This is a genomic window from Marinagarivorans cellulosilyticus (assembly GCF_021655555.1).
In the GTDB taxonomy this organism is placed as follows: domain Bacteria; phylum Pseudomonadota; class Gammaproteobacteria; order Pseudomonadales; family Cellvibrionaceae; genus Marinagarivorans; species Marinagarivorans cellulosilyticus.
The window spans coordinates 576,717-634,387 of the sequence record NZ_AP023086.1 but is presented as its reverse complement, the minus strand read 5'-3'; the positions used below and the strand labels follow the sequence as shown (position 1 = coordinate 634,387).

Here is a 57,671-nt window from a genome sequence, read left to right as displayed (position 1 = left end):
GCGCAAGCACTACAAATTACAGCTCACGCCCCGTCAACGCATTAATAACCTCTTCGTACGTTTGTTTTTTCTGGTATTTATTATCGAATAACAACGGCATAGGCTTCTCGGTTTTGCAGCCGGCGCCTTCCCAGCTATTCAGCCAAGACGAGCCATCATTTAACCCCCAAAAAGTAATCGCCGAGCAGGCTGGCTGCTCGGCACAGGCCAATGTAATGTCGTGATATAGCGCCTGCTGCCAGGCCTCATTGCGCCCACCACACAGATTAATGTCCATCTCCGAAATAATGATCTCAAGCCCTAGGTCGGCAATACGCTGCATATTCTTGGCAACCTCAGCCCCTGTAGCAATATTATTAGGTGTGCCTATATGCATTTGAAAACCAACACCATCAATGGGAACACCCCGCTGCACCATGCCTTTTAACATTTCATAAAGGTAATCGGCCTTGTCGTTATTAGCATCTATGCTGTAGTCGTTATAATAAAGCTTTACATCAGGGTCTTGCTTTCGAGCCATTTTAAAGGCCATGTCAATATACTCGTCGCCCAGCAATCGCTGAAAAACCGTCTTGCGCATACGAGGATTGCCATCACCAGCGTCGGTGTCCGTTTTAATCGCTTCGTTTACCACATCCCATGCATACATGCGACCCTTAAAGTGGCCCATAACTTGAGCAATATGGGTTTCCATAACCGTTTTTAGTTCATCAGGGTCTGTAATGTCATCTACCCACTGTGGTAATTGGCTATGCCACACCAAGCAGTGCCCTTTCACTTTGATTTTATTTTTTTGTGCAAAGTTAACTATTTCATCCGCCTTTCCATAATCAAACACACCCCGTTCGGGCTGAAGATGCATCCACTTGGTGGCGTTTTCTGGAGTAAGGTAATTAAACTCCTCAGCAAGCAGCGCAACATGCTCCACATTAGCAATTTGCTGTTGCCGTAGCACATTACCCATCATTATTCCTTTACACTCTCCAGCTGCCTTCAGGGTGCTTGGGGTTTGGCAACTATTGCTCGAGGTAGGCTCCGCAATATTTGGGTTTGTCTTCGCCGTCGAGCACGCAAGCAAAGGGAGTAGTGCCGCGATGAGTACATACTGTTTCATTTATTGGTCCTTTTTTGAAGAGCGTAACTGCAGGGGCTTTACTTATAGTTAGCCAGGCAACGCATTGTGTAGACTAATCAGTAACGTAGACAATAATAGGCACTTATACAAGCACACAGGTGCCGCCTCCCTATAAGCACGCATCCATGCAAAGCGTGATGCATAAAAGGTATTTAAAGGTACATGGCAAAATTAATTTTAGTCTGCGGGCCCAGCGGATCAGGTAAAACAACATACTCATTAGCGCTTTCTAAAGAGATTGGCGCCATTCGATTTTCTATAGACCCATGGATGCAAACACTATTTGCCAAAGACATGGTTTCACTTGATTACTCGTGGATGATAGAGCGGGTAAACCGTTGTTATGAACAAATTTGGGATGTTAGCGAACAGATTTTATCTCTTGATGGCACTGTGCTTTTAGATCTAGGTTTTACAACCAAAGAACAAAGAGATGTTTTTTCGAATAAGGCCAACGCGCTAGGGATTAATGCAGAAATACATTACCTAGATGCCCCGAAGGAAACCCGAAAAAAACGTGTCGAAAAACGGAATACAGAAAAAGACCCAGCGGTTTACGCCTTTGAAGTAACAAATATGATGTTCAACTTTATGGAGCCTAAATTCGAACCACCTTGCGCAGAAGAGCTTAAATACGGCCGCCAAATAAACACATAAAAATGAACGCATAAATTGACAGCCAATAGCTTCTCGTCACCCCCGTGCTGCTGCCTCCCAAATAGGCGCTACCGCTTTTAGCTTAAAAGTTTTAGGCTATGCAGCCTCTCACCGTGCACTCATACCAACCCTTCCAACAACTCCCCAATAGGCGTTTGCCGGTGGTAGCTCACCATCAACTGCTCACGCGCTCGTGTTAACCCCACGTACATTCGGCGTATATCGTCCGCTAATTCGGCATCCTCCACTGGGCTGAAGCTGGCGTCGAGTACTACAACGGTTTCAAACTCTAAGCCCTTACTGCTAGGAATGGGCAGAATACTTACCTGATCTAGCTCGGGGTTGTAGTTGCGCTTGAACTGGCTTGCGGCTAACCATGCATTAGGAATGGCGTGCTTTTTTAGGTGCGCAGCTATCACCTTGCCTGCCGTGCCACCGGGGTACAAAATGGCGATATCCTTCCAAGACTTTCCGCGTTGCTGCCAAGCTAGCAAACAACGGGTTATGTAAGCGGCCTCGGCTTCGAGGCTTTCGAACCGCTTTACCACGGGTTGGGGGCCGCTGTTGCCGGCGGCTTGCGGGGCGATAAGGGGCATGTCTTCGCTGCTGTTACCCGCGCCAAAATAATCTTTTGCTAACGCGTAGGCAAAATTTAAAATCTCGCGGGTATTGCGGTAGTTGAGTTTTAGGATGGTAGTGCGCCCTTGGGCTTTAATACCTACGCTGGCCAAGCTGAATTTTAATGCGCTTTTTGCTTTATAAATCGACTGAGCATCGTCGTATAACAGCAGTAAAGAATTGGTTTCTGGGTCGACCATTTTGGCCACCAAACTTAGCCAATCTGCCTGAAAGTCATGCCCCTCATCAATTAACAGCGCACCGTATTGCCCCTGCGGAATGTCACCACGCTCTACCGCGCTAATTACGCTAGTGACTTGTCGCTCCCACACGGGGGCTTCGCCCTTTTCCACCGCCACGTGGTAAGCGCGCAATTGCTCGCCGCACCAATCGTGAAAATGGTACACCTGCACTTTGTCGCCAATACCGCGTACGCTAATAAAACTACGCAATCGCGCCGCCAAGGTAATGTTAAAACACAGCACTAATATTGGCTTATTAAGCGCCTCGGCTAGGTATAAGCAGCGATAGCCCAAAATTAAGGTTTTACCGGAGCCTGCCACCCCATGCACTACTCGGTGGCCATCGCCTAAACTGCGCGCTAATTGCTCTTGCTGCACATCCATAATTTTAACGATGTCGGGGATGGCTTCGGCGAGGGCTGTCGCTGGTGCGTCGCCTTCTGGTTCGTCACCATCTGCACTTGGGAATAAAGAGGCTTGCTCCGCATCGATACGTATTTCGGGGAATAGGTGCCAGCGAATACGGTCTATTTGCGGCAAGGTTAGCTTAGCGCCAAACTGGTAATTGAACATACCCCACAAGCGCGCTTGAAAATCCTCGGCATCTGCCGCTTCTATCATTTCGTCTTTGCAAATTAATAAATGACTGGGTAACAGCTTGCTGCGGTGCTCCTCTGGAATGGCATCATCCAGTTGCTTACGATTTATATTCGCGAAAACCACACCATAACCGTAGGGCATGCACAGCTTGCCCGTATGATTACCCGCCGGCTGCTGCAATTGTTTATCGCGCCCCAGCACCTGCAATACTTGGTAACAGCACTGGCGCGCCTGCTCGATGGGGTTGGCGACGGTTTTTAAGCCCGTGGGTGTTAATAGGTCTACCTGTTTATGGCTTAAGCGCTTTAGGTTTTCGGCCTTCCAGTCTTTTACCTCTAAAAACAGTAAGCCGCGCGCAGGGTGCAAAACGATAAAGTCTGGGTAACGGCGCTTGCCGCCCAAGGGAATATCAAACCAACACAAGTAATCGTCTTCTAGTAGCTTTTCTAACCGGCGGGCAAAGCGTTTTTCGCCACTGGTCATCTTGGGCAGGCAAGTGTTTAGCGTGGGTATCAGTTCAGCCATAGTCGTGCAGCGCGCTATTGGTGTAACACGTAAGGTATCACGTTCGTATTCAAGCCAAAATAGAATCTGCGAACAACCTTCTTACCGGCCAGCCACCTCCAAAGCCTACCCGCGCCAAATGGCTACACATCACAAGCCTTAAGCTTATTTCTTCTTTTTAATCAAACGATTGGAAAAAGGTTGACAGCTAAAAACGGTGGCGCTAACATGCGCGCCTCTTCGGTTAACGCCGAATACCAATCCGCTTTAGCTCAGTTGGTAGAGCAAATGACTGTTAATCATTGGGTCGCTGGTTCGAGCCCAGCAAGCGGAGCCAAATATAAAAAGGCCGTCATTCGTGACGGCCTTTTTTGTTTTTAACCCAATGATTAAGTGCTACGCGCTGTTAATCATTGGCGAACACAATGTCTTCGCCTAGTTCGAGCCCAGCAAGCGGAGCTAAACATAAGAAGGTCATCATTCATAACGGCCTTTTTTGTTGTCGATTCCATTAGCGGCAGCCTACACAGCCAACCACTGGCGAAGACCACGTTTTCGCTGGCCTTCAAATCTTCCCGCGCCCAACTTCAACGCTGCACCCTCGTGTGAACCTTCGCACGAAAATGGATTCCCGCTACGCACAGCAGTACTAATGCGCGCAAAGTAGGACGCCAAAGGCTGCTGATATATCTAGGATTGAGCGCTCTATTCATTAACGAGCGGCTCAATAACATGATGCTGAAACAAATGGCGCGCTTAGCCAAAAAACTACTGCGAGGCTTCGAGATAATACCCAGCCTTATTTTGGGATTGCTATTATCAGCCTGCGTTGCCAAAAGCGTATCGCCAACGCAGGAGCGAGATACCTCGCCAGATGCATTTATGTTTAACGAAGCGGCGAATGCAGCGCTCGGCAATATCGTGCAGTCCAATACTGTTGTTATAGGCGGCATTAATACCGCAACACCTATAGCAATCAAAAACGGCCAATTTGCCATTGATGGCGGTCGTTTTCGAAGCTCGGCCAGCAATATTTTTGCGGGGCAAAGTGTGCAGATTCAACTGCAAAGCGCGGCAACCCCCTCAACGATGCAAAGCGCTATTTTGACCATCGGCGACTTTCAGGCCAGCTTTACGGTAACTACTCTGGCGGGCAGCGCCCCCACTGCCAACGCCGGCGAGGATCAAACCGTCGTGCTAGAGCATGGCCAAGATACCGCAACAGTAATACTCGACAGCAGCGCCAGCCACGACGAGGAAAATGATATTGTGCGTGCCGAATGGCAGCTAGCCGGCGCGACAATTGCCAGCACAGATGCGTTAACGGCAGCCACCGCAACCCTAAGCGCAGGAGAGCACACTATTCGGCTAACCTTAACCGATAGCGAAAACCACAGCGCCACAGATGAACTGCTCGTGCGCGTAACTCCCCCGCAACTTAAAACAACCACAGCCTGGCTTACCCGCGGTGACCAAAGCGCCTTATTGGCTCGAGCCGACATCCCTGCAAGCCCCAGCGATGCAGCCATACCAGCCACAATGACGAGCATTACCGTCAACGCCGAGCAACGTTATCAATTTATGGAAGGTTTTGGTTTTGCGCTCACCCAAGGGGCTGCGCTGGCTATAACTCAATTAGATGAACACACGCAAGATGCCCTGCTGCACGAACTGTTTGATCCAACCGAGGGCAACAGCATCGATGTGCTGCGCGTACCGCTGGGCGCTTCGGACTTAAGCACCTCGCTTTACAGCTTTAACAATCACGCCGGCGATACCGCTATGCAGCACTTTAGCCTTGAGGGGCCAGACCTAGAATACAAAGTGCCGTTACTCAAAAAGATATTGGCCATCAACCCCGAGCTTAAGCTTATGGCTACGCCTTGGTCTGCACCGCCGTGGATGAAAGACAATCAAAGCTGGGTTGGCGGCCACCTTAAGCCCGAATACTACGCCGCTTACGCGCGCTATTTTGTGAAGTACTTTGATGCCATGGCCGCTCACGGCATTACCTTTTGGGCGCTTAGTCCGCAAAATGAACCGCTACATCCACACAATGAACCCAGCATGGAGATGTTTGCTGACGAGCAGCTCGCATTTATCGAGCACCACTTAGGGCCGGCGCTAGCCAATAGTGCGCATACCCTTAAGATTTTGGCTTACGACCACAATTGCGACCGGCCAGACTACGCCGAAACAGTGGCCAATGGCAGCCAGTACGTGAGTGGTTCGGCGTTTCATTTATACGGCGGCGATATCAGCGCGCTAACCGATGTGAAAAACAGTACCGGTAAGGATGTGTACTTTACAGAGCAGTGGACCGGCGCCGCTGGCAGCTTTGATGGCGATTTTGGCTGGCATATGGAAAACATTGTGATTGGTGCAACGCGCAACTGGGCGCGCACAGTTATTGAATGGAATATTGCCAGCACACCTCCAAGCCAAGCGCGCGGCTGCCTCGATTGCCAAGGCGCGCTTGCCATAGATGAAAATAGCGGGCAAATCACAAGGCATGTGTCTTACTAAATCATTGCGCAGGCGGCCAAATTTGTAGACGCCAACGCCCAACGCATTGCCTCCAGCAGTGACAATAGCAACCTCCACCACGTTGCCTTCCAAAACCCCGACAACAGCCGGGTGCTGCTGGTTTACAACCCGCTAAGTGATGAACAGTCGTTTTGGGTTAACGGCCAAACACAACAATTTGAATACACGCTGCCAGGCCGTTCAGCCGTAACATTTGATTGGGAGTAGCGCGCGCCGCCGTGGTTAGCCACCGCTGGCTTTTAAGCGCTCCTCTTCGGCCTTTAGGCGTTCCTGTTCAGCCTTTAAGTACTTGGCCTGCTGCGCCTCTAGCTGCTCTTTCATTTGTTTTTGTTTAGCTTGAAGGGCCTTGAAGGTTTCCGGCGATGCCTCGTAACCGTCGGTCATGGTTTTTAAGAATGCGATTAGGTCTGCCTTTTCCTGTTCGGTAAGGTTGAGTTTTCTCGTTAACATTCCGCTTGAATTATCGGCCACTTCCGGCTCGAATTTGTCGATATCATTATAGAAATCAACCACTTCCTCCAGCGTATTAAAAACACCGTTGTGCATATAAGGCGGCGTGATTGCGGTGTTGCGCAGTGACGGGGTGCGGAATAAACCGCGCGCAAGCAGCTTATCCTCTGCACTTAAATGCGGGTTAGCCTGCGTGCCGCCATCAACAAAAGCGTGACCCAAAGGATTTACCGTTGTGGGCTGGCCATAAAACGCTAGCGCCTTGTTGCGCGGCACTAAAATATTGTGGTGTTTATAGCGCGTAAATAGCTGAAAAGGCCCAAAACGGCCAGTGTGGCAATCGATACACATCGCCTTGCCATTAAAAATACGCTTGCCATTGGCTTCCTGCTCAGTGAATTCCGCAAAACCAAATTCGACATAATCAAATTTTGAGGTAAACGGGTGAAACTGCTCGCTCTGCTGAAAGGCCGCCAACGCATCTGCCGCCGCATCGACCAAGGCCTGATCATCTTTATCCAGCGCTTCGCCATAAACTTGCTTAAGGTTGGTGTAGTAACCGGTAGCGCGTAGCTTTTTGGCCAAGCCCGCTACACTATTGTTCATTTCAATAGGATTCATTAGCGGCCCCAGCGCTTGCTCTTGCAGGGTATTCACGCGCCCATCCCAAAAAAAACCGCCCATCCATTCGTTCTCATATTTTGGGCGCTCAAAGGTTGTTGCAAAACTGGCATACAGCAGCGAGGGAGTATTGCGGCTGCCAAACACGCCTTTTATCGCGCCCTCACTCACCGCTTTCCCTGGGTCACTGAAAGCTTGGTCGGGTTTATGGCACGTCGCACACGATTGCCCTGCGGGGTTAGATAACCTTGCATCGTGAAATAGAATATTGCCAATGGTCGCTTTGGGTAATTTGGAGGTAACCTCATCAGCCGCCCACACTGTGTCGGTTACACTCACACCACACACCATTAATAGCGCACTCAGCCACCGCGCCTTTTGCTTCATCATATTGCCCTTACCTATTTGCTGCGTATTGATTGTTTACGCATTATTGTTATCCGTAGTCGCGCCCCAAGCACCGTTGAGTGCCACTTATTATTGCTGGTAGCATACCGCAAAGCGCGCAACGCCCCTGCTATCGCCTTGATAGGTTGTAACTATTCAGTCATGCTCAAACAGGTCGGTAAACTGATCATTTTCTGGGCCGCTCAAGCCGTCCTTGGTCACTACGCAAGCGTTCCAGACGCTCGAGTGCCCAGAAAATAATCAATTCGCCTTTGGGGTGCCCCTCGTTTCGCCCCCACCTGAATAGTTTTTTAAATAACCACAATCATCGTTAATAAAGTCGGTGCCGGTTTTAGCGGTACCAGTGCCCCACAAAAAAGGCCGCAACCTCTCGGTTGCAGCCTTTACCGGGCACTTAAAATAAAGCGGGGCTAAAAAATTATGCTTTCCAAAGCACCATCCCAAGTATTACTTGCGCGCTTATAAATTTGGAAAGAACCATCGTCATCCCAAGCAGTACCTGGGATGCCAAACTCTTTTTGCAATACCACATGGTGGCGCAAATAAGCCTTGCGGTCGTCGGCATCACAGACGTTTTCGGGTTTTGTGAAATCCAAATGGGCGGCACCGAATTCGTTTACGGTAGCAGGCAAGTTCTGGCTGGCAGACCAATCGGCTACCGCTTGATAAATGGCCCGCAATTCGGCTTTATCGGCATTAGAACCCCAACCGCGCGTGCACTGCCCGGCAAATTCCCATGGATCATAACTGTGAAAGTTGCCAATAAGCTGGGTGCCCGCTGGTACTTTAGCTTCCAATAGCTCGGTATAAGGCGTAAACCCGCTGCCCGAAAATACCACCGCGCGGTCTGGGTTGCTCTGGCGCATAATTGCGAGTAATACAGGGTTAAGGGCATCGACTTGCTCAATAGTCATGCCGTGCGGCTCATTGAGTATTTCAAACACCAAACGCTTAGGTTTGTTTTTGAAACGCTCTGCCACCTGCTGCCATATAGCCTCAATGCGCGCCTGCTTTTGAGCATTAAAGCCATTTTTAAGCCAGATTTCGTGGTGCGCATTGACTATCACGTAAAAGCCTTCGGCCAACGCCCAATCAATAGCTTGCTCCACACGCGCCATCCAATCAGCTTCTATTGTGTAAGGGGCTGCATCTGCCGTATAGCCATCCCAGGTTACAGGAATGCGCACATGGCTAAAGCCCGCCGCTTTAACACCCTCAAAGTACGCCTTAGATTCACGCGTTGCGCCCCAGTCTTCGTCACGTGGCGCATCCAGAGTATTACCTAAATTCAAACCGGTGCCCATGTTGGCGACAATATCGGCTGCCGTGATTGTTTCGGCCTCTTGTGATTGCAAACGAATAAAGTCTAGCTCGGCACCACCTTGCTCAAAAGACACCCGCAAGGTATGCAGGCCACCACCAAAGTAAACATCTGTAACCTGCGCCTGTGCCCATGTGGGCGCACTTACAGCCGGAGCTGCCACCGCTTCACCATCAACTGTCACAGCAAAAACTGGGTTGGTATTTGCCAAAGCGCGGGCCTGATAGGTTAATGTATAAAGCCCAGCGGCCTCCACATCCAAGGTGTATTCAAGGTATTCACCAGCGGCTGTCTGCCCGACAAAATATCCATTCGAAGCACCGGCATCGGCTTGCAGCCCCACAAAGGTATCTCGGTAACCCGTCTCATTGGCATCGCCGGCTAACTCGTTTACCGAACCTGCGCACACATCAAAGTTTTCGGCCTCAAGCGTGTAAGCTTGGGTATGGCTACTCACTTCTAATGGCTGGCTCTGCCAAGCGCATTCAGCCATAGCCACAGAACTACTTTGCGCGCTACTGCTGGATACAGCAGCAATGCTTGAGCTAGAAGAGTTCATACGGCTACTCGAGCTAACCGCTAGGCTGGAGGACAAGGCCGCAGACGAAACTTGCACCGGCGGAGCTGTGCCGCCGCCCCCAGATCCACAGCCAGCAACTAGGCTTGCAGCACACACACATATGGCAAAAGACAATAACCCCGACGACCTCATAACGACTCCCAACATACTGCATTTATAGAATGTAGCCCACGCTAACGCAGCCTGCTTGTACTGTCGTCTCGGTAAGCAATAATTCGTAAATCGGTACGTCCCAAAGCCGGTTTCGGGAAATGAGCCTTACGCAAACCCACGCCCGGCGCAGCAACCGTGACCTTAAGGAGCCTTATTCTGTCGGCGGTAATCGCTCGGCGTTTGCGTCACATAGCGCTTAAATATGCGATTAAACGTCGCCTTGCTATTAAAGCCTGATTCTTCCAGTACACGCTGTATTGACCAATCCCCCTCGACCAGTAAACGCTTGGCCATCTCTACCCGCGCCTCGTTCACAAATTCAAAAAAGTTTTTACCCAAGCAGGTATTAATAAGGTGTGACACTTGGCGCTCCGGTATGCGAGCCGCCCGCGCAAGGTCCTCGACGGTAAGCTCTGGATTAAGGTATAAGCTTTGTTCTTGTAGCAACACTTGCAATGCCTTGGCGGCATTTTGATCACTTAAGTTAGGTCGTTGAATACTTGCCTCGGGCGCGGCCAGCGGTGGCGCTACCACTTGTGATTTCAATAAGCTGTAAAACACCAAGCTGGTAATAAAAGCAAAACTAAAATAATTCACCAGCACACCCATCACATGGCTTAGCTGCTGTAAGGCCAATAGTTCGGCAAGCCCTCCCATAAAATGCCAAGCCCAAAGGCCCACAAAACCACCCACCACCATATAAAGCCAAGTGGGTTCGGCCAACGCGGGGTTAGAATAGGCTTGCTCTAAATGCTTGGCATGACGACGCAAATACCAAATGCAGCGCGCGCCGTATGCTAGCGCGCTAACTTTATAGCCCCACAGCATCAGGATAAAAACCTCGCTTGCGAACCATGCGCCATAGGCATAAATGCCTTGCTCCAAATTACCGCCACGCAACTGCCAAAAAATCACAGCTACTAATAATGGGTAAAGTAATACCGGTATAAAATGCTTGCTGTCGCGCCGCCAGCTCAGGCTATCTCCCGCAATACGCGTGCGCACATAGGCATACAACAGCGGCCCCTGCACAAACGGCACCCACTTAAATAACCAAAACGGCCATACCCCCGCACTAGCCACTGCACTTTTAAGCGGCAAGCTCCAGTACATCAAGGTATCTAATGCCTGTAATGCAAAAGCCATTAATAAGCCCGCCAACAAGCCGTTACCTGTTCCGGCCTTTTCCCGCACCAGTAATAAAATCAACGTTAACAAGCCACTTTGCGCAATTAACAACAGTAACGCGAGATCGTTAACATTAAAAATCAGTGTATTCATAAAGATCTATTTTGTTTTAGGTCGATAAATAAAAGGCTTGCGCATAATACATGGGAAGCTCACCTGAAAACGCAAACCGTATAACAGCCCCCCCCTCCCCAAATTAAATTACGCTTTTATTGAGGAACTCTGAAACAGCGGTGTTACACAACTGTAGCCAATAAGGCTGACAGCCCGTGTTATTTGGCTTGCTTATACAACAAATAGAAAGCCCCGCGTGTAACAAACTACACGCACACACCAAAAGGACTCAAACATGAAGCACTTTGCAATAAAAGGCAAAGCTCCATTGGCGAAATTAGCCAGCGTGGCATTGCTCGCCTCCACTATCGTCGCTTGCGACGGCAAACCGATTACCGTTAGTGTGGGCGACTCTTCGTCCATGGCAATGTCATCCTCCAGCGCGTTGCACCAAAACTCATCGAGTATGATGCCAAGCTCTAGCAGCGAAGCGCATTCAATGATGTCCCACGGGCACTCCAGTAGCACGCCTGCCCCCCACGAATTTAAAGCCGTAATTAGCGACTTTATAGGTTACAGCGACTGGCATGAAACGGATTACAGCATTGGCGCAACGCACCCATACCTCGGCGGTGCACATTTAGGCGAGGCGAGTAACAGCGACGATTACATGCGCAAAACCTTTATGAACGCTACCGCTTACCAAAGCAAAGGCGATAGCGAATTTGCGATTGGCTCTATTATCGTTAAAGAGACATTCACTTTTGCCCATAGCGAACACGGTTTGATAAAAACACTCGCACCCACCGGCGGGCTATTAGCCATGGTGAAACGCGGTGGCAGCGCTTACGATTATGCGGAAGGTTGGGAATGGTTTATTTTAGACAACGATTTAAAATCGGTCTTGGCTCAAGGCCAAAGCCCAGCCGACAAAAACTGTGTATCTTGCCATGAGCTTGCCGGTAACGGAGGCAACGACTTTGTCTTTGCCCGCAGCGAATACGAGATAGATACTCATATTTTTAAAGACTATAAAAACTGGGAATTAATTGATTACAACACCACCCCACAGAATTTAGACGGCTGGGCTCATATCGATAACGCCGACTTACGCCGCACCTTCCAAAAACAACGATTGGCTTACCCCGACAAGCACGGCAACATGCACTACCCCACAGGTACAACACTGATTAAAGAAATCACAAAAGATGGCAAAGTCGAACAACTCGTTGCCATGGTGAAGCGCGGCGGAAAATTCAATCCCGAAGGCGCGCACTGGGAGTACTTTATCCTAGACCCACACGATGCCTCTAAAGTTGTGGTGAATGACGCGGGTGAATCGATGCGCGGTGCCCTTACCGATTGCAATGCTTGCCATAGTGCAGCTACAGGTGAAAAAGGCATAGATCATGTATTCAAACACAGCGATGCCGTTTTTAATTCACACGCCGAAAAAACAGAATATATTGCCAGTAACGCGACCTTTAGCAATTATAAGAATTGGCACCTTGCAGACTACGTGCTAGGCAACCATAACCCTTTTATTGGCGAAGCACACGGCAATGCACAACCCGATTACGTTCGCGCCGTGTTTCAAAATGAAAAAGCCCATAAAATGCTGCACGATGCCTATTACCCCATTGGCAGCGTAATTATTAAGGAAACCTTTAGCACAACCAAAGGCATTAAAAAACTCGCAGATGCCGGCGGCGTATTAGCCATGGTTAAGCGCGGCGGTAACTTCAACCCCGACCACAACGGCTGGGAATGGTTAGAACTGACGCACGAAGGAAAAATTAGCAAGCGCTCTGCCGAATTAAAAAATGGCGCCTGCAATGTATGCCATGCCAAAGCAACAGGCAGCGCCGGCATTGATTATAGTTTTACAAAACCCAGCGAAGTCACTACAACCATTCACGATTTAAAACACTTTAAAACCTGGCCATTAATTGGCGATGAAAAAGGCACAGGCTCCGTACACGGTGGCCACAATCGCAAAACCTACAAAAAGCAAGGCCACGCTAGCCCCTATATTTTTAAAGAGGGTCAATACCCCGTAGGCACTACTTTTGTAAAACAGGTTTTTGATTCGACAGGCAATACAACGCGAATTGTTGCCATGGTAAAACGCGGTGGTGATTACGACCCAGCCAATAACAATTGGGAGTGGTTTATTCTGAATAACGATGCCAGCAGCATTACATCACAAGGGCCATCACTTTCGCCAACATGTACCAGCTGCCACGCTAAGGCAGCAGCCAACCGCGGTATGGACTACGTATACCCGCACGCTAACGACCCTGTGCCCGCGCCCCACTAAGTTAGCCAATGTAAGTTATCACTCGCGCGAATAGCGCCCATAAAAAATCCGCCGTAAAGGCGGATTTTTACATTCCAACGGTGATTATTTAATTTTATAGTTGCCCTTTATTAATACCAATCAAACCTTTAATACCGCACCCTAAAGACAACAGCGCCATAAAAATTAAACTCAAAAGGCTCACGCTACCACCGGAAGCATTATCATCAGGAACTAAAGCGGCGCCTTCACTCGATGCGCTAACCTCGCTAGGCTGAACATTAACCATAATTGTTTGAGTATCACTAAAAGGAGGATTGCCATTGTCGGTTACGGTTAAAGTGACGGCATAATCGCCGGGCATTAATTGGCTTGGGTCAAATTCAAACATTGCTTCCTCGCTATTAACATCCATTAACCGGTAATCGGTTGCACTCCAATCCAAGGTATGAAAATCATCCACATCAAAGTCGTGAATTGCCGCTTGTACATAAACATTGCCAGCACCGGTAAGTGCTTGCGCGGTAATAACATTATTTTGCATAACTGTAAGCGTCGCTTCGGGCTGGCTATTACCTAAGTCTGTTGTCGTTGCCTGCAATGCTGTGCCTGCCGAATAATTCAAGCTTGTATCCGCTGTAAAAATTTTATAGTAGTAGTCGGTATTGCGCATAAGTTCTGGGATAACCACATCACTCGCTTTACCGGAATAAACCACAACAGCGCTGCCCCATTGGTCACCGGCATTGTAACTATTGCCATTAATTGGCGCGGACATTACCTCTGTATCAGATTGAAAAATAATAACTTTGTAAAAATCCTCGTCTGGATTTTCCCAGCTTAGCGCAATATTTTTATCGGCTACTTGAGCAGAAAAATTATGAACTTGTGCAGGTGGCTGCGTATCTGCCCCGCTACCATCGTGTAAACCACTGGCGCTAAGCTGAATATCCGCACAAGATTGATAGCCAGATTCCCAAACCCTTAAAGTGCAATCGCTACACTCGATATCCGGCAATGTAATTGTCACATCATTAAAGCCAGCCACCGCTGGTGTTTCCAATAAAACATGCTGATCAAAGCCTGCGCTGTTTTCTGGAGAGAACTCAACCTTAACGGTATCGCCATGCTTGACGGCCACGTTATAGGTTACTGTAATACGGGCGCCCGATTTAAAAACGGCTGGGGAGTCTCCTCGAGAACCACAACTGACTCCGGTTAAGTTGCGCGGGGGAACATTGCCATTGCTATCCCAATAAATATGAGCCTGCGCATATGTCGCGGGCATAAGCAGCGCGCCGGTGAATAAAGTCTTTTTAATTATTGCCATCGTGGTGGTCCTTTAGTAGTTTTTGCACGCCCTAGGCGCTTAAGTAAGGGCTAGCTAGGCTCATGGCCCAAACGCTAGCGCACACCTATGGAACACCGCACAGCAAAAACTCCTCATCAGAATGCAACTAAAGAGATACTTCCACAAACCCAGCGCGCGCACCGTTACGTATGATCAGGCTTGGGTGCCGGCTAAGGCCTAATTAAAATTGCCTAAAAGCATGGCACAATGGAACCTTTACAAAACTACCAGCTCTCATCGTGCTGACTTTTTATTCCTGGGGGATGTATGCGTACCATTGGATTTTTGATTTTAGTCATCACACTTGGGGCCGTTGGCTGGCGCTATTACAGCTCAACAAGCGAAAAACCGCGCCCCAATAGCGCGCCAGGGGTTGTGCTTCACACCGTCACAACCAAGACAATGACGCAAAGCCTGCAAGCCATCGGCACAACCGAATCACTCGAATCGATTGATGTTACCAGTACAATTACCGAACGAGTTACAGCCCTGCCTATGCAGGAAGGGCAATCGGTAACACAAGGTACCGTTTTGGTGGAGCTGCAAAAAGCCGAGGAGCAAGCACTGCTTCAAGGTGCTCAGATCGAGTTAAAAGAGCAACTGCGCGAATACGACCGCATTGAAGACCTTGTGCGCAAAAAATCGATTCCGTCTTCTGAGCTAGACAGCCGGCAATCGTTAATTGACCAAGCCCGTGCCCGCATTGCCGAAATAAACGCTCGCCTCGCCGAGCGGCAGCTTGTTGCTCCCTTTGACGGCGTACTCGGCCTGCGCAATTTAAGTGTGGGCGCGCTAGCACGCCCAGGCGATGTGATTACCACCCTCGATGCTATCGACAAACTGCATATCAACTTCGATGTCCCCGAAAAACATTTGAGCCTAATGACCACAGGGAAAACATTAACAGCTCATAGTGCTGCTTACCCTAAAGAAAATTTCACGGGTGTTATAGAAACACTGGATTCCCGAGTAGACCCCGTTAGCCGAAGTATTCGCGTTAGAGCTACGCTATCTAACGAAGGCCGAAAGTTACGCCCCGGCATGCTGCTAACACTCGATATTATTAATGCACAGCGACCAGCCCTATTGGTACCAGAGCAAGCGGTATTTATGCGCGGTGACCAACACTTCGTTTACACCATCGACCAAAATAATACGGCCAGCGAAACCGCCGTTAAAATTGGCGAGCGACAAAAAGGCCAAGTAGAAATTATTGACGGCCTAAAAACAGGCCAAAACATAGTTTTACAAGGTTTACTAAAGGTTCAACCCGGCATTAAGGTTTCCCCACAAATCGAAGAGTGGCGGAGTAATGCCGCATGATTATTACCGACATCTCTGTTAAGCGGCCCGTCTTTGCATCGGTAATTAGTTTATTAATTTTGGCTTTTGGTTTAGTCGCCTTTGACCGCCTACCCTTGCGCGAATATCCCGATATCGATGCCCCCGTAATTACTGTAGATACCAATTATCGCGGCGCAGCAGCGGCCGTAGTAGAACGCAGAATCACCAAAATTATTGAAGATCGCATATCCGGTATTGAAGGCATTAAAAATATTGTTTCGAGTAGTGAAGACGGACGCTCGAGAGTGAGTATTGAATTTAATATTAACCGCGATATCGACGGCGCGGCTAATGATGTGCGCGACCGCGTTGCACGCGTACTTGAAAACTTACCCGCCGATGTCGACCCGCCGGAAGTCTCTAAAGCCGGCGCCGATGACGACACCATTATGTGGTTTAACCTTGTTAGCGACCGAATGAATTTATTGGAGCTAACAGACTACGCCAACCGCTACCTTATCGACCGGTTTAGTGTGCTAGATGGCGTAGCCCGTGTACGGGTAGGCGGCGGCTTAGATTACGCCCTGCGCATATGGTTAGATCGCAATGCACTGGCCGCACGCAGCTTAACCGTCACCGATATAGAACAAGCACTGCGCCGCGAAAATATCGAGCTACCAGCCGGTAGTGTAGAGTCAGAGCAACGCCAATTTACCGTTAGGCTAGAACGCGCCTATCGCACACCAGAACAAATATCAGAAATCGTTATTACCAAAAACAATAATTATATTGTGCGCTTAGGCGATGTCGCCCGTATTGAATTAGGCGCAGAGGAACACCGCAAATCGTTTCGCGGCAATGGCGTCCCCATGGTCGGCGTTGGCATTACCAAACAATCCACCGCAAATACCTTAGAAGTAGCACGCGCCGCACGCGCATTGTTAGAGGATGTGAATCAAGATCTACCGCAAGGCACCGAGCTTTTACCCAGCTACGATAGCTCTGTATTTATTGAGCAATCGATTAAAGAGGTTTACCAAACCTTATTTATTGCAATGGGTTTGGTAATTGTAGTGATTTTTTTATTCTTAGGCGATGTGCGCGCAACACTTATTCCCGCAGTGACCGTACCGGTTTCATTAATGGGCACATTTATTGTTTTATTTATGCTCGGCTTTACCATCAACCTGCTTACGCTACTGGCCATGATATTGGCCATTGGTATGGTCGTTGATGACGCTATTGTTATGCTCGAAAATATTCACCGGCGAATTGCCGAAGGCGAAACCCCATTAGTCGCCGCTTTTTTAGGGGCAAGACAAGTCTCGTTTGCGGTAATTGCCACCACGGCCGTATTAATTTCTGTCTTTTTACCCATTACCTTTTTAGAAGGCGACTTGGGTAAACTTTTTACTGAGTTCGCCATCGCCATGTCGGCAGCGGTTGCTTTTTCCTCCATTATTGCGCTGTCACTTTCACCCATGATGTGCTCAAAATTACTCAGCCCAAACCATAAACCCAGCCGCATAACCTCTGTGGTTGATAATGTTCTGGGTAAATTGCGCGATCAATACCAAGCGTTTTTAAACCACAGCATAAAAAGGCCTGCAATTACCTTTGTTGGCTTAGCATTATCACTTGGTGCCTGCATTTGGCTATTCAAACACGTGCCCAGTGAATTTACGCCCAAAGAAGATCGCGGTGCTTTTTTTGTTATGGTGTCAGCGCCAGAAGGCTCTAGTTTTAAATATTCGCAAGAATACATGGACGAAATCGAAAAACGATTAATGCCAATGGTCGACAGCGGCGAAGTTAAACGCTTACTTATTCGCACACCGCGCAGCTTTGGCAGTACTGCAGATTATTCTGGCGGGTTTGTGATTATTGTTTTGGAAGACTGGGCAGATAGACGATCGGCCTTCACCATTATGGGCGATGTACGAAAACGCCTTGGCGATTTAGCCGGCGTGCGCGCCTTCCCTGTCATGCGCCAAGCGTTAGGCCGCGGCTTTGGTAAACCGCTGCAACTGGTTATTGGCGGCAGTAATTATGATGAGCTCGCAAACTGGCGAGACATCATGATTCAACATGCCAGCGAAAACCCTCGCCTTCTTGGCCTTGACCACGACTTTAAAGAAACAAAACCCCAGGTATTGGTTAATATTGAAACGCAGCGCGCTGCCGACCTGGGTATTAGCGCCGAGGAAATCGGTAATACCCTCGCGGCACTGCAAGGCTCGCGCCGCGTAACCACTTACTTAGATCGCGGCGAAGAATACGACGTTATTATTGAAGGCGAGCGTTCTCAACAGAACACCCCAATGGATATGGCCAATATTTTTGTTCGCAGCCGCAATACCAATAAACTTATTCCCCTCGATAGTGTTGTAAGTATTAACGAAGGTGCTGATGCAAATACGCTTAACCGCTACAATCGCATGCGTGCGATTACGCTGGAAGCCAACCTAGCAGATGGTTATACATTGGGCGAAGCCATTACCTACCTAGAAGACTTAGCCAAACAGCATCTACCGGCAGAAGCCGTTATCAGCTTTAAAGGGCAATCCCAGGATCTACGCGACAGTGGGCAATCTATTTACTTTATTTTTGCGCTAGCTTTAGTGGTTGTATTTTTAGTATTGGCTGCACAATTTGAAAGCTATGTGCACCCTTTTATTATTATGCTAACCGTGCCATTAGCCATTATGGGCGCACTTATTGGCTTGTATGTTTTTGGTCAATCACTGAATATCTATTCCCAAATAGGGATTATTATGCTGGTAGGGCTAGCCGCCAAAAATGGCATTTTGATTGTTGAATTCACCAATCAATTACGCGATCAAGGTGTTAATTTTGACGAGGCAATAATTACCTCTGCAGGCCAACGCTTACGCCCTATTATTATGACGGCAATTACAACGGCCTTTGGTGCACTGCCACTGGTATTATCTTCTGGTGCTGGCGCAGAAACACGTACCGTAATTGGTATTGTGGTGTTAACGGGCATTATTGCAGCGACCTTTTTCACCTTAACGATTGTGCCAATCATGTATCACCTGCTAGCCAAAAATACCGGCTCACCAAAGCAGCTGGAAATGCGCTTGGAAAAAGAAATGGCTAATACAGAGGTAACAAAGTAGCGAAGAAGGCGTTTTAGTATAGTTCTAAAACGCTGCGTACTTTTTTCTTATCCAGTGGCTTAGGCAGGTGCCCTGTTGCACCTGCCGCCAAACACAACGATTTATGCTCGACATCGACATTCCCCGTCACCATATAAATAGGCCTTACAAAACCACCTTGCCGTAACTTTTGGGTAGCTTCTATGCCGCCCATTACCGGCATTTCCATATCCATAAAAATAAGATCAACCGCCGAGCTTTCGACTTTAGCTAAAGCCTCTTCCCCATTGCTCGCCTGTAGGACGGTTAGCGTTTCACTATAATTTTTAACTTGCCGAGTTAATATCATCGCGTTAATTTCGTCATCATCGACGATAAGAACATTTTTTAGCTGTGAAGAAGCCGGTTTAAGTAGGTGTGTTAGTAATGAATAAAGTTTGTCTTTATCAATCGGCTTTTCCACAACATCAATAAAACCCGACTGAAAATAGCTGTGAATTTGATGCGTCATTACATTTGCAGTAAAGGCCACTAGCGGTGTCGATAAACCCGACTCCTTAATTATGCGCGCAGCGGCCTCGCCTCCCATAACCGGCATTTGCATATCTAAAAAAATCAAATCATAAACGCCCACTTTTGCCTTTTCGACGGCTTGCTTGCCATCACTCACCAATTCCACACTAAGGCCCACTTGCTCTAGCAGCCTTTTAATAATTTGCTGATTAACGGGGTTATCCTCGGCTACCAATACACGCCCAGAAAGCGCAGGAACTTGGTGCTTGCCTGCTTGCGAAAATTGTCGGCGCTGCAATAACTGCCAAGAATTAGGTGATTCGATTAACGGCCCTAACTTATCGCCAGTATCAACCGTTAGCGTAAACGTGCTCCCTACGCCTTTTTCACTAACGACCTCTAAGCTCCCCCCCATCAGCATCGCTAAACTTTTGGAAATGGTTAAACCCAAACCGGTACCGCCATATATTCGCGTTGTGGAACTATCGGCTTGGGTAAACGCTTCGAAAACGGCCTCGCTCTCTTGTGGCGTCATACCAATGCCGGTATCCCTGACACTCACACTGAGTAAGTTTTTCTGCGGCCAACTAAGCGACAAGCTTACACAGCCTTGCTCAGTAAATTTAATGGCATTATTGCAAAGGTTTAACAACACTTGCCTTAATCGCGTAGGGTCATTCACTATGCGTTCTGGCACGGGGTAGCTGATCGTTACACGGTATTCTAAGCCTTTCTCTTGGGCTTTTAGTTTTAAGTAACTTTCAATATCGCCCATCAAATGCACTACATCAATGCCAATATTTTCAATATGAACCTTGCTCGCTTCTATCTTTGAGATATCGAGAATATTGTTAATCATAGAAAGCAAGTGGCGGCCGCTATTCATAATAATATCAACAAACTTTAAGCGCTCTTCTACCGATACTACCGGCTCTTGCAAGGCCTCGGAGTAACCGAGTATTGCAGTCATTGGCGTTCTAATTTCGTGGCTCATGTTTGCAAGGAATCGACTTTTTGCCTCTTCAGAAGCCTCGGCTTTTTTCTGCGCAATTAATGCTTCTTCCTTTGCCTGCTGTAGCTGCCGGATGAGATTCGCATTTTTAATCGCTGTGCCCACTTGCACAAGGTAATCCGATACTCGGCGAATATCTTTTTTCTCGAGTAAGCAGTGATATTTATGATTGATAAAAGCCAGCCCCCCAACTACGGTATCTTCGATATATACAGGGAAATATATTAACGACAAACTGGGCTTAATATCGTACAGGCGTTTATCTATTGCCGCCCCAGCGCTGACAAGATCAGGGTGTAAATGGCCAATATTGATGACTCTGCGTTGCTGTAAACCCATTACAAAAATACTGTCGGCATCGGCATCTAAATCAAATTCCAGCGCTTCAAATTGTGAACGCTCCCGATAGGAGATTGCCTCGCCATAAATACCGGCAATAACTAATTTATTGGCGCTAGGCTCGAAAGATAAAAAGTACACCGCCTCCATCGGGTATAGCTGCTCGAGGGCATCTAGCAGGCGCTGGATAATGCTATCAATGGTTAACTGGCTATTAACCGCTAGGGCCAGCTGATTAATGTGCGATAGCTCTTCGTGCTGCTCTTTTAAATGGCTGCGGGTATGATGTAAACGCCGGTGAATACGGTTCATCAACCAACCCACGCCGACCATAAAACTGAAGAAACCAACCGTTGCAATTAGCATTGGTACTAGGGCTAAATTTTGCCGGAAATAATATTGCGTAATCCAGCCACCAATTAATGCCCCAACAATCTGAACATTAACAGCCCAAAACAGCAGCTGCATTCCCCCTAACGACACTAAAGTTAAGTTGCTTGTCGCCACAAATACCGCAGCTAAAAACGGGTTAAAGCCCCACACCCCGACATACATGCCATACATCGTGATATCAAATAGCAGGTTATAACATTCGTGGGCGCGCCGCGAGGAAAGCGAATAAGCAAGATGCGGCCACACCAGTGTGTGTATAAAAATCACTCCCCAAAACCAGGCGGGAATAAGATCTGTAGGCCACATAAGGCTCATATGGATAGCTAGCACTACCCACATAACTGCAACCCGTAGCGGATAATTATCGCGAACGTCTTGAGCTTTATGTTCTCGCGACCAGCTCAGCATAGACCGCACCGGACAAAGGAGCAGAGGGAGGCTACATAACGCAATGCGCCAAAACCGCCTTTAACGCCACCGCGATATACCCACGCACCAGCACGCCCACTGTCTAGGAGGGGGAGCGAGCACATCGGCAAACAAGGCAGGCAATCCATGGTCATTCTACGCATTTATGTCATTTATTCAGTGTAGACAACAGGCTTTGGCTTGGAGATGAAATGCGGCTTACGGTGACGAAACTCCTATTTTTTGTATGGTTATAGTGGCGGTAAAATACACACTTTAGTGAGATAATCTTTATGCATAAAAAAAGGAAGCCAAGGCTTCCTTTTTTTATGCTGATTCGCTTTAAGTACGATTTAAGTACTGCTTGAGCACTTTTTAAATATTACGCTATGCGTGCCTCGCCGATTGGGTGGTGCCCTTGCGATGGGATAGCGCAGAATCGAACTTTTTCGCCGCTGCCGCTATTGCCGCGTACATATCTTTATCCGATGACTGAACAACAACCGGAGCCCCCATGTATTGACCTTTCGCTTCTACACTCTGCTCGTTTTTGTCGACGGTGACGGTAATTGCCACCTCACCAAGCTGCGGGTGATGCCCACTGACTTTAGTAAACTTGGTATCAACTGCTTCACGGATGCCGTCTGTAATATCAACATGATGACCGGAAAGATTAATTTGCATACTTGTCTGTCCTTTTGCTGAGGTTCATTAACAATGTGTTGCCTTTTGCTTAAAAATGCAAGGGTCTTGCATTACTTTTTTTCACTTTAATGACAATAATGGCGGAAATTAAATTTACAACCCGCCGCGCTGCTCACTTTGCCAACAAGTTGGTTATTATTAGAAATATTCCAACTGACAATATCCAGACCTTACTCGCTATGCGCGCACTTAAACTTATACCGAATACAGGCGCACTAGTGCGTATTTATTCGTTCATACACACTAAGTGTAGATCCAATTTCCAATAAAAATATAGTCCCTTTAGGTCAATTAATTATTAGCTTACTTGCGCTTAAACAAATCTTTAACAGTATCTTTCAACTTTTCTACGTCGCCTTCTTCGACATGCTTTTCTAAAAAACGATCCGTTTCTTTTTCCGCTTTATCACTTATTTTGTCTTTTGCTTTATCAAGCTCTTCTTTTATCTCTTCTTTGGCTTGGTTTTTTAGCTTCTCGGTAATGCGCGGGCCGTCCGGCAAACACGTTTTAGCGCCAATATCCGCCAAGTTACCCTTGCACCTTAGCGGCACACTGCGTTGGCGCCACTTCTCATCAACGATAACGCAGCCCTCAAGGCTAGTTGCAAACTCGGCCAAACGCACATCAAGCGGGAAGCGAAAATCACCCGATTTGATGTCAAGCTCGCCCGTACTTTGCGCTTGCAGCTTTTGGATTTCTGCGCTGAGGGATTCCAAAATAACCTTGCCATCGATATAGCGGGCCTTGAGCTTAAGCGGAGCGAGTTCGCTATAAACCGGCCAGTCATTTTCGCTGGCCGCCTTGCCCTTCAAGAGCGCTACCGCCTCGCAAAAACGTTTTTCAATATTGATCGTTGTCAGCTTGATATGCGTTGAGCCCACATCGATATCTGCCTGCAAATTATTCGCCAAAGCAGCATCCGTTGTACCGGCAGAAGTAAACTTAACCTCGCTGTTTAGGGCGCCAGCCAATATAGGCTCCTGCGCGAGCTGCTCTAATAAGTTGTCGACCATCACGCCTTTTGTTGTGACAAGCCCCTCTAAATGTGCGCTCGGTTTACGGGCATCAAAGGTCATTTCTGCCCCAACTTGACCACCGGCCAACATTAAACCAAAGGGTTTCAGCTTAACTATGCCATTACTCGCAACCACAGAAGCATGGACTGCATTCGCCTTAACGCCACTAACCTCAAGCTCTCCAACATCTACCGCAGCAGTAACATTCAAACTGCGTATTAGCTCTAGCGGTAAAGGCGCTGGGGGCGTTGGTACGGTTGGTTTAGCAGCCTCTTGCGTCGTCGTAGGCGGGGGCAAGTAAGCGTCAACCACTATTTTATCTAACGACAAATTGGCATTAATTTCGGGTTGTTCAAAGTGCTTAAGCATTAACTCGCCACTTAGCGTCGCTTGGTCAAGCTTCACAATCGTGTCTCTGAGCGCCACACTGTTAGCGCTCATCACAACCTGAGTCTCCAGAGCAAATGCTTTAAAAACCTCGGCACTGCGTGTTGGCGGTAGCGCATGCCCTAACTGCTCCAGCAGTGAACGAATATCGCGCGTATCACCTTTGACCATAGCCTTTATATCCACCCCCGCTGCCCAGCTGATATCGGCATCTAACTGAGTATTTAGCTTGGCGTTGGCTTGCGATATTGCGGTATCTTTACCATCCACAATTAATGAGGCCATAAGGGCCTCTACAACTAAGCGCTCATCACCTAAATCAAGCGACAGGCCACCTTTGGCATCTAAAGCTATTAGCGGGTAATTCGCATACTTCAGGTTGCCGCTAACCTGCGTTTTAAAACTGTAACCCTGTAGGTTAAAACCCTGCGCATAAATATTGAGACCCGATAGTTCGGTAGCAATGCCATTAGCGTCTCGGTAATTGACGGCAAGCTCAGTCAACTTAAGCGATGAAATATTCAAGCTAGGGGCTTGCTGATCCACCTCTGGCGCATCGGTATCGACAGCAGAAGGGTCTGTAAACACTGGCCAATTGCTCGCGCCATCGCCACCCAACCAGTAATTAAGTGCCACGCCATCAACATCAATGCCGTTTACTTCTATCTTGCGCTGTAAAAGCGGTTTAACTGCAACTGACATGGCCGCCGAACCCAACCGCGCTAAAGACTGCTGAGTCTCGGCATTGCGTACCTCAACATCGGCAATTTCCAGCCCTACATTAGGGTAAAAACGCCACTGCAAATCGCCGGCTAAATTAAGCGCCAGACCTTGCTTTGCTGCAGCATCTTTAATGATGGGTTTAAGCCGATTTGGGTCCAGTGTTAATACAAATACAACGGCTGCAACCGCGATAACTGCAGGTACAGCAATGACAATGGATAACCCAATAATAATTTTTCGCATAGCGATCATCTTAATCAGTATTGAATGAATGGGGCGGGCCTAAGCCTGCGTTAACGTTTGCGCACCTAAAACGGGGCACCAGCAACAACCGACCAAACCGGTTAATTTGGCCCCTAAGTGAACTTAAAGTTCAGCCTGTACCAAGCGGCTAAATTGGCTCGCGAAAGGCGTCCATTTCAACCCGCTGTAGCGTTTGTCCAACCATAAAAATGCGCCCAACATAGCGTTGCTCGCCGGTGCTGGTAAATTCAAAGCGGTATTCACGTAGCAAGCCCAAGCCGCCGCCAGTCAGTTTCGAAAGCCGCAGTTTAGATAAGCCTATGCTTTGGTCTAACAACTGCACATCGGCCTTACTACAAGCCGCATTAGCGTGCCTAAGGGCTAGCTCGCGAATAGCCAGCTGGCGCCAAAATATCCAAACACCAAAACCCACCAAAACGATCAGTATCATTTGTTCCAACGTCATACTTCATTTTGCCTTTAAACAATTAGGCCAACATCATACCGCGAGTTGTTCAGCTTCGATTAAGCCCTACTAAAATAATCTGATCAACGCATTACTCTTTTAAAGGATTAACATGAAAAGCTTTATCTCTAGCCTTGTCTTGGCCGCCACACTAACTCCCTTGGCTCTCACTACCTATGCCTTTGAAGCCGACTTTGGCTTTGGTATTGATCTTACTCGCAGCAACCTGAAGCTGGACAATAACAGCGGGCTAACCGCTAACGACTATATCAGCGATGATGGCGACGCCTTAGGCGGCTCTGCCTACGTCAAAATGCGCGAAGCAAACGGTTTTGTTGCCGAAACTGGTTTTGTCCATGGCTCCGATACCTTATTCGGCGGCACCTTTGACCACTACAGTTACGATGGAGTATTCGTTCGCGCAGGTTACGAATGGCGCGTGGGCAAAAACTTTTCCATTACGCCATTACTAGGCATACAGCACACGCGGCTTTATTTTACTGAAGGTATGTTTTTGAATTCGGGAGCAGAAGAGGAGATCAAAATAACCAGCACGCGCCCTGTTGCAGGCTTAAAGCTTGGCATTCCCATGGGACAAACCTTTGAAATGTACTACCGCCTACAATACAGCGAACTATCTGTGGGCAACCTTATGCAGCAAAGTATCGGCATCGCATTTACGTTTTAGAGCAGCAACTTTTAACCTAATAGCTTTTTATTTAACTTGGCATTTATAGAATGACGCACGCAAGCTCAAGAATAGCTACGAATGCCCTACCCCCTCTAGGCAAGCAATTAGCTCTACCTCATCAATTGGCTTGGTCAGCAAACCTGTGACGCCACTGGCCAAAATGCTAGCCTGCTCCGACTCTAGCCCATGCGCTGTCAGCGCAAATACCGGTAGGGTCGAAAACTGGGGGTTAGTACGAATAATACGCGTGGCCTCTCGGCCATCTATCCCCGGTAAGCTAATATCCATTAACACTGCGTCATAGCGGCCAGACTCCAACAAACACAGCCCTTCTTCCGCTGTACCCGCGCAAGTTACCTCGTAAGCTTCATCTTCAAGAATCCACCTAACCAGCTGCTGATTATCAGGATGGTCCTCAACAACTAATATATGCCCCTTGCTCATTTCAAGCTCCCGATGCCATGTACCCTTTGAGTATAGGCACAAGCTGCCCACTGCACAAAAAACAATCAAAGCCGTTAAGCTACACTGAGTACAGCGCTAACGTTTAACCGTTAGCAACGTTCCAATTAAGTATAAGAGCAACCCATGTCGCGTTGGTTTTGGGCTGGATTATTACTACTTGCGGTATACCTTAAGTGGCCGCAAGACCGCATTATTCTGGGGCCTGGCACATTGGCGCCGGCGCCACCTAAGCAAACAGCTATTCAAACGCCAAAACCTTTTAACAAAGGCAATTACATCATCTCACCGCTGGCCGAATTTGAGATTACCGCCAAAGTACTTTCGCGCGAGCGCTACTGGCTCGACAAAGAGGCCGATTTATCCCCTATCGATTTTGCCCTCGGCTGGCAACGCATGTCTGACGAGGATGTACTGCAGCACTTATCCATCAGCCAAGGCCAGCGTTGGTTTCGCTGGCAAGCAGATCAGCTCTCTATACCCCACGCAGAAATTTCGACAAGCGCCGCTAACATGCATTTGATCCCTGCCGATGACCGCATTCGCGCTGCGCTGTTAGCCGTTAAGCAAGGCAGCATTATCACGCTAGAGGGGTTGCTGGTAGCCGTAAACGACGCCAACACACAATGGCAATGGCGCAGCTCGTTGACACGCAGCGATACCGGAGCGGGAGCTTGCGAAATTATATGGGTCACAGACATTACCCAACATGCGCCCTAACCTACCGGTATAAAGTTGCCTGTTAAGCCAGCATCGCTTTGAGCATCCATACATTTTCTTCGTGCTGGCCAATGCGCTCGGTGAGCAAGTCAGCCGTTTTCACGTCTTCGACTTTATCGGCAGCTAAAGCAGCAATGCGTAATTTCTTAGCACAAATCTCATTGCCTTCGGCCAACTGCGCAATCATATCGTGCGCATTTGGCGTGCCGACTTCCTCTTGTATAGAAGCCATTTGGGTAAACTGCGCAAAACTACCCGGCGCCATAAAACCAATAGCACGAATACGCTCGGCCATAGTGTCGATGGCATCGGCTAAATCTTGATATTGCTTTTCGGTAAGATTGTGCAAACCATAAAACATAGGCCCAACCACATTCCAATGGAAAGACTGCGTTTTAAGGTACAACAAATAACTATTGGCAAGGCACTCAGAAAGTAAATAGGCCAGCTGCTTTCTATCGTCACGGTTAACGCCAATGTCTATGGCGCTTTCTGTTGGCTGACTATCCAATACGGCAGAATGACTCATAATAAACCCCTTTTATTAGTTCATAGCCGACCACTAGAAATTTAAAAAGGCCGGTAGTAAAAAGGGAATTGCAAATACACGGCCAGTTTTAAAATCGGCTATAGCTTATTGGGTTAATTAGCGCGCTAAAATGGCTGCAAGGCCACAAACAACAGGGTTTTAAGATTATTTTCAAGAGTAAGAAATAACAATTCCTAAAATACTCAGCGCAGTTAATGAAACCAACGCAAGCACTGCCATTGTTTTATTTACAAAGGCATTATCGATAAATTGTAAATAGTGCAATTTATACAAGAAATCTGTTAAACGGCTATCGGCACCTTGGCGAATGCTTAATTGTTGCTAGTTAAGTGTTGGCTCGCCGCCTTTTGGCGATAACACCAATTTAGCCTGTATACGATTTAGCTCGGAATAACTTTCATCCCAGTTATTGCGTAAAATTTAGAATGCGAACCCTCTGTTTTGATTACTTGCCTTCACCACACGATTCACTTTCCACGCCTTCTTTTTCCAGCTTCGAAATTTCCCGCTTGACCTTTTCTTTTTGCAAAACCCAACTATCGTAGCTCCGGTCAACAAGTGGCATAACGAGCCCTGCGTTTACACCTTAGGATTCAGGTATTCATGTCGAATACTAAGGAGGCTTTTATTCGCTGACTATTATTGGAAAGCCTCGCTGTCTCTACAGTTCACACCTACAACACCCTCGCTCAAGCTTCTGCAAAAACCGCCTGTCAGCCACCTTACTATTTGGGTAGAAAAACACCCCTTCACGTGGTGTATGACCAATATAATATCAATTCGATAATTGGCCTGACCATTATGAGAGGTTGATCACCCCAATTGTGCAAAGATTTAGTAATACTAGCAGTGACATGGTGCCAAACCAGAGTGCCCGAATTCCTTTATCAGATAGGTTAGAAAATAATGAATAAATATTATTCAGCTGCAGTAGGCTTGGTTGTATCGAGCCTTATGGGTTGCGTTGCAAGCGAGCCACCAACCGCAAGCTCATCAACTCAAACCACAGCATCGAGCCAATCGTCAGTAGGTTCAGGGCCAGACCCTCAAAGCTCTTCATCGATGCCTATTTCCAGCTCATCAGCAGCCGGAACACCAAATACCATTACCATCGAAGAAAATACCTCGGGCTTCTGCGGCTTGGTTGGCGTCATCGATACTGAGCATGCGGGCTTCGGCGGCACTGGCTTCGCGGATACTGAGAATGTCACAGGCTCCACGATTCAATGGAAAATCAACAGCTCAACCGCACAAACCATCACAGCGACGATTCGCTACGCTAACGGTGGTGGCTCAGCTCGTCCCGGCGCTTTATCTATCGACGGTCAGGCCAGCGCTAACTATATGCTGGGTGACACGGGTGCATGGGATAACTGGCAAGAAGAATCTTACCCAGTTTCTGTGAGCGCTGGTGACAACACGCTATTGCTGACTGCAGCAGGCTCTTCGGGCCTTGCGAATGTCGATTCCATTAAGCTCTCTGGTAATGCCATCCAAACTGTCGACTGTGCTGGCCAACCGCCAGTACAAAGTAGCTCTAGCGCCACAACCTCAAGCGAAGGTAGCCAGAGCTCTTCAGGCCTCGTGGTCGACGCGCCCTACCCACCTGAGGATTTGGGCAACAATAACAACCTTTCTGCTGCTTGTATCGATTTGGTAACTAACAACAATACCAATTGGGATGAGTCCAGCCTAGGATCTAACCAAGAAATCGTGAAGTGCCTTGCTGAATCACTGGGCCAGCCAGTAGGTTATGGCCAGAACGCTCGCGGCGGCTACAACTCGAATGGCGGCAGCAACCTTGTTGTCATCAAAAAAGGCACAGGCGTGCTGCCAGAAAAACAAATCCTTGATGCCATTAGCACTGAAGCACCGAACTGGATCGTGCTCGACAAAGACGATTTCAAAGCAGGTAGCACAATTGCCATGTATCGCCTTCACTGTTCAGACTCGAGTGTGCTTTCTGCACTGGATAACGCCTCTGAAGCAGAGTGTTTAGATCACACGTTATGGTGCCGCAATAAAGGCGTTTCAGAAGCCAACTGCGCCGACACCTTCTTTAATGATCGCCTAGACGACAAAAACCTGCCTATCCGTAACCCGATGATTGCAGGCCATACCACCATCGATGGCCGCGGTAGTGAAGCGACTTTCTTATTTAGTGGTTTCAAAATCGGTGCGGACAGTAGCGGTGCATCAACCTACAAATCAGACAGTGTCATTGTTACTCACCTTGAATTCTTGGGTGCGGGCCACACAGAAGATCATGGCCTAGATCCAGATATGCTTCGCTCAACCGGCGAGTCAAAAGATATTTGGATTCATAAGAATACCTTCCGCGTTACGGGCGACTCTGCATTTGATGTAAAAGTGGGCGCCTACAACATCACCATTTCATTCAACCGCATTGTTGATGTTAAACGTTCTACCCTGCATGGCTCGAGTGACAGCCGCACAATCAACGAACAAATCACAACCACCATGCACAACAACTTATTCGTAACGTCTGAAAGCTTTTACGACGCCGGGCGCAGCACTGCACGACGCGTTCCCTTGTTACGTCGCGGTAAGTCTCACATGTTCAACAATGTGTTTGTAAACTATTGGAAAGATTTTGCCAGCATCCGTAAAGGCGGCCAACTTCTCTTTCAAGATAATATTTTCTTAGGGTTGTCGCCTGTTCAAAACGAAAAGAATGATCCCGCGGATTCTTTAAACGAATGGGTTAATGACAACCTCTCTGATGGTGTTGTTAGCGAAGGTGGATTTACAACCGATGGCTCAAAAGCTATTTTTGCCTCTGACAACTGTGTTCTCGACCTCGCCTACCAAGGTGATCTTGTCGGCGGCAACGGCGGCACCGTCGACATGTCTAACGATTACAACAGCATTTCAAAACAACTCATGAGTGAAGGCTTTTTAGCCGTAGGCCAAGATCTTGTAGACTACACCAGTGCCACCGCAGGTAAAGACGGGCAAGTTCCATTTAACTCCCCTTTACAAGCCAACCGCACGAGCGCAATTTCAGCGGGGCGTGGTACCTGTACCCAGTAACACGTAGCCCCAACTAATTAAGTAACAAACCAAGGCCGGCATAAAATTTTTATGCCGGCCTTGGTTTTTATTTACCGCTACCTAAGAAGCTTAAATCAGGAAAAAAAGCTCATCGCAACCCGCTCGTGCCCATCACTTGCAGCCTGAATTATCGCTCAGGATGAAGCCAGCTCCGTGTGTTGTTAGGCTTTGGCTTTTTTCACCCGCGTTGTTCTCACGTTTAGCTTTTTTGTTTTTTAATGATTTGTGCTTTTCCTTTAGCTGCTTGGGTCCACACTTATTGTGAGCGGGTATAGGGCGTAATGGTGTTGCTGTCTTGTGTAAAAAGGTTAACCAGCTTGGGGTGGAGAAATATCTTTTCTTTGCCCGCGGACTTTTCTTGTAGCACGCCTATCTCACACAATTGCTTGAGGTAGCTAGAAGCGGTTTGGCGCTTGGCGATGCCATGTTCGACCAAGTACTGAATGCGGCAGTAAGGCTGCTCAAAAATAAGTTGCACCAGCTCATGGCTATACACCTTGGGTAAATGGTTGCGCACCTGCTCGGTAGTGAGCTCGATCAACTCGCGCACTGCGCTAATTTTTTGCGTAGTCCAGGCGGCAGTATCAGCCACGGCATTGAGCATATAAACAATCCAACCTTGCCAGTCCTGCTCGCGGGTTACGGCCGTGAGTAAGCGGTAATAGTCGGCGCGGTGACGCAAAATGTAGCGGCTGAGGTACAAAATGGGCAGACTCAGTAGCTTTTGATCAATCAAATACAAGATATTTAAAATTCTGCCGGTACGGCCATTACCATCTACAAACGGGTGGATGGCTTCAAACTGGTAATGAGCAACGGCCATTTTGACCAACGGGTCGAGGTCATCCTGCGCGTGTAAGAAGCGCTCCCAATCACTAAGTAGATCCCGTATGAGGCTTTCACCTACTGGCGGGGTGTAAATCACCTCACCGGTAGTCTGATTGGCAATGGTTGTGCCGGGCACCTTACGAATCCCCATATCCACTGACTTAATCTGTGAGCAAATATCGATGGCCGTATTTGCACTAAGGGGTGTACTGAGCGGCCTTTGTGCCAATGCTTGATAACCCTCATAAAGGGCAGTGCGATAACGCAGGGCCTCTTTGGTGCTAGGGTCTGCAGGGGCGTCGCTATCTGCGCTTTGGAAGAGCCTATCGCTGGTGGTGACGATGTTTTCTATCTCGGAGCTGTCTTTGGCTTCGAGCATGGGCAGCATATTGATTAACAGCGCTTGATTTGGCAGCAACTCGCCGGCCTGTTTAAGCTCAGCCAGGGCCGAACGGGCCGCAATACAGGCCTTGAGTACAAACCGGGTCTCTAGCTCAGTGCCTGGCGGTAACAGCGGCATATGATTATAGGGCTGATCGGCCCGCCAGCTGGCTCTTGGTTGGCCTTGCTCTGGTTGGCCTTGCTCTGGTTTGCCTGGCTCTTGCTTGCCGGCTTCTTGCTCGCTCGAGTCTTCGCTGTTGTATTTCATGTTTAAAAAACTCTACTTTTTCGACACAAGTCGAGTTTATGTTGATCGCATCGACATATCAATCAGTCGTGTCGATTATTTGTGGTTTTTTAAACATAAGGCCGCTAGAGCTCTGGTTTCAACCGTCTAGGTATTGCTCCATTGATGGCTTTTGATTTCAGTAATGACGGAATCTAGCTCACCATCAAAGTCTTGCAGGTTCTCACGCCCCCCCCTATTCTCGTCATTGCCGGGATAAATTGATTGCTGTTCTGGTCAATAGATCCGGACACATTTCTTTGCCACTTTATGGATAAAATGAACCTGGCATAAATGCCAGAACCCTTTTACCCATAAAGCGCCTCCTGTTGTAAATGTCTTCGCTCATATGCAGCGGGCGACAAGTCGTCATTCGCCGAGTGAAGGCGATCACTGTTGTAATATTTCATATACAAACCCACATCTTTTTTCATAGATTTTCGAGAGTGCATTGGTACTTTAAAAAGCCAGTCGTGCTTTAAACTGCCAAAAAAACGCTCAACAACGGCATTATCCCAGCAGGCGCCAACATCCCCCATTGAAGCGCGAATGCCATGGCTCTTCAGGAGTTTGCCAAAGCGCTTGCTTGTATATTGAGAGCCGCGGTCGCTGTGAAAAACCAGCCCTTTTGGTGGCTGCCTTATTGCCACCGCACGATTAATTGCCTCGCAAATTAGCGACGTGGTCATGCGCTTATCTATTGCCCAGCCAACAATTCGCCGGGAATATAAATCCATAACGACCGCCAAGTACATCCAGCCTTGAGTCGTTTTCAAATAGGTAATATCACCAGCCCATACTTGGTTAATTCCCACCGGATTGAAGTTTTGATTCAGTAAATTATCGGCAACACCCGCGCGCTCATCGCGTTTGGTCGTAACCTTGTAAGCCGTGCGCTGCTGCACTATAAGCCCCAAAGACTTCATGCGACGCCGCGTTTTTCCACGGCCAATTGTAATGCCTTCTTCGTTAAGCTTTTTGGCTAGCTCGCGACTGCCTAAGCTGCCCCGGCTTTGATCAAATAACGCCTTCATTCGCGAATTTACATGCAGATCTTCGGCACTGATCACAGGCTTGGGGCGTTGTCGCCAGCTGTAAAATGCTGATTTACCAACTTTCATTACACGGCACAGTAGTCGTACCGGGAAATCCGCCGACCTCTCATCAATAAAGCCAAATTTCACTTCATTTCTTTCGCGAAGAAGGCACTCGCCTTTTTTAAAATTTCTTTCTCCATCCGCAATTCTTTAACTTCTTTTCGCAGCCGAACAAGCTCTGCGCGCTCCTCGCAACTGGGAGCGACTCCGGTCTTTTGGGCCTCCTCATTGTCTTTCCAGCGATAGAGCAAGTTAGCCCTTATGCCCAGCGATTCTGCCGCTTTCGCTACCGAATAACCCTCATTGGTCACTAGGGCAACGGCTTCTTTTTTGAATTCTTGGGTATAGACTCTATTTGTACGTTTTTTGGTCATATCAACACCTCAATCTGCTGAGATTATTATCTCTTATTGATGTGTCCGGTTCTATTAGACCAGTACATGCGTAATATGACGAAGGATTAAGAAACAATTCACTTGACGGGCATGTATCGACTAAGGTTTACTGCGAAAAAATTCAAAAAACGCGTTAAATATCGCCAATAAACCCACAGCCTCAAGAATTGACTGGGGATTAGTGAATTAATAAAAATGATTAAACAGTAGAACCACCGGGAATCATCCCAGGCGGGATAAGATAGCAGGCGTTAGAGAATTAACGAGACATTATGAATGTCTCGGCTGTCTTGAAATTTCGTATCAGTATCAGTATCAGTATCAGTATCAGTATCAGTATGCGGCAGAGGTGAACATAGCTTGTTACCGAAAGTTAATCATTTTTCGCATTTCATATTTATTGCCCTCCAGATAATGAAAGGTACTTCATGAACCCATATGCGACGGGATAATGAAAGCATGGATACGAAAACCTTCATCAATGACAGCCAGGTCATCGAGCATATCGAAGCCATTAAACGTTCCACAGAAGGGAAGTACTTTTCAGATATTGCCGATCGAGCCGGAAACCAATACATCGACCTCGTCATGGAAGGTGGAGGGGTAGTCGGTATCGCGCTAATAGGTTTTATCTATGGGCTAGAGAAAGCAGGTCTTAGATTCAGGCATGTGGCCGGTACCTCCGCCGGTGCAATCACTGCCTTATTTTTACAGTCGGTGGGGCGCTCATCCGAAGAAAAAGCGGAAAAGCTGATCCCCCTTGTGGCGGATATGCCGTTAGAGAAATTTCAGGATGGCTGGGCGATAACCCGATATTTAATGAAACTCGCATTAAGTAATCACCGCGTGTTTCAAATTTTATCGGCCTTTGGATTTTTCCTGTATCGTTTGCTGACATGGCGACATGGATTGCACCCTGGAAAGGCTTTCCATCGATGGGTCACCGAGACGCTAATGAAAGAGGGAGTTCGCAAGTGGCAAGACATCACTCGCATTGCGGATGAACCTATAGATTTTGTTGTCACAGCTCGGGAAGACGATCTGCCCGGGGCGGAGTTCGAATGGAAACCTGAGCTAAAAATGATTGCCATTGAACTCAACCTCTCAGCAAGGGTGGTCTTTCCGGATGATGTGGGGCTATTCCATGATAATACGCCTTCGAGAAACCCCGCCGACTTCCTAAGGGCATCGATGTCGGTCCCGCTGTTTTTTACCCCCTATAAAATCAAAATCCAACGCACACCCGCTGCGGTTGAAGCGTGGCAAAAGCATGGGGTGAACGCAAACAATATTCCTGATAGTGCGGTTTTTTGGGATGGGGGGTTGGTTGCGAATTTCCCAATTTCAATTTTTCACCGGACAAGTGGGCGGCCACTCATGCCGACTTTTGGGGTGAAACTCGGCGTGGATAAAGCTCTGAGTGATGTGTCGGGTTTGAGTGGGCTAGCCGTTTCAGGGCTCAAGGCGATGCGGGCCGACTCAGAGCAAGAGTTTATTCGAAAGCACCCTGATTACAAAAATATTGTCACGACTATTCCCACTCACGATACGCACTGGTTGAACTTTGCGATGCAGGATGAAGAGAAGCTCAAACTCTTCCGTAGTGGTGTGGAAGCGGCAAAGCAATTTCTAGCGGGGTTTTCTTGGGAGGAGTACAAGCACCTAAGAGAGTCACTTGCTCAATCAATAAAATAATTTTCCCCCTCGTGGAGGCCTTTATGCTAGATCAACATGAAGACAAGAGTAAAGTTGCTAGACTCTTGAATATCCAAGAGCCGGTTTCTGAAGTAAGGCTGCAAAACCAAGAGGTTTTTTCTGTCCCGAGTTCGAGCAATACATGGCTGGAGCAAGTTGCCATCAGTACTAGGGTAAACGACAGTATTACTACACTCGACTTTAGGGTGCGGGATTGGGTTAAGGGCTATGCTCGACTTGTGGAGAGTATTGCCTATGAGAGGAATGCCCGTAATAAATATCTGGGCATCGCCGACAGGGCCCTCGAGAGCGGCATCTTACGGCTGGAAGAAAGTGGTGAAAGTCTCGAAGAGGCTGAGCGCATTGTCGAGCGATACAGTGAAAAAGTTCAGGAGCTAGAAGCTTACATCGCCCAAGCGGAATCGCAGATGGAAATGATTCTGGATGAGGTATCGGCCGCTGGATATTTACACCAAGTTGACGGTGCTCAACTAACGGTTTTTGATCCAAGCAAGAAAGGCCTACCATTTATGCCGCCAACAGTGCATGAGGATGGTACATATCTTCATAGTACTGCGTGGGAAGCAGCTAAACACTCCTTGGACAGTCAGTTACGCCGAGGGCTGCTTGAAAGCGGTGATCAAGACTATATGACGAAATATATCGACGACTTAGAAGAACTTGCTAGGTTGGAGTATGTGTATAGCGATAGTGCCGGTGGCGCCCCCGATACTATTGATATTGAAAGTAGGGTTAGGGCTAGTAAGGCGGAACTGGTTCGAACTAAAGATTCGCTTAAATCACTAAGCGACACATCTCGAAAAATACGTATATATGCGTCTTCTAATCTAGGTGCATCGTCAGTCAAAGGAACTAAGAAATTTGGGAATAATTCCAAGTTAGTCTTTGACAAGCACAGCATATACACATCTGGCGATATGATTTATTCGAGCCCAGCTAAAAAGGTTCAGATTTTTATCAATAATAAAAAAATAGATCACACACTCTCGCAGCTCCCAAACCTTTCAGATCAAGCGAAGACGCAGGGTGCTCGGCCAGGCGGGATAAAGATTACAGATTTCCGAAAACTCCTGGTAACAGCGGTGAGCGAGCATATTAGCCCAGAATTAAAGAAGTTAAACGATAGCTGCGAGAGACTTAAGGGCGCCATCTTTGCTGACGAGGCATTACTGGCTGAGACACGTAAAAACCACTCGGCAGAGGCTGCCAAAGCTACCCAAGAATTACAGGATGCTAGGATACAATTCGTTAAAACCTGGAGCGAAATTGGCAGGCGAATTGCTGATACGCAGCTCGAAATGAAAAGCGTTGCGCACAACCCACTGACGGATTACGTGGTCGAGCATTTAGGTGGAGACAGAGAGAACTTAGTGATCGCTAATTTCGCGTCAAACGGCCTAGTGGTCGATACGGGGGAGCATCTACCGAAATACTTATTAGGACGGGGAAGCACTACAGCGGCTGTTGTCTTTCCAAAACCGAAGACTCCGTTTAATTCCGATAATGGCGATGTCCTATTAGCGGTAAAATCACCCAGTGTGGTATACCGGCTGAGCGAGCGCCCTAGTATCCAATTGGTTGAAGAAAATACGGTATCGGTTGCCTGGGATGGTTATTGCCTTGGGGAGCTTACCAAGTCCTTTAATTTAGGCCCCGGTGAACAGCGAGAAATCAGCTTGGTTAAAACCTCCAAGTTTATCGAAAAGACGGATCGCGCGACAAAAACGTCACAGTCCTCTCGCTCGACGACCTCAAATTCCTTTGAGGAAAAGCTGAAAAACGAGTTGTCAAATGAAAAGAAGATTAGCCAGCAGAAGAAAAATTCTAGCCTGACCAAAACCGGGCGAAGCGTAGTAGATGTTGACAGCTCTTCACGCGGCCGTAAGGTAACCCAAAAGGCGAGCTTGAAGGGTAGTTACTTCGGAAGCTCCGGAAAGGCCTCAGTCGAGGATAGGAAAACAACCCAAGATTCCTCGAAAAAAACTAATGCACTCAATCTCTCTAACGAGCTCAGTGAATCCTCAGCAAGCACTCAATCCTCAACCGACTTAGCCCGCAATATTTCCGAGGCAATCTCCAAAGTAGCCCAAGAGAGCTCAGAAGAGCAGCGGGTCGAAGTCTCAGAGAGTAATAACACCAGCACAGAAATTAATGAGACCTACTCAGAAACCATTACACTTCAGAACCCCAATATGGGGACACCGATTAACTATCACCTATATCAAGTCAAGAATATTTATCGCACATCGCTTGCCCTCAATGATGCGAAGATCGTTGTTAATACGGGAATTGAGATTCTGGATGGCGTTGGTTTGACTGAGAAGCGGGCGATCAGTGTGCCGGAAATTGGCCGGTTTTTGTCTGACCTATTTATTGAAGTTCATAATGGTGGCCTTGATAAGCCTTGTAGCTATATCGCCATGCTCGCCAAAGACCTATTGGACGGGATTTTGCGAAGATACCAAGATGACTACAGCGCTCTCCAGGTATCGCCAAACGGCATGCCGCTTGATGGCTACTTAAACGCGCTGGATACCCTAAGCGATAAAGATGGCGACATTAACCCAGACCGTTCGGAGAGTGATGCGAGTAAAGCGGTACTTGATCTGTTGGCCAAGATTCCTGAGTTTGTACTGAAGCCCGTTCCCATGGGGGAAGCACAGAAGCATTCAGTAAATGCGGGGGCTTACTATATGGATTCTGAGCTAGGCGATATGCCTGGCACCGATCCATATCTAAGCCGAATGCGCCAGCTGGAAATCGAGCGTAAAGAAAAAATGAACGAGCAAAGTGTTTTCTTTCCACCAGTAGCAGAGGAAAAAGCCCCTGATTAGGAAGGGCCTGCTGATGTTGATTGAGTGCGTGTAAGAGATGAGTGGCTAGGGGGGGGATTATGGCAATACAGAACAATTCGTGGTCAGTAATGACATTTAACCCAGAATCTGGTGCCCATTCGCCCCTAGGCCAAACTAGTGAAAAACAGGGGGCGAATGAGAAAAACGTAGAGCACGCTAAAGCGCCTTATCGTGATACCAGTGACCCCACGAGCTTTTTACACCGAGATGAATCAGCCTTTGTCACAGCGTTTAATGCCAACTCCGGGGTTCACGCAGAAATAACCGAAAAGCGCGGGCTTGATAGGTTACCCACTAAGTTGGTTCAGCCAGAAGATCGTGTGGTATTCAACCTGGAGCAATACTTTCTGGCGGAGGAAAATGCCACACGCCTTGCTAAGCTCTGGCACTACTGGCTCTATGGTAAGAAAAAGGCTGGCGATAATGCGAGATTAGTTAGCTCCTCATCCCCAAGAGAATATCCTATCTACATTGTAGAAACTGAGGAGTTTGCAACAGACGAAGTGTTTCAAACGCGCCTAGATGAAGCGATAAATGAAGCTGCAAAGAACACCGAGAGCTACCCGAACCTTGAAAAAAAAGAGGGGAAGGAAGGCCGGAAACTAACGGCAATTGAGAAAAATATGATGCTTCGGCTACGTGAGGCTGTATTTCATAAAGAGAAAAAATACTCAAAGCAGATATTTCGTACTCCAAGTGAAAAGGATCTTTACGATTATGACCCTAGGACCAAGCCGAAGCGGACAGCGCCATGCTATGGGCTCCCCTGTGATGTTGTGCGTATCGCATCACCCTCATGGGGGACCCCGGCCAACATCCTCCAGTCGTGGGGAGTTACCGAGCTTGTGTGTGCGCTCGGGGGGTTCGCCATTACCATCTTTGCCGACATTCATTTTGAGAAGGATGAGGACAAAAACACCGCCAAGTTAAGCTACTCAAACCTCGCCTTCGCCGTGATGGATCGATTTGATTTTGAAGATGACGATAAGTGTGACACTCAATCGCTGGGATACTGGGATGAGACAGGCCTTAACAGAATGAAGTTGTTGGATGACAGTCATCCGAATTACGTAACCAATAAAAAAGTTCGCGAATTTAAAGGCCGTATTAAGGATCCCTATAATAACGACCGAGGATCAGAATCAAAGCTGGAGTGCAGGGACTTTAATGTGCTCCTCCCGCCTAGGCCAATAAAAGATTACATTGAGAGTGATCAATTACCGGATAGAGAGTTCCCAAAATTGTCGGAGCTCAAGGCATGGCTAGAGCAGCATAGCGACGCTACTTAGTTGTTCGATGGCAAATCGTAGTGGGTCCTGCACTCCTGCCCAATATCAAATCAAAATACAGAAGTCACCCAGAATGCTATGAATCCAAAGTTGCGCCTCTACACAAAAGCGCAAACAATGCGTCAATCATTCGCCATCCCAGTCTTCTTCAGCAGCTCATTAATTTGTTCGCTTAGCTCATCATCACTAAGCTGCGATACCTCGTCTTTAATTTCCTCAATCAACCTTGCACGCTGCCTATCTACAAAATAGTCACCATCGATTTTATTTAACTCCGCTATTGCTCTTACCACGCCGGCTGAATCGAAGGCGTAGCAGACCTCCAAGTCATCACCCCCTTGTACTTTAGGTTTGAGGGAGTAATCGAGGACGCCCGTCAAAGCGCAGTTATAATGCACCGCCGCTTGCATCCACTCATCGAGCGGCATAGGTAGGCTTACCACGGCGGTACCCGCGCCAGTGCGAACGCTGGCTTCTAATTCGCTACCCACTTGGCGCAGGCGCAATGCACCTTGGCCCAAATCGACAATATCCGCCGTAACGGTGGCATTGCGTTTTACCTCAATACTAAAGCCTAATTCAGTGGCTTTATTGAGCTGGCTAATGCCATCGCCCCACAGTTTGCTATCGCTTGTGGCGTTATTGATGAAGCTAAAGCTTTTACCGGCGCCTAGGCGGGTATCGGCGGCGGTTGCCATATCTTCAAAGTAGAGCGTCGAAAGACCGGTTTCGTCGGCAAGGCTCACACCATAAGCCGTGTTCATGTAATAGCCGGCCACAATAGGCGCGTTCACATCGAAGGCATCACCTAGGCTGACGGTAACTTGCTCGCCTTCTTGCCCCTTGGCCAGCATTTCGAACGAGGTGGGGTAATCCACGTCAATAGCGGTATTGTCGTAGCGGGTATGGGTAATATTGCCCGCAGCGCTTTGGTCGCCAATAACAGCCGCATGCTTAGCGGTAAAATCTGATGGGCCGCTATAGCTAATAACAACACTCTGCGAAGCAACAGGCTGCAGGCCCACTTGCGCTGTAACTTTGCCTTAGGCCATTGGCATCAGTAGCTCTAAACCGCCTTCAATAAAAATAGCTAACGCCTGTGCCTTCGGCGCCAGTTTTTTAGCTGTTATAATTCGTGCGTATTCAAGCGCAAGGCATAAAGATGGCAACCAAACGCAAACTCCCCACGGGTATTCAATCATTCGTTAAACTACGCAACGAAGGTTGTTATTACGTCGATAAAACGCCCTATATGCACCAGCTTATAACGCAGGGGAATTACTTTTTCCTCTCCCGACCACGCCGTTTTGGTAAGAGTTTGTTTTTAGACACCCTGCAACAATTATTTGAAGCGCGGCGTGAATTATTTAGCGACCTATTTATTGAAAAAAAATGGGACTGGCAAACAGCTTACCCTGTGGTGCGTTTTAGTTTTGGTGATGGCGTTGTACAGGGGCGCGCCGCGTTAAATGACCGCATTAACCAGCAACTCAGCGACAATCGCGAACGCTTAGGCTTGCCAGCGAACACAGCATTAGATATACCCGGCAATTTTCGCAGTTTATTAATGGCCGCCCACAAAAAATATGGCCAAGGCGTTGTGTTACTGATCGACGAATACGACAAGCCCATTCTCGATAACATCGAAAACACCGAAATAGCCACCCAAAACCGCGAAGGTTTAAAAAACCTGTATAGCGTCATAAAAGACGCCGACCCGTTTTTAAAGTTTGTACTGCTAACAGGTGTGAGCAAATTTAGTAAAGTGAGTTTGTTTAGTGGTTTGAATAACCTTAACGACATTACATTAGATGCCAAATATTCTGCCATTTGCGGTTATACCGATAACGATATTGATGAGGTGTTTGAGGCAGAGCTGGCAGGCCTAGACCGCGATAAAATTCGCGAATGGTATAACGGTTACAACTGGCTGGGCACATCCGTTTATAATCCGTTTGATGTACTTTTATTATTAGAAAAGCGCGAATTTAAACCCTATTGGTTTGAAAGCGCGACACCCACTTTTTTAATCAAAAAACTAGGGGAACGGCAAATTAACACGCTAGATTTGGCTGCATTGCATTCCGATCAGGATTTGCTCGGCCATTTTGATGTTGACGCCATAGGCACCGAAGCACTGTTGTTTCAAACCGGCTATTTGACTATTGCAGCCGTAGACGAACCCATCCCCGGCATTTGGGAATACACTCTTAGTTACCCCAATGTAGAGGTAGAAGTTAGCCTAAACAAAGCCCTTTTACCGACCCAAGGCTTTAGCATTAGTGCCGTTACTAAAACGCGCTCCACTTTGCTGAAAGCCTTAAAAAGCCACGACTTTGAATTGCTAAGTGCGCATTTAAAAGCACTCTACGCCAGCATCCCCCACGATTGGTACCGCAACAATCCCATTAATAACTACGAAGGCCACTACGCCAGTATTTTTTACAGCCATTTTGCGGCTTTGGGTTTGCATGTGACGGTGGAAGATTCTAGCGTGAATGGCAAAGTGGATATGGCTATTCAATTTAATAACACGACGTTTATTTTTGAATTTAAAGTGGTAGAGGATAAACCCTTAGGCAATGCACTAGCGCAAATTAAAGCCAATAATTATGCGCAGAAATATGTGCGTGATGGGTGGGCTATTTATGGCATTGGAGTGGAGTTTAGTAAGGCGCAACGGCAGGTGGTCGCGCTGGAAGCGCAAGTGTTATGATTCGGGGGTATAGAGGCGGGATTTGGGAGGCGAGGTTCGCGGCTTCAGAAGCGCGCTTTTTCACTATCTCCCACACGCTGCGATAGCCTTACTTTCGCAAAAACGAAACTACAACACCAAACACACTCAAGACAATTAAAAACATCAAAGCAAGACTGGCCATTGTTTTATCAATAAAAGCATTGCCGGTAAATTGTAAGTAATGCAGCTTATACAGCAGGCTAATCAAGCGGCTATCGTCACCCTGCTGGCGAAGGGTTAACTGCTGCCAGTCTAACGTTAAATTCACACCGGTCGAAGTTACCGCCGTTAGCCCAGCCAAATCTGTTAATTGGCCGTAGCGCGCCGTATTACCTGCAATACTATCGCTGAATAACGATTTAACCACACTTGCCGAAGGGTTTCGCTGCACGCCTGAAAAATCCAAATGCTTTACACCATTCACGGTGTTCACCAGTAAATGCTCACCCGCTACCGATCTTAAAATCCGCACGCCTTGCCATTCGGGTTTAGCGATAGCGGCAACGCGTTGAATATCCTGCTGGGATACCGGTAAAAACAAAACCTCCAAGCGCTCGTAAGCGGGACCATAACCAGGCTTAAAAATAAACACGGCCCCCGTTACCGCCCACAGCAATAGCTGCGCCGCTAATAGCCACCCCAACCATTTATGCCAACGCCGTAGTGCGGTTTTCATCAGTATTGATTACGTATTTAATTGACGCTGACGCACCGCTTCAAACATGCAAATACCCGCAGCAACAGAAACATTCAAACTGCTTACACTGCCAGCCATAGGAATATAGGCAAGATGGTCACAATGCTCGCGCGTTAATCGGCGCATGCCTTTGCCTTCGGCGCCCATCACTATAGCTAACGGCCCCGTTAGCGGCGCTTGGTAAATATTCATTTCAACTTCACCCGCCGTGCCTACAACCCACACGCCGCTTTCTTGTAATTTTTGCAGGGTGCGCGCCAAGTTAGTCACGGAAATTAACGGTACAGTATCTGCCGCGCCACAAGCCACTTTACGCACCACCTCTGTCAAACCTACAGAATTATCTTTAGGGACAATTACCGCTTGCACACCAGCAGCATCGGCCGAACGAATACAAGCGCCTAAATTATGCGGGTCGGTAACACCATCTAATACCAATAAAAAAGGGGTTGCTTTGTCCCTATCCCCAACCATTGTATATAGGTCATCTTCGGTTAATGCTTTAGCTGGCTTAGCCAAAGCCACAACACCTTGGTGATTGCCATCGGCCATGTTATCCAAGGTTTTCCGGGGTTTTTCGCTAACCGCTATGCCGTGCATTTCGGCAATAGCTAAAATACTTTGCATGCGCTGATCTTGACGCCCTTGCAATACCAGCAATTCCAACACGCGCTCCGGCGCGGTATCTAACAGCGATTGAATGGCGTGCAAGCCAAAGACAACTTGATTTTTCATGGTAGGTCAAACTCACATAGGTGGGGCATAGGCCGCTTGCGCGGCCGCTAAATAATTGAAGGGGTAACAGAGGATATATTTAACGCTTTTTACTCACGCGTTTTTTCCCGACTTTAGATTTATCCGATTTTTTAAGCTTTTTGGCGTGCTTTACTTTAGGCGTTGCTAGCTTTTTACTTTTGCTTTGCTTTTTTGCGGTTTTATCTCTGGATTGTTGCTTACCGCTTTTGTTTTTATTTAAGCGCTTTGGGGCCGTTTTATCACCGGTATTGGCGCCATCGTCTGCACCAGTACTGGTAGCGCTGCGAGTATCCTCATTATTTTTACTCGCGTCACTATTGTTATTCGCTTTACTGTTTTTAGATTTCGCCGCGCTTTTTACTTCGGGCTTATCCTTTTTAATTCGGCGTTTTCTGGGTTGCCTTGCCTCTAATTCAAAGTCTACTTTACGCTCGTCCAAATCGACCCTAGCAACCCGCACCACAATAGGGTCGCCCAACGCAAAAACCTTACGGGTGCGCTCGCCCACCAAGTGGTGGTGGGCCGCTTCGTAATGGTAGTAATCTTGTGGCAAGTTAGTAATGTGCACCAAACCTTCTACATACAAATCTTTAAGCTCAACAAATAACCCAAAGCCTGTAACCGCCGAAATAACACCCTCAAAAACACCCCCTATGCGATCTTGTAAGAATTCGCACTTTAGCCAATTCATAACATCGCGCGTGGCCTCATCGGCGCGGCGCTCGGTAAGCGAGCTTTGCTCACCAAAGGCCAACATTTTAGCAATGTCGTAGGGGTAAACCGTTTCGGCTTTTTGGCTGCGCGTATTTTCGTGGCGCTTCACTTTATTGGATTCCACACCACCGCGAATAACACTGCGAATAGCGCGGTGTACTAATAAATCGGGGTAGCGGCGAATGGGTGAGGTAAAGTGCGCATACGCTGGGTAAGCCAAACCAAAGTGGCCTTTATTATCTGGCTGATAAACCGCCTGATTCATACTGCGTAACATTACCGTTTGAATAATTTGCGCATCGGGGCGGCCCTCAATCAGCGACATTACCTCTTGGTATTGCTGCGGTCCAATTTTGCCACCCTTACCAGCACGCAACTGCAAACCTTGCGCACCTAAAAACTCCATTAAATTATTAAGTTTTTGCTCTTTAGGGGCTTCGTGTACACGGTAGAGTGTAGGTATTTTATGGCTATCTAAAAAGCGCGCCGCGCAAACATTAGCCGCCAGCATGCATTCTTCAATTAATTTATGGGCATCATTTCGATGCACCGGCACAATGCGTTCGATTTTTCGGTTTTCGTCGAATTCAATACGCGTTTCAACAGTTTCAAAATCAATCGCCCCGCGTTCAGAGCGAATACCACGCAACGCTTGATAGAGGTTGTGCAGCTCGTCAACATGTTTAACTACGCTGGCATATTGCTGGCGCAAGCCAGAGCGTTTTTTATCGCGCTCGGCCAGCATCTGGCCAACTTTGGTATAGGTTAAACGGGCATGGCTGTGCATTACCGCTTCGTAAAAGGTATAACCACTAATGCGGCCGGCATCGCTAATGGTCATTTCGCAAACCATGCACAAACGATCTACCTCAGGGTTTAACGAACACAAACCGTTCGATAAGCCGCGCGGCAACATAGGAATTACGTGATCAGGGAAGTACACCGAATTACCCCGTATTTGGGCTTCGTCGTCCAGCGCGCTGCCGGGCACAACGTAATGCGCCACATCGGCAATGGCCACATACAAACGCCAGCCACCACTGCGCTTGCGCTCGCAATAAACGGCATCGTCAAAATCGCGCGCGTCTTCACCATCAATAGTCACCAACGGTAAATCGCGCAAATCGATACGGCCAGTTTTATCTTCCTCTGCGACCTCTGTACTCAGCTTAGCCGCTTCTGCTTCTACACTCGCAGGCCACACATGCGGAATATCATGCGCGCGAATCGCTACATCGATTTCCATCCCCGGTGCCATATGGTCACCCAGTACCTCACTAATAATGCCTTCGGCAGCGCCAAAGCGATCTGGCTGGCGAGTAATTTCGACACTCACAAACTGGCCATCTTTGGCGGTGATGGTATTTTCTTTAGCGATAAAAATATCGGCCACTATGCGTGGGTTATCGGGCCGAATACGCGCACTGCCGCGGCCCACACTGTAGCGCCCAACCACATGGCTGGTATTGCGCGATAACACCTCTGCAATACTGCCCTCGCGCCGGCCACGGGCATCAATACCACTAACACGCACTAACACCTCATCGCCATCAAACACTTTGCGCATTTGCCGGTTGGCCAGATAAATATCTTCTTCATTGCTAGGGGTAATCACAAAGCCGTAACCATCGCGGTGGCCACTCACGCGCCCGCGCACCAAGTCCATTTTGCTCACAGGGCCATAAGCACCGCGTCGGTTTTGAATAATCTGTCCATCGCGCTCCATGGCAATCAAGCGCCGCCGCAGCCCCTCAGCCTGATCCTCGCCTTCAATACCCAGCAGCACGGTTAACTTGCTTTTAGTCAGCGGGCCTTGCGCCTTTTCAAGCACCTCTAAAATAAGCTCGCGGCTAGCTATAGGGTTATCGTAAGTACGCGCTTCGCGCTCGGCAGCTGGGTCGATAATGGGGGGCTTTTCCGACAAGGGATGCGTCCTTTAAAGTGACAATAAGTAAGTTGCCCAAGAGTATACTCTTATAGCCACTAAAGTTTAATGACATGCGTTGACAATGGATCGCCCAATCCCTATAGTTCGCGCGCCTTAGAGCCTGCTGGCGTACAGGATGCACTAATATCGTGTGAGGCAGGAGCCGGTAACGATGTGGTAGACACTTTTGTGCAGCGCACAAAAAAGTTGCCTAACGCTAAGAGTTAAAAACAGCAAGAACAGCCCCCTGCCCAGGTGGTGAAATGATGTGCAGGATGCACGAATGTCGCGCGAGGCAGGAGCCGGAAGCGACGGGTAGATTTTGCGCAACGCGCAAACTGTCGGATTACGAAGAATACTGCATCGGTTAAGTAGCAGCCTAAACAAAACTTACGTTATGCCCAGGTGGTGAAATTGGTAGACACGCTAGCTTCAGGTGCTAGTGGCCTCACGGCCGTGGCGGTTCAAGTCCGCCTCTGGGCACCAAGTTATAATCCAAACAAATCCAAGCTCCTCCAACACCCCCCGAAAACACGCCATCTCCGGTGATTTAACCAAAAACATAGTCCAAAATAGTCTAGCCTTCACCATAGTAAGCCAGTTAGTTTTGGTGCTACTTTTGGTGCTACTTTTGGTGCTACCGCAATTAAATTACCCTCGGTGGCACACATGGCGCTTACAGATCTTCAATTAAAAAATACAAAACCCTCCGATAAAGATATTTGGCTTTCTGATGAAAAAGGCCTTAGGGCACTCATTAAAGCTACCAATGGGAAAATATATTTTCGCCTCAAATATAGGTTTAACAACAAACAAAAAACCCTAGCCCTTGGCGTTTACCCTGAAACATCGCTAAAACAAGCGCGTGACGCACGTGACCAAGCAAGGCAGCTCATTAAACAGGGCCTAGACCCATTAATGGAAAAGCAGGCGGCTAAGCAAGCGAGCCTTGATAAAGAAAAAACAACTTTAAGTGCTGTAGCAAAAGCGTGGTGGAAGCTTAAAAAGGGTAAATGGAAACCCAAGCATGCCGACCGAGTGTGGACCCGCCTGAACGACAACGCCCTTAAATCTTTAGGCAACCTGCCCATTGCCGATATTCGCCCCAAACAAGTCATCCAAACCACTAAAAACATTGAAGCTCGCGGCTCATTCGATGTCGCACGACGAGTGCTGCAAGACCTACGCAGAGTGTTCCGCCACGCAATGATTAACGACATTATCGACAACAACCCCATTGGCGACGTTACCGCCGAAGTGCTTAAAAGCAAAAAGTCGAAGCGTAGAGCATCCCTTCCCCATAACGAATTACCTCAGTTTTTGCGTTTACTCGACACCTACCATACGCTACTAATACATGCATCTCCCCCCCTAAAACAGACTGTATCCGAGAATTGCATCTATTCATGTACTTGCTCACTAGCGATAACACAAGCACAATAACAATCCGCGAGGCTTCTGAAAACAGGCAGTAACCATGGAGCTAGCGTAACTCACGAATACATTTAAATAAGGAAATGAAATGAGCACTCCCGAAAAAATCGAAATGAAAGGCGCTGGCTTTTGGGCTGCAGCCATAAAACGAATGCCTGCAAAGAAGTACCTCTTCGCGAAAGATGGCACGCTTAACTATGTAGTATTTGATGATTCGGTACAAATGGAACCCTTTGTTCGCACTCAGGAAGTGATGTTTGAAACAACGGCCGCTGCTGCATCAAAAGCTAACCGTTATTTGGCTACAATTAATGCGCAAGTTTACGATATAACAACTGCAGGTATGATGGATTATGCTATTGGTGACGATGCAGTTGCTCCTTCAAATATAGTCCCTGAAGGCATCGCGGTATTCGGCAAAAAAGTGATTGCAGGTAGAGCGGCTCCACTTAACTTTTACATAGCTAACACCAAGGCGCCCCTCTCAGGCTCTCGCCCTTATCGCTTTGGTTTTGGCGCTGCACCAACTAGCGTAGACTCAGCAATTGGGGGCGCTGGCCCGATTATTATTAATGGCCTGCCTTACGGCACCCAAAACCGCTACAAAGCCGGCGCAAAGCTCGGGAAAAAAGTGGGGCAACCAATACCCGCGAACGCTAAAAATCTAACACAACGCAGTAATGCTACATTTACCGCCTTCACAAAACATGATGCAGCTCCTCGTACAGGCATTACAGCTATTGCACATAACGCCAAAGAGAAAAAACTGATCATTATTGTACACCCGGACAATAGCGGCGATTTATCGTTGCGCACCCTAAGAACAAAATTACTGAGTATTGGCTGCGATAACGCTATATTTTTAGACGGTAGTAATTCCTCGATGCTGATGGTAGAAGGAACCTTTATCGCACGGCAAGCCTTAAGTAAAAATAAAACCAATATTGTAGGCATAGGGTTCAAATATTAATGGGCAAACAAACACGTTATCGCGCCATACTCTTCGCCGTTATGGCCCTAGTGCTAGCTCTACTCACTAGCGCCATGCAAATGCCTTTACTTACCAACCAAGGCAGTGGCTCTTTAGAAGTCATCGTCCAAGCGCCCTACTACACACAATGGTTGGCTTGCGGCTTACTGCTGCTCTGCCTGTTGGTTTGCTTTGTAATACCCACTAGCCGAAAAAAAATTAGCCCCACACTAAAAACTGGCCTTACGCTATTCGCTGTTGGAGTTTTTCTAATGGCAGGGCATAGTTTTCGCTATTCAGGCAAGCAGCATGCGCTAATGGATAGCTGGCTTTTAATTCCCCTACAAACCCACCCGGTCAATCCAGTCACCTATATTGAAAATGGGCGCGTGGAGAGTGGGATATTTTTTACTTCGCTTTACATTAATGAAGAGCGGGTGATGCAAGTGTTTAATGGCTTCCCACCATGGCAGCTGAACACAGAAAAAATGGTTGAAGTGCTCGTCAACCTTGGTGCAGCGGTAGAGTAAAAATTGATTGCCCTACCGTAATATTAGGTTCGCCAGCACACTGTGGCGAATCTAGCCCCACCAACACCACCACAATAATGACACCCAAAATCACCATTTTTCACCCAAAAAACTAGACGACAACCATCTTTCTCGATTGCGTATCCACACCCTTAAACATCGCTATACATGCCACCCCGAGTTATTCCTTAATCGATTATTTATCGCCTTGCGGCTTGTGCATTCCCTCCTATTCTTAATTCTCCGATTCATGGCAACGATTATTTTTTTGCTAAAGATCAATCAAAGCTTGCTGTGAATTCTTTTAATTACACATAGGGAGTGTTATTAATATTATGCCTTTTCAACGTTTAAATTTTACAAAATCAACGCTATCGCGCATCGCGTTTGCCGCTTTTTCGCTGACGCTATCTGTTGCTTCGTCAGCTGCCTTACTGGCAACCGAGCGTGTAAACATTTCCAATACCGGTGCACAAGCTAATAGCTCTAGCTATAAGGCTAGTATTTCGGCAAACGGAAACCATATTGCCTTTTTTTCCAATGCCTCGAACTTAGTAGCCGATGATTTTAATGCTTTCGGCGATATTTTTGTACGCGACCTTACAACAGGGGTTACCGAGCGCGTGAATGTTGATAGCGCCGGCAATGAGGCTATGGGGCATAGTGAATTTGGCGATATATCAGCGGATGGGCGCTATGTTGTATTTTCTTCCCATGCTGACAATTTAGTTCCGGGCGATACCAACGGCTGGGATGATGTATTTATTCGCGACCGCGAGCTCGGTACAACAGAGCGTCTTAGCGTAAGTACTAGCGGTGCACAAACTAACTGGTGGAGCCAAGAACCGAGTATATCCGGCGATGGGCGCTATGTTGTATTTACCTCTCACGATTCCCAGCTTTCTCCAAACGATACAAATAATACCCACGACGTTTTTCTACGAGACCGCCAAGCAGGCACCACTACACTCATCAGCGTATCGACTACCGGCACTCTAGCCAATGGTGGGAGTTACATGCCGACAATCTCGGATAACGGAACACACATTACCTATGTCTCCAGCGCCTCCAATCTCGTCGCCAACGACACTAATGGCTGGGAAGATATTTTTGTTTACGAAATTGCCACCGGTACAACCACCCGTGTTAGCCTAGATATAGCTGGCGCACAAATACAAGGCAATAGCCGCGATCCCAATATTTCAGCCAATGGGCGTTACGTGGTTTTTTTATCGAATAATTCCGAATTTGACCCTTTCATTTTTGACGAATCGGAAATTTTATTACATGACACCCAAACCAGCACAACCGAAAAAATCACTATAAGCCACGACGGTTCTGCCACTAGCGGCATGAATTCTCGCCCGTCTATTTCTGCCGATGGCCGATATGTTAGTTTTTCCTCTAATATCAGCAACCTAATTAGTGACGACACTAATTTCTTTGAAGACATCTTCGTCTTTGACCGCAATACAAGCACCACTGAACGCATCAGCCTAGACATTAACGGTAATGAAATTAACGATGGCAGCTACGGGCCGACTATATCAAGCAACGCGCTTTACGTCGTCTACGAATCAAATTCGCCTAACATTGTCGCTAACGACACTAACGGATTTTCAGATATTTTTGTTGCCCGGTTAGATAACATCGAAGCCGGTGGTCAACGTATTAAGTTGTCGCCATCACACGCCACGGTAGATCCAATTGCCGACCCACAATTTAGCGTTGATATCCAAGTATCGGCATCAGACCTTTATGGTTTAGAGGTGAATTGCTTTGCCGACTCCACCCTCGCCACATTGGATGGCGCAAGCTATGGTGATTTATTCGATCCAAACTCTCGGCTGGAAATCCCCATGTTAATTAACAATCCCGCATTGGGTGATTGGCGCGGTAGTTTAAGTTTAATGAACCCAGCGTTACCCATTAATGGCTCAGGAGTATTTGCTACGCTTGATTATTCTGCCTTAGAAGTAAACAGCACAACGCTGGATATTACTTGTGTTTCTAGCGCTGCCGACATTAATGGCCAAGCCATTATTTTAGATATGGAAAATGCCAGCATTAGTATTGATGATGGTATTCACACCCCTAATGGCGCAACCATTACCGGGAAAATAGCCTTACCCAATGGCGCCGACCCAAGCGGCGTAGAAGTTAGCATTAAACTGGGCGAGCGCACAGTATCGACCCTTGCCGATGCCAATGGTGATTTCACCTTTACCGATTTAAAAAATGGAGTTTGGGTGGTGAGCTATAAACACCCACAATATGTTAATAGCTGCAGCATTACCCAAACCCAAAATGGCGACACAACAGTAATGGATGACGAAACAATGATTGCCGGTGATATTAACGGCGATGGTGTTATTGATATTGCCGACTTCACTGTAATTTCTGCTACTTATGGCTCTAATTCAAGTGATACTGAATATGCAGTGGCAGCAGACCTTAATGGCGATAATGTTATTAATATTTTTGACTTAACCATTCTGGGTAGCCACTTTGGTATTAATAGCTGCGATCCATCCGCTATTGTTCCGCAAATTGATCCTTCGGTAACATTCACCACAACCAGCCCCTCGCCAGAAGGCACAACTTCACTAAACGCTACTGCCGACGAGCTAACCTGGCAACGCGATGCGGCCTTCCCTGGAGCATCCACAACGGCCTTTGCTTATGCTAAACCGGCTGATGTTGATCAGTTTGCTATTGGCCTTCAATTAAGCGGTATGCAAACCTCTTATATGTTGGTACTGCGAAACCCCGACAACGGTAATTCAATACACGTTTATTACGACGCCGAAACGCCCACGCCTAATCTTTTTATAGACAGCTTTATTGATGGCCTCCCTCAGCACGATAGTTTTCTGGTACCGCTGTTAATGGATCAGCTAGAAATTGGTTATGACCACGGTAACCTAACCGTTAACCTCGGCTCTTTATCGCATACGGCCATGCCTCTACCAGCCGGCTTAGGGGATAGCCCCAGTAACTGGGAAATAGAAGTCACACTCATGCATAGCTCCCTTACACCCACCTCTGGCACATCGAGCGTAAAACTTATTACCGATGCCTTTAATGGCCTTGCACTACCAACTTCGCCTTGGTAATAAAAAACCACAGTTAAACTAGGAACCGTTTAATGGGCTGGCCCGCCAGCCCTATTCCCTACTTGGAGTAAACCATGAAAAGACCCTTACAATGTGCAGCCTTACTTTTACTATCGCTAGCGGCCGCTTTTGCCCAAGCAAAACCAACAGCAACCATTAGCTTTTCAGACAATCGCGTCGCACCTGGCGAAACAATCACCGCCACAATACAGCTTAAGAATATGCCTAAAGTTTATGGCGTTCAGCTAAGTGGTCAATACAATACAGATTATTTAAAACTTCAAGCCAGCGAAAAGCCAGCAGGCTTAACACTGCAAGCTTTTTTGACAAAACCGCAAGCCTTTACCATTAAAAACAGTGTGAATGAAAAATCGGGTAGCTTTGAATTAATTCACGCACTGCTTCACCCAGAAAAAGAAGTGAGTGGCAACGGCACATTAGCCACCATCCACTTTATTGCCCAGGGCGAAGGCCAAGTAGGACTAACATTAGATACACTAAAATTTGGCACTAAGGATGGGCAGGTTATTGAGCCTGCAATTGTGAACAACGCGCAGGTTTCTATTACAGCAGTAAGCGCACTCAATATACAAGTTATGCTCACAATTGCAGCACTGGCCATTTTATTGATTGGCGTTTTTATCGCTGCATGGCTTACGGCCAAAAAAGCATCGAGGAAAACACCGGCTATCGCAACAATAGAAACGTGAAAAAGTACCTAGCTCGCTAAAACTGTAATAGTTTTAGCGAGCAGTATTTATCGGTAAAACGGGTGTTCGTCAAAAGGCTTATCTTCGTCGCAATAAAAAGACATATGAAAGTCGCAACCATTATTTGCATTAATGCGAATGCGCACAGCTTTAAAAGCTAAATCGCCAGTGTAATAGCCTTCTAAATCTACCGTGATTGCGCTGTCTTGCAACTCGTTAAGGGCATGCCATTGCGACTCAGGTAATTCGCTACCGTCGACTAAAACATCACCCATATAAAAATTGCGATTAGCCTCTATAAGAGTAACTGGGCCGCGAATAAAATCCGGCATTGCTTGATCAAAATCCAGCCGGCTAGTTCGGGTGACCTGCCACTGTCCGTCCACTTGCACCGCATAAACTTCAACATCTTCACCAGTATGTATATGTTCGATATCAAAGTAGCGCTCCATCCTGCGGGAATTATCTTTAAATTGCGTATGTGACGTTGTATGAAAAACAATATCGCGAATGCGAAAGGTCCCCGTTCGCAGGTCGATGTCACTCACAACCCCTTGAAAACGATTCGTATTGAAAAGTTTTATAACAATGCGCTCGGCCACTAAAACGTTATTTTGCACTTTGCCAAAAATAACCACCTTAGCGCCATTTTGTAAATCGCTTGCGATGCCATTTTCGAAACTCGCATTACTCACATCAACAGCGGTATCGCGTACCCAGAAGGTATTACCACCAGCAAACTGCTGCACAACACCTTCTAATGCCGTGTAACGCCCTTCTTGCAAACGTTGAGACTTTAAAACAACTTGGCTGGCTTTTAATGTTTGGCTTGCCGTGTTGTATTGGCCAGTAACGGCCACACGCACCCCAGCCGCAAGGTTAGCCTGCGCGCCTGCAACAAAAATAGCGCTACTGGCATCCACGCTCAGGTCGGGTAACTCAAAGCTTAGTGCATCTGGGGAAACGGCCGAAATATAGCCCTCCACCACACGCGGCTGCTCGGCGCTAAAAACATGTTGCTGCAAGTAGGTGGCGGTAATATGACCACTTTCAGCCACATAACCACTCACACTAAGGCCTAAGCCCGGCTGCAGCTTCTCAAAGTCGGTGCCGGTAAATTCGGCGTCTTCAGCAACATAAACCGTTTGCCCCAAAAGCTTTAATACTCTGCGCCCGGCGGCAATATCAACTACGGTATCGACTGTGCCTAATAACACGCGCTCGGCGCGAATAGTATGCGCAACGCCTTCGCTGCCGTTGCGATTAATTTCGCCAATAACTTCTACCACCATGCCTACCGCAAGCGCGCCTTCCTCTGCCCGCTCGCCGTCGATTTCTACACTGGCAGAATCTGTTGTGAAGTGCACGCCATTAACATACACACTGCCAAAACCGGTAATTGAGCCATAAGCAACGGCCACTTCTACTTTGTTGCCAGTGCCTTCAATACCGCTGAAATGATCCTCCTTATCGGACTCACAACCACTAAGGCACAGCGCACTTAAGCACAGTAAAGACATTAATATTTTCATTGCGGGGGAGAGCCTCCGGAGTCATCTGGGCTGGGTTCTTCGATGTAATACACCCCCAAGCCTGTGCGGAAGGTTTGTGCATCTGTCGCAGGTGAACCTTCATCTTGTTCGTACTCGCTTAGCCAAGCGTTAACTTTTAATAGCAGTGCTTCGCCCTCTTCACGGCAGCGCCGGCGCACCGTTTCGAGGTTTTCTGGTGATACGTTGTTGTAAGAAACCGTGCGCTGTAAGCGCGGCACTGGCGCTTCGCGGCCAATATTGTGGTCCATCGTGATCAGTAAATCGGCAGCGGCCGTGCCGAATATTCGCAAGTTTTCGCGCACATCGGTTATTGGCACATAGGCATTCGCCAACAGCGTAACTTCATCGCCATCGCGCTTAATGGCCGCTATGCGCAGTAACTCATCAATAAGCGCCCTAACCGGCACATCGCTGGAATAATCTTTGGCCAGCGATGTGAAACTATCGGGCTGTACAGGCTGATCTTCGACGAATAACGGCTTGGGCTTACCCGCTTCATTCTGAAAACGCGCATCGTTAAGCCAAGCTGTAATCACCCGCGCTGCGGGGTTGGGCGAATCGGCTCCGGCCGCCGAAAGCGGGTGTGCCCGCGCCTTAAGCTTGGCAATGTCTTTGCGGTTAACACCGGTAAGCACTGCGGTTCTGGCGTTGCTGGGCTTGCGCCCGGGCAGTGCAAAATCTTCCTCGGCAACATCCACAAAAACATGCCGCGCAACGTCTGCAAATGTTTTGTAAGACACACCGTGGCGCATTAGCAAACGCACCATAGGTCTTAAAACTTTGTAGATCGCACGCAAAAGTGCTTGATGTGGAGTATTGGCCATAACTGAATGATACCGATGGTATAAAAATCGAAACGTGATGCTTACCGCAAACGCGACCATTATGGGACAAATGCGTCAAATATGGAATTTTTGTGACTCACTTAACGTCGACACAACTATTTTTGGGATTATAGTGTCAAATATTCACGGGGAGCACGGCGCTAAACACCAGCTGCTGTGCACAATTAAAAACAGCTTTCGCCGTGGATATACCCTTCCCATCTAATTAGGAGTTACACATGTTTTTAAAAAAAGCGCTTGCGGCAAGCATTTTGACCACGCCCATACTCATCCTTAGCGGTTGTGGCGGCGGTACCGATGCATCGGCCAGTAACGAAAATAAAACGGCCGCATTAACCGTAGCCCTCACCGACGGCCCCGTCGACAGCGCAGTTGCCGTTGTTGTGGAAATCACCGGCCTTGCCATTAAACCTGCCGAAGGTGATGTGATTGAAGTTACATTTGATAGCCCCAGAAGTATTAATTTACTTGAGCTACAAGGCAGCGCAGCTACCGATTTAATTAACGAACTTGCGCTAGAGCCCGGCGAGTACGATTGGGTACGCGTAAATATTAATGCTGTTGAAGATGGCGTAATGGACTCTTACATAGAGTTTGAAGACGGCACATCTGTAGAGCTAGACATGCCAGGCGACGCCCAAGGCGGGCTTAAAATTGCACGTCATTTCACGTTAATTGAAGGCGAAGAAGGCGTATTTACTATCGACTTCGATCTGCGCAAGTCGCTTTTCCACCGCAAAGATCGCCCATCAACGGAGCGCTCAACCACTATGCTACGCCCTTCTTTGCGCATGGTGCCCAACCATCGCGCCGGCCACTTACGGGGTGACTTAGACGCGATGTTAGTTGCAGACTTATGTGCCGAATCGGCCACCAGCTTGGGTGCCGTTTATGTATTTGGCGGCGCTGATGCAACCCTTGCCGACGTTAATGGTAGCGAAACAGATCCCGTAGCAAGCGCCCTCGTTAAAATTAACGACGAAGGCGAATACCACTACCACATTGGCTTTTTAGAAGCTGGCGACTACAGCGTTGCCTACACCTGTGATGCTGCATCAGATAACCCCGATGAAGTTAACGAGCTTACCTTCGCAACCTTAGACCCCATTAGCATCGAAGCCCGCGAAGAACGAAAATCACACTTCAATATGGATGCGCCAAGGCGCGAGTGGAACAGCCGTATTTGCGATATAGCTGAAGAAACACCCGAAATGCCAGCAGCCCCTAGCGAAGAAGACGCAAGCACAGAAGCCCCGGCAAGCGACGACACCACAGCCAATAAAAGCCGGTTGTCCTATCAACACCTTATGAACTGGTGTGCCAGCGAAGATCATCAATGGATTCCTCGCCCCGGAAAATACACTGATGAAATACCTGCCGAAATAACTGATCGCGAATACCCTGAAATCGACAAAGAATACCCAGCCCACGAAGAAGGTGAAGCGCCCTATTGGCCAACACGCCCTATCGATGGCGAATGGGATAAAGAGCGCCCAGGAACAGACGATGCCAAGCGCGACGAAAGCGAAGAAGAAGCCGAGCAAGACGAAGATACCACCGAAACAACCGAGGCTTAATTACCCTACCCTTTAGGTTTTCATTGAAAACCTTTGCCCCCGTTAAGGCGACTTAATGGGGGATTTTTTTGCCCAGTACATTCGCGCACAGCGCCCCATACCGCCCCACATCAAAAGCCCGCTACCCCAGCTCCAATATTGGCGACGATAGAAGGTATACTTGCGCTTTTTCGACTAGAGCGCCTGCCATGAAATGCTTCATTATCCAAATTGATCCATCGCGCGATACCCGCTACAGCATAGAAGCGTTTACCAAACTGGTACGCGAACAAGGCAAATTCCCCGAAGTAGAAGCCGACTACGACAATAATACGCTCACCAACTTAAACTTTTTTACCGAGCAACCCGGCCCGTTTTGGCAGGAAATGCAAAGTGAAATACTGCAACACCCCGACTGCGCCAGCTGGATAAAACGTGTTGCCA

At 47.8% G+C, this 57,671-nt stretch carries 40 protein-coding genes and 2 tRNA genes (1 of these 42 only partly in view); 22 read left to right on the top strand and 20 right to left on the bottom strand.

From position 1 onward, the window contains the following. Positions 1 to 16 precede the first annotated feature (16 nt). Positions 17 to 1,114 (bottom strand): endo-1,4-beta-xylanase, encoded by a 1,098-nt coding sequence (locus tag MARGE09_RS02405; protein WP_236985768.1) that lies wholly within the window; start codon positions 1,112 to 1,114, stop codon positions 17 to 19. A gap of 183 nt (positions 1,115 to 1,297) precedes the next feature. Between MARGE09_RS02405 and MARGE09_RS02400 the strand changes: the two genes are divergently transcribed. Continuing rightward, positions 1,298 to 1,792, top strand: coding sequence for a P-loop nucleotide/nucleoside kinase family protein (locus MARGE09_RS02400; protein ID WP_236985767.1), 495 nt, complete (start codon positions 1,298 to 1,300; stop codon positions 1,790 to 1,792). 119 nt (positions 1,793 to 1,911) lie between these two features. Here the strand turns inward: MARGE09_RS02400 and MARGE09_RS02395 are convergent, their stop codons facing one another. Beyond that, a complete protein-coding gene (locus MARGE09_RS02395; protein ID WP_236985766.1) occupies positions 1,912 to 3,777 on the bottom strand; it encodes a 3'-5' exonuclease in 1,866 nt (621 codons plus the stop codon). A 240-nt stretch (positions 3,778 to 4,017) separates the two neighbouring features. Here MARGE09_RS02395 and MARGE09_RS02390 point away from each other — a divergent pair. The 3 genes from MARGE09_RS02390 (at position 4,018) to MARGE09_RS21700 (ending at position 6,510) form a co-directional block, all read left to right on the top strand. Then, positions 4,018 to 4,093: transfer RNA gene (locus MARGE09_RS02390), tRNA-Asn, on the top strand. 395 nt (positions 4,094 to 4,488) lie between these two features. Next, positions 4,489 to 6,282: a glycoside hydrolase family 30 protein gene (locus MARGE09_RS02385; RefSeq protein ID WP_236985765.1), complete on the top strand. Its 1,794-nt coding sequence runs from the start codon at positions 4,489 to 4,491 to the stop codon at positions 6,280 to 6,282. Then, entirely contained in the window at positions 6,283 to 6,510 is a 228-nt protein-coding gene (locus MARGE09_RS21700; protein WP_420828108.1) for a glycoside hydrolase family 30 beta sandwich domain-containing protein, read from the top strand. Positions 6,511 to 6,525: 15 nt separating this feature from the next. Here MARGE09_RS21700 and MARGE09_RS02380 read toward each other — a convergent pair whose 3' ends face one another. The 3 genes from MARGE09_RS02380 to MARGE09_RS02370 all read right to left on the bottom strand — a co-directional run bounded on the left by MARGE09_RS02380 (position 6,526) and on the right by MARGE09_RS02370 (position 11,117). After that, positions 6,526 to 7,764 (bottom strand): cytochrome c peroxidase, encoded by a 1,239-nt coding sequence (locus MARGE09_RS02380; RefSeq protein WP_236985764.1) that lies wholly within the window; start codon positions 7,762 to 7,764, stop codon positions 6,526 to 6,528. Positions 7,765 to 8,192: 428 nt separating this feature from the next. Then, positions 8,193 to 9,815: a cellulase family glycosylhydrolase gene (locus MARGE09_RS02375; protein ID WP_236985763.1), complete on the bottom strand. Its 1,623-nt coding sequence runs from the start codon at positions 9,813 to 9,815 to the stop codon at positions 8,193 to 8,195. Positions 9,816 to 9,977: 162 nt separating this feature from the next. Further along, on the bottom strand, positions 9,978 to 11,117 hold the full coding sequence (locus tag MARGE09_RS02370) for a helix-turn-helix domain-containing protein (protein ID WP_236985762.1): 1,140 nt from the start codon (positions 11,115 to 11,117) through the stop codon (positions 9,978 to 9,980). Positions 11,118 to 11,373: 256 nt separating this feature from the next. Here MARGE09_RS02370 and MARGE09_RS02365 point away from each other — a divergent pair, with 256 nt between their 5' ends. After that, positions 11,374 to 13,398 (top strand): cytochrome P460 family protein, encoded by a 2,025-nt coding sequence (locus tag MARGE09_RS02365; protein WP_236985761.1) that lies wholly within the window; start codon positions 11,374 to 11,376, stop codon positions 13,396 to 13,398. 94 nt (positions 13,399 to 13,492) lie between these two features. Here MARGE09_RS02365 and MARGE09_RS02360 read toward each other — a convergent pair whose 3' ends face one another. After that, positions 13,493 to 14,707 (bottom strand): hypothetical protein, encoded by a 1,215-nt coding sequence (locus MARGE09_RS02360; RefSeq protein WP_236985760.1) that lies wholly within the window; start codon positions 14,705 to 14,707, stop codon positions 13,493 to 13,495. 288 nt (positions 14,708 to 14,995) lie between these two features. Here MARGE09_RS02360 and MARGE09_RS02355 point away from each other — a divergent pair, with 288 nt between their 5' ends. Further along, on the top strand, positions 14,996 to 16,051 hold the full coding sequence (locus tag MARGE09_RS02355; RefSeq protein WP_236985759.1) for an efflux RND transporter periplasmic adaptor subunit: 1,056 nt from the start codon (positions 14,996 to 14,998) through the stop codon (positions 16,049 to 16,051). Beyond that, positions 16,048 to 19,152 (top strand): efflux RND transporter permease subunit, encoded by a 3,105-nt coding sequence (locus tag MARGE09_RS02350; RefSeq protein WP_236985758.1) that lies wholly within the window; start codon positions 16,048 to 16,050, stop codon positions 19,150 to 19,152. The genes MARGE09_RS02355 and MARGE09_RS02350 overlap by 4 nt, the downstream gene beginning before the upstream one ends. A gap of 13 nt (positions 19,153 to 19,165) precedes the next feature. Here MARGE09_RS02350 and MARGE09_RS02345 read toward each other — a convergent pair whose 3' ends face one another. From MARGE09_RS02345 to MARGE09_RS02330, 4 genes are all read right to left on the bottom strand, one after another. Next, positions 19,166 to 21,796: a response regulator gene (locus MARGE09_RS02345; RefSeq protein ID WP_236985757.1), complete on the bottom strand. Its 2,631-nt coding sequence runs from the start codon at positions 21,794 to 21,796 to the stop codon at positions 19,166 to 19,168. A 387-nt stretch (positions 21,797 to 22,183) separates the two neighbouring features. Further along, positions 22,184 to 22,480, bottom strand: a complete 297-nt coding sequence (hpf, locus tag MARGE09_RS02340) for a ribosome hibernation-promoting factor, HPF/YfiA family (protein WP_236985756.1) — start codon at positions 22,478 to 22,480, stop codon at positions 22,184 to 22,186. 324 nt (positions 22,481 to 22,804) lie between these two features. Further along, complete coding sequence (locus tag MARGE09_RS02335; protein ID WP_236985755.1) at positions 22,805 to 24,871, bottom strand: AsmA family protein; 2,067 nt, start codon at positions 24,869 to 24,871, stop codon at positions 22,805 to 22,807. A 148-nt stretch (positions 24,872 to 25,019) separates the two neighbouring features. Then, a complete protein-coding gene (locus tag MARGE09_RS02330) occupies positions 25,020 to 25,337 on the bottom strand; it encodes a DUF3301 domain-containing protein (RefSeq protein WP_236985754.1) in 318 nt (105 codons plus the stop codon). A gap of 112 nt (positions 25,338 to 25,449) precedes the next feature. Here MARGE09_RS02330 and MARGE09_RS02325 point away from each other — a divergent pair, with 112 nt between their 5' ends. Next, entirely contained in the window at positions 25,450 to 26,025 is a 576-nt protein-coding gene (locus MARGE09_RS02325; protein WP_236985753.1) for an autotransporter outer membrane beta-barrel domain-containing protein, read from the top strand. Between the two features lie 75 nt (positions 26,026 to 26,100). Here MARGE09_RS02325 and MARGE09_RS02320 read toward each other — a convergent pair whose 3' ends face one another. After that, positions 26,101 to 26,472 carry a response regulator gene (locus tag MARGE09_RS02320; protein WP_236985752.1) on the bottom strand — a complete coding sequence of 124 codons (372 nt, stop codon included), beginning with the start codon at positions 26,470 to 26,472 and terminating at the stop codon, positions 26,101 to 26,103. 144 nt (positions 26,473 to 26,616) lie between these two features. On the opposite strand from MARGE09_RS02320, the gene MARGE09_RS02315 reads away from it, so the two are divergent. Then, the gene (locus MARGE09_RS02315; protein WP_236985751.1) at positions 26,617 to 27,210 is read left to right on the top strand and encodes a hypothetical protein; all 594 of its coding nucleotides are present in this window, start codon (positions 26,617 to 26,619) and stop codon (positions 27,208 to 27,210) included. Positions 27,211 to 27,232: 22 nt separating this feature from the next. Here MARGE09_RS02315 and MARGE09_RS02310 read toward each other — a convergent pair whose 3' ends face one another. Continuing rightward, the gene (locus MARGE09_RS02310; RefSeq protein ID WP_236985750.1) at positions 27,233 to 27,739 is read right to left on the bottom strand and encodes a Dps family protein; all 507 of its coding nucleotides are present in this window, start codon (positions 27,737 to 27,739) and stop codon (positions 27,233 to 27,235) included. A 927-nt stretch (positions 27,740 to 28,666) separates the two neighbouring features. Between MARGE09_RS02310 and MARGE09_RS02305 the strand changes: the two genes are divergently transcribed. Next, positions 28,667 to 30,814 carry a pectate lyase family protein gene (locus MARGE09_RS02305; protein ID WP_236985749.1) on the top strand — a complete coding sequence of 716 codons (2,148 nt, stop codon included), beginning with the start codon at positions 28,667 to 28,669 and terminating at the stop codon, positions 30,812 to 30,814. Positions 30,815 to 31,091: 277 nt separating this feature from the next. Here the strand turns inward: MARGE09_RS02305 and fic are convergent, their stop codons facing one another. Both fic and MARGE09_RS02295 read right to left on the bottom strand, forming a co-directional pair. Further along, positions 31,092 to 32,312 carry a protein adenylyltransferase Fic gene (gene fic, locus MARGE09_RS02300; protein WP_420828081.1) on the bottom strand — a complete coding sequence of 407 codons (1,221 nt, stop codon included), beginning with the start codon at positions 32,310 to 32,312 and terminating at the stop codon, positions 31,092 to 31,094. A 326-nt stretch (positions 32,313 to 32,638) separates the two neighbouring features. After that, a protein-coding gene (locus tag MARGE09_RS02295; protein ID WP_236983141.1) for an IS3 family transposase occupies positions 32,639 to 33,801 on the bottom strand; the annotation gives its coding sequence in 2 pieces (ribosomal slippage) (positions 32,639 to 33,552 and positions 33,552 to 33,801; 1,164 coding nt in all). 480 nt (positions 33,802 to 34,281) lie between these two features. On the opposite strand from MARGE09_RS02295, the gene MARGE09_RS02290 reads away from it, so the two are divergent. Genes MARGE09_RS02290 through MARGE09_RS02280 form a run of 3 tightly spaced genes read left to right on the top strand, consistent with a single transcriptional unit; the run spans position 34,282 to position 39,682 of the window. Continuing rightward, entirely contained in the window at positions 34,282 to 35,517 is a 1,236-nt protein-coding gene (locus tag MARGE09_RS02290) for a patatin-like phospholipase family protein (RefSeq protein ID WP_236985748.1), read from the top strand. A 23-nt stretch (positions 35,518 to 35,540) separates the two neighbouring features. After that, on the top strand, positions 35,541 to 38,372 hold the full coding sequence (locus MARGE09_RS02285; RefSeq protein WP_236985747.1) for a hypothetical protein: 2,832 nt from the start codon (positions 35,541 to 35,543) through the stop codon (positions 38,370 to 38,372). A gap of 59 nt (positions 38,373 to 38,431) precedes the next feature. Further along, complete coding sequence (locus MARGE09_RS02280) at positions 38,432 to 39,682, top strand: DUF6402 family protein (RefSeq protein ID WP_236985746.1); 1,251 nt, start codon at positions 38,432 to 38,434, stop codon at positions 39,680 to 39,682. Positions 39,683 to 39,804: 122 nt separating this feature from the next. On the opposite strand, the gene MARGE09_RS02275 is transcribed toward MARGE09_RS02280, so the two are convergent. Next, positions 39,805 to 40,707, bottom strand: coding sequence for a hypothetical protein (locus MARGE09_RS02275; RefSeq protein ID WP_236985745.1), 903 nt, complete (start codon positions 40,705 to 40,707; stop codon positions 39,805 to 39,807). 137 nt (positions 40,708 to 40,844) lie between these two features. On the opposite strand from MARGE09_RS02275, the gene MARGE09_RS02270 reads away from it, so the two are divergent. Further along, on the top strand, positions 40,845 to 42,398 hold the full coding sequence (locus MARGE09_RS02270) for an ATP-binding protein (RefSeq protein WP_236985744.1): 1,554 nt from the start codon (positions 40,845 to 40,847) through the stop codon (positions 42,396 to 42,398). An 88-nt stretch (positions 42,399 to 42,486) separates the two neighbouring features. Here the strand turns inward: MARGE09_RS02270 and MARGE09_RS02265 are convergent, their stop codons facing one another. From MARGE09_RS02265 to rnr, 3 genes are all read right to left on the bottom strand, one after another. Then, positions 42,487 to 43,095, bottom strand: coding sequence for a PepSY domain-containing protein (locus MARGE09_RS02265; protein ID WP_236985743.1), 609 nt, complete (start codon positions 43,093 to 43,095; stop codon positions 42,487 to 42,489). A 9-nt stretch (positions 43,096 to 43,104) separates the two neighbouring features. Beyond that, positions 43,105 to 43,851 (bottom strand): 23S rRNA (guanosine(2251)-2'-O)-methyltransferase RlmB, encoded by a 747-nt coding sequence (gene rlmB, locus MARGE09_RS02260; RefSeq protein WP_236985742.1) that lies wholly within the window; start codon positions 43,849 to 43,851, stop codon positions 43,105 to 43,107. Positions 43,852 to 43,930: 79 nt separating this feature from the next. Then, on the bottom strand, positions 43,931 to 46,510 hold the full coding sequence (gene rnr / locus MARGE09_RS02255) for a ribonuclease R (RefSeq protein WP_236985741.1): 2,580 nt from the start codon (positions 46,508 to 46,510) through the stop codon (positions 43,931 to 43,933). A gap of 402 nt (positions 46,511 to 46,912) precedes the next feature. Here rnr and MARGE09_RS02250 point away from each other — a divergent pair. From MARGE09_RS02250 to MARGE09_RS02225, 6 genes are all read left to right on the top strand, one after another. After that, a tRNA-Leu gene (locus tag MARGE09_RS02250) sits at positions 46,913 to 46,999 on the top strand. Between the two features lie 183 nt (positions 47,000 to 47,182). Beyond that, on the top strand, positions 47,183 to 47,956 hold the full coding sequence (locus tag MARGE09_RS02245; protein WP_236985740.1) for a tyrosine-type recombinase/integrase: 774 nt from the start codon (positions 47,183 to 47,185) through the stop codon (positions 47,954 to 47,956). A gap of 79 nt (positions 47,957 to 48,035) precedes the next feature. Next, a complete protein-coding gene (locus MARGE09_RS02240) occupies positions 48,036 to 48,917 on the top strand; it encodes a phosphodiester glycosidase family protein (protein WP_236985739.1) in 882 nt (293 codons plus the stop codon). Then, positions 48,917 to 49,447, top strand: coding sequence for a hypothetical protein (locus MARGE09_RS02235; RefSeq protein WP_236985738.1), 531 nt, complete (start codon positions 48,917 to 48,919; stop codon positions 49,445 to 49,447). Before MARGE09_RS02240 ends, MARGE09_RS02235 begins: the two co-directional genes overlap by 1 nt. 335 nt (positions 49,448 to 49,782) lie before the next feature. Then, positions 49,783 to 52,563 carry a dockerin type I domain-containing protein gene (locus MARGE09_RS02230; RefSeq protein WP_236985737.1) on the top strand — a complete coding sequence of 927 codons (2,781 nt, stop codon included), beginning with the start codon at positions 49,783 to 49,785 and terminating at the stop codon, positions 52,561 to 52,563. Positions 52,564 to 52,637: 74 nt separating this feature from the next. Then, on the top strand, positions 52,638 to 53,273 hold the full coding sequence (locus MARGE09_RS02225; protein ID WP_236985736.1) for a cohesin domain-containing protein: 636 nt from the start codon (positions 52,638 to 52,640) through the stop codon (positions 53,271 to 53,273). Positions 53,274 to 53,320: 47 nt separating this feature from the next. Here MARGE09_RS02225 and MARGE09_RS02220 read toward each other — a convergent pair whose 3' ends face one another. After that, on the bottom strand, positions 53,321 to 54,805 hold the full coding sequence (locus MARGE09_RS02220) for a DUF5666 domain-containing protein (protein WP_236985735.1): 1,485 nt from the start codon (positions 54,803 to 54,805) through the stop codon (positions 53,321 to 53,323). Then, the gene (locus tag MARGE09_RS02215) at positions 54,802 to 55,650 is read right to left on the bottom strand and encodes a DUF6502 family protein (RefSeq protein WP_236985734.1); all 849 of its coding nucleotides are present in this window, start codon (positions 55,648 to 55,650) and stop codon (positions 54,802 to 54,804) included. The genes MARGE09_RS02220 and MARGE09_RS02215 overlap by 4 nt, the downstream gene beginning before the upstream one ends. 239 nt (positions 55,651 to 55,889) lie before the next feature. Between MARGE09_RS02215 and MARGE09_RS02210 the strand changes: the two genes are divergently transcribed. After that, positions 55,890 to 57,248 (top strand): DUF4382 domain-containing protein, encoded by a 1,359-nt coding sequence (locus tag MARGE09_RS02210; RefSeq protein ID WP_236985733.1) that lies wholly within the window; start codon positions 55,890 to 55,892, stop codon positions 57,246 to 57,248. 188 nt (positions 57,249 to 57,436) lie between these two features. Then, positions 57,437 to 57,671: the 5' portion of a hypothetical protein gene (locus MARGE09_RS02205; protein ID WP_236985732.1), read on the top strand. 101 nt of this gene lie beyond the right edge of the window; the window shows 235 of its 336 coding nt (coding positions 1-235); it begins with the start codon at positions 57,437 to 57,439; its stop codon lies off the right edge, out of view.

What these genes read in the sequence shown, in the direction of transcription:
- MARGE09_RS02235 (WP_236985738.1), top strand. Translation starts at nt 48,917, where the DNA reads ATGGGCAAACAAACACGTTATCGCGCCATACTCTTCGCCGTTATGGCC.
- MARGE09_RS02405 (WP_236985768.1), bottom strand. Translation starts at nt 1,114, where the DNA reads ATGAAACAGTATGTACTCATCGCGGCACTACTCCCTTTGCTTGCGTGC.
- MARGE09_RS02285 (WP_236985747.1), top strand. Translation starts at nt 35,541, where the DNA reads ATGCTAGATCAACATGAAGACAAGAGTAAAGTTGCTAGACTCTTGAAT.
- MARGE09_RS02265 (WP_236985743.1), bottom strand. Translation starts at nt 43,095, where the DNA reads ATGAAAACCGCACTACGGCGTTGGCATAAATGGTTGGGGTGGCTATTA.
- MARGE09_RS02375 (WP_236985763.1), bottom strand. Translation starts at nt 9,815, where the DNA reads ATGAGGTCGTCGGGGTTATTGTCTTTTGCCATATGTGTGTGTGCTGCA.
- MARGE09_RS02380 (WP_236985764.1), bottom strand. Translation starts at nt 7,764, where the DNA reads ATGATGAAGCAAAAGGCGCGGTGGCTGAGTGCGCTATTAATGGTGTGT.
- MARGE09_RS02355 (WP_236985759.1), top strand. Translation starts at nt 14,996, where the DNA reads ATGCGTACCATTGGATTTTTGATTTTAGTCATCACACTTGGGGCCGTT.
- MARGE09_RS02220 (WP_236985735.1), bottom strand. Translation starts at nt 54,805, where the DNA reads ATGAAAATATTAATGTCTTTACTGTGCTTAAGTGCGCTGTGCCTTAGT.
- MARGE09_RS02350 (WP_236985758.1), top strand. Translation starts at nt 16,048, where the DNA reads ATGATTATTACCGACATCTCTGTTAAGCGGCCCGTCTTTGCATCGGTA.
- MARGE09_RS02225 (WP_236985736.1), top strand. Translation starts at nt 52,638, where the DNA reads ATGAAAAGACCCTTACAATGTGCAGCCTTACTTTTACTATCGCTAGCG.
- MARGE09_RS02335 (WP_236985755.1), bottom strand. Translation starts at nt 24,871, where the DNA reads ATGCGAAAAATTATTATTGGGTTATCCATTGTCATTGCTGTACCTGCA.
- MARGE09_RS02325 (WP_236985753.1), top strand. Translation starts at nt 25,450, where the DNA reads ATGAAAAGCTTTATCTCTAGCCTTGTCTTGGCCGCCACACTAACTCCC.
- hpf (WP_236985756.1), bottom strand. Translation starts at nt 22,480, where the DNA reads ATGCAAATTAATCTTTCCGGTCATCATGTTGATATTACAGACGGCATC.
- MARGE09_RS02210 (WP_236985733.1), top strand. Translation starts at nt 55,890, where the DNA reads ATGTTTTTAAAAAAAGCGCTTGCGGCAAGCATTTTGACCACGCCCATA.
- MARGE09_RS02315 (WP_236985751.1), top strand. Translation starts at nt 26,617, where the DNA reads ATGTCGCGTTGGTTTTGGGCTGGATTATTACTACTTGCGGTATACCTT.
- MARGE09_RS02305 (WP_236985749.1), top strand. Translation starts at nt 28,667, where the DNA reads ATGAATAAATATTATTCAGCTGCAGTAGGCTTGGTTGTATCGAGCCTT.
- MARGE09_RS02270 (WP_236985744.1), top strand. Translation starts at nt 40,845, where the DNA reads ATGGCAACCAAACGCAAACTCCCCACGGGTATTCAATCATTCGTTAAA.
- MARGE09_RS02385 (WP_236985765.1), top strand. Translation starts at nt 4,489, where the DNA reads ATGATGCTGAAACAAATGGCGCGCTTAGCCAAAAAACTACTGCGAGGC.
- MARGE09_RS02320 (WP_236985752.1), bottom strand. Translation starts at nt 26,472, where the DNA reads ATGAGCAAGGGGCATATATTAGTTGTTGAGGACCATCCTGATAATCAG.
- MARGE09_RS02365 (WP_236985761.1), top strand. Translation starts at nt 11,374, where the DNA reads ATGAAGCACTTTGCAATAAAAGGCAAAGCTCCATTGGCGAAATTAGCC.
- MARGE09_RS02215 (WP_236985734.1), bottom strand. Translation starts at nt 55,650, where the DNA reads ATGGCCAATACTCCACATCAAGCACTTTTGCGTGCGATCTACAAAGTT.
- MARGE09_RS02280 (WP_236985746.1), top strand. Translation starts at nt 38,432, where the DNA reads ATGGCAATACAGAACAATTCGTGGTCAGTAATGACATTTAACCCAGAA.
- MARGE09_RS02330 (WP_236985754.1), bottom strand. Translation starts at nt 25,337, where the DNA reads ATGACGTTGGAACAAATGATACTGATCGTTTTGGTGGGTTTTGGTGTT.
- MARGE09_RS02240 (WP_236985739.1), top strand. Translation starts at nt 48,036, where the DNA reads ATGAGCACTCCCGAAAAAATCGAAATGAAAGGCGCTGGCTTTTGGGCT.
- MARGE09_RS02395 (WP_236985766.1), bottom strand. Translation starts at nt 3,777, where the DNA reads ATGGCTGAACTGATACCCACGCTAAACACTTGCCTGCCCAAGATGACC.
- MARGE09_RS02230 (WP_236985737.1), top strand. Translation starts at nt 49,783, where the DNA reads ATGCCTTTTCAACGTTTAAATTTTACAAAATCAACGCTATCGCGCATC.
- MARGE09_RS02290 (WP_236985748.1), top strand. Translation starts at nt 34,282, where the DNA reads ATGGATACGAAAACCTTCATCAATGACAGCCAGGTCATCGAGCATATC.
- MARGE09_RS02310 (WP_236985750.1), bottom strand. Translation starts at nt 27,739, where the DNA reads ATGAGTCATTCTGCCGTATTGGATAGTCAGCCAACAGAAAGCGCCATA.
- rlmB (WP_236985742.1), bottom strand. Translation starts at nt 43,851, where the DNA reads ATGAAAAATCAAGTTGTCTTTGGCTTGCACGCCATTCAATCGCTGTTA.
- MARGE09_RS02370 (WP_236985762.1), bottom strand. Translation starts at nt 11,117, where the DNA reads ATGAATACACTGATTTTTAATGTTAACGATCTCGCGTTACTGTTGTTA.
- fic (WP_420828081.1), bottom strand. Translation starts at nt 32,312, where the DNA reads ATGAAATACAACAGCGAAGACTCGAGCGAGCAAGAAGCCGGCAAGCAA.
- MARGE09_RS02345 (WP_236985757.1), bottom strand. Translation starts at nt 21,796, where the DNA reads ATGCTGAGCTGGTCGCGAGAACATAAAGCTCAAGACGTTCGCGATAAT.
- MARGE09_RS02400 (WP_236985767.1), top strand. Translation starts at nt 1,298, where the DNA reads ATGGCAAAATTAATTTTAGTCTGCGGGCCCAGCGGATCAGGTAAAACA.
- MARGE09_RS02245 (WP_236985740.1), top strand. Translation starts at nt 47,183, where the DNA reads ATGGCGCTTACAGATCTTCAATTAAAAAATACAAAACCCTCCGATAAA.
- MARGE09_RS02360 (WP_236985760.1), bottom strand. Translation starts at nt 14,707, where the DNA reads ATGGCAATAATTAAAAAGACTTTATTCACCGGCGCGCTGCTTATGCCC.